This window comes from Vulcanisaeta distributa JCM 11217, from assembly GCF_001316005.1.
Classification (GTDB): domain Archaea; phylum Thermoproteota; class Thermoprotei; order Thermoproteales; family Thermocladiaceae; genus Vulcanisaeta; species Vulcanisaeta distributa_B.
The window spans coordinates 271379-326439 of the sequence record NZ_BBBJ01000001.1; the positions used below are offsets into that span (position 1 = coordinate 271379).

Annotated in this window: 72 protein-coding genes, 2 tRNA genes and 10 pseudogenes (2 of these 84 running past the window's edge); 43 read left to right on the forward strand and 41 right to left on the reverse strand. The window is 45.3% G+C overall.

Features of this window, described 5'->3' with window-relative positions; all coding sequences use genetic code 11:
• Together rtcA and JCM11217_RS01645 are read right to left on the reverse strand one after the other, a co-directional pair.
• Positions 1 to 445: pseudogene (rtcA, locus tag JCM11217_RS01640) on the reverse strand (RNA 3'-terminal phosphate cyclase); it reaches 619 nt to the left of the window's first position.
• A 23-nt stretch (positions 446 to 468) separates the two neighbouring features.
• Positions 469 to 987 (reverse strand): hypothetical protein, encoded by a 519-nt coding sequence (locus JCM11217_RS01645; RefSeq protein ID WP_054841848.1) that lies wholly within the window; start codon positions 985 to 987, stop codon positions 469 to 471.
• A gap of 78 nt (positions 988 to 1065) precedes the next feature.
• On the opposite strand from JCM11217_RS01645, the pseudogene JCM11217_RS01650 reads away from it, so the two are divergent.
• A pseudogene (locus tag JCM11217_RS01650) lies at positions 1066 to 1513 on the forward strand (peroxiredoxin).
• 84 nt (positions 1514 to 1597) lie between these two features.
• Here JCM11217_RS01650 and JCM11217_RS01655 read toward each other — a convergent pair.
• Positions 1598 to 2137 carry a hypothetical protein gene (locus JCM11217_RS01655; RefSeq protein ID WP_054841849.1) on the reverse strand — a complete coding sequence of 180 codons (540 nt, stop codon included), beginning with the start codon at positions 2135 to 2137 and terminating at the stop codon, positions 1598 to 1600.
• 113 nt (positions 2138 to 2250) lie between these two features.
• Entirely contained in the window at positions 2251 to 3141 is an 891-nt protein-coding gene (locus JCM11217_RS01660) for a hypothetical protein (RefSeq protein ID WP_243677977.1), read from the reverse strand.
• A 159-nt stretch (positions 3142 to 3300) separates the two neighbouring features.
• On the opposite strand from JCM11217_RS01660, the gene JCM11217_RS01665 reads away from it, so the two are divergent.
• Positions 3301 to 3723, forward strand: coding sequence for a G1 family glutamic endopeptidase (locus JCM11217_RS01665; protein ID WP_243677978.1), 423 nt, complete (start codon positions 3301 to 3303; stop codon positions 3721 to 3723).
• Between the two features lie 123 nt (positions 3724 to 3846).
• Here the strand turns inward: JCM11217_RS01665 and JCM11217_RS12570 are convergent, their stop codons facing one another.
• Both JCM11217_RS12570 and JCM11217_RS01670 read right to left on the reverse strand, forming a co-directional pair.
• Entirely contained in the window at positions 3847 to 4029 is a 183-nt protein-coding gene (locus tag JCM11217_RS12570) for a hypothetical protein (protein ID WP_243677979.1), read from the reverse strand.
• Entirely contained in the window at positions 3975 to 4340 is a 366-nt protein-coding gene (locus JCM11217_RS01670; RefSeq protein WP_243677980.1) for a GIY-YIG nuclease family protein, read from the reverse strand. The genes JCM11217_RS12570 and JCM11217_RS01670 overlap by 55 nt, the downstream gene beginning before the upstream one ends.
• A 403-nt stretch (positions 4341 to 4743) precedes the next feature.
• Between JCM11217_RS01670 and JCM11217_RS01675 the strand changes: the two genes are divergently transcribed.
• From JCM11217_RS01675 to JCM11217_RS01705, 9 genes and pseudogenes are all read left to right on the forward strand, one after another.
• A complete protein-coding gene (locus JCM11217_RS01675; protein WP_054841851.1) occupies positions 4744 to 5103 on the forward strand; it encodes a hypothetical protein in 360 nt (119 codons plus the stop codon).
• Positions 5104 to 5265: 162 nt separating this feature from the next.
• On the forward strand, positions 5266 to 5988 hold the full coding sequence (locus tag JCM11217_RS01680) for an ATP-binding protein (protein WP_243677981.1): 723 nt from the start codon (positions 5266 to 5268) through the stop codon (positions 5986 to 5988).
• Positions 5989 to 6052: 64 nt separating this feature from the next.
• The gene (locus JCM11217_RS12575; protein WP_243677982.1) at positions 6053 to 6199 is read left to right on the forward strand and encodes a hypothetical protein; all 147 of its coding nucleotides are present in this window, start codon (positions 6053 to 6055) and stop codon (positions 6197 to 6199) included.
• A complete protein-coding gene (locus tag JCM11217_RS01685) occupies positions 6186 to 6482 on the forward strand; it encodes a hypothetical protein (RefSeq protein ID WP_054841853.1) in 297 nt (98 codons plus the stop codon). The genes JCM11217_RS12575 and JCM11217_RS01685 overlap by 14 nt, the downstream gene beginning before the upstream one ends.
• 5 nt (positions 6483 to 6487) lie before the next feature.
• Positions 6488 to 7810, forward strand: coding sequence for a hypothetical protein (locus tag JCM11217_RS01690; RefSeq protein WP_054841854.1), 1323 nt, complete (start codon positions 6488 to 6490; stop codon positions 7808 to 7810).
• Positions 7785 to 7931 carry a hypothetical protein gene (locus JCM11217_RS12580; RefSeq protein ID WP_243677983.1) on the forward strand — a complete coding sequence of 49 codons (147 nt, stop codon included), beginning with the start codon at positions 7785 to 7787 and terminating at the stop codon, positions 7929 to 7931. The genes JCM11217_RS01690 and JCM11217_RS12580 overlap by 26 nt, the downstream gene beginning before the upstream one ends.
• A gap of 58 nt (positions 7932 to 7989) precedes the next feature.
• Positions 7990 to 8202, forward strand: a pseudogene (locus JCM11217_RS12585) (PaREP1 family protein); the annotation flags it as partial.
• A 380-nt stretch (positions 8203 to 8582) separates the two neighbouring features.
• On the forward strand, positions 8583 to 9092 hold the full coding sequence (locus JCM11217_RS01700; protein ID WP_054841855.1) for a hypothetical protein: 510 nt from the start codon (positions 8583 to 8585) through the stop codon (positions 9090 to 9092).
• Between the two features lie 101 nt (positions 9093 to 9193).
• The gene (locus tag JCM11217_RS01705; RefSeq protein ID WP_054841906.1) at positions 9194 to 9568 is read left to right on the forward strand and encodes a hypothetical protein; all 375 of its coding nucleotides are present in this window, start codon (positions 9194 to 9196) and stop codon (positions 9566 to 9568) included.
• Between the two features lie 32 nt (positions 9569 to 9600).
• On the opposite strand, the gene JCM11217_RS01710 is transcribed toward JCM11217_RS01705, so the two are convergent.
• Positions 9601 to 9804: a hypothetical protein gene (locus tag JCM11217_RS01710; protein WP_243677984.1), complete on the reverse strand. Its 204-nt coding sequence runs from the start codon at positions 9802 to 9804 to the stop codon at positions 9601 to 9603.
• Between the two features lie 386 nt (positions 9805 to 10190).
• Here JCM11217_RS01710 and JCM11217_RS01715 point away from each other — a divergent pair, with 386 nt between their 5' ends.
• The 4 genes from JCM11217_RS01715 to JCM11217_RS01725 all read left to right on the forward strand — a co-directional run bounded on the left by JCM11217_RS01715 (position 10191) and on the right by JCM11217_RS01725 (position 12133).
• Complete coding sequence (locus JCM11217_RS01715) at positions 10191 to 10985, forward strand: ATP-binding protein (RefSeq protein WP_243677985.1); 795 nt, start codon at positions 10191 to 10193, stop codon at positions 10983 to 10985.
• A complete protein-coding gene (locus tag JCM11217_RS12590; RefSeq protein WP_243677986.1) occupies positions 10880 to 11287 on the forward strand; it encodes a hypothetical protein in 408 nt (135 codons plus the stop codon). The genes JCM11217_RS01715 and JCM11217_RS12590 overlap by 106 nt, the downstream gene beginning before the upstream one ends.
• A gap of 45 nt (positions 11288 to 11332) precedes the next feature.
• Positions 11333 to 11476, forward strand: a complete 144-nt coding sequence (locus tag JCM11217_RS12595; RefSeq protein ID WP_243677987.1) for a hypothetical protein — start codon at positions 11333 to 11335, stop codon at positions 11474 to 11476.
• Between the two features lie 294 nt (positions 11477 to 11770).
• Positions 11771 to 12133, forward strand: coding sequence for an aspartyl protease (locus JCM11217_RS01725; protein WP_243677988.1), 363 nt, complete (start codon positions 11771 to 11773; stop codon positions 12131 to 12133).
• A gap of 8 nt (positions 12134 to 12141) precedes the next feature.
• Here JCM11217_RS01725 and JCM11217_RS01730 read toward each other — a convergent pair.
• A tRNA-Pro gene (locus JCM11217_RS01730) sits at positions 12142 to 12268 on the reverse strand.
• Positions 12269 to 12481: 213 nt separating this feature from the next.
• On the opposite strand from JCM11217_RS01730, the gene JCM11217_RS01735 reads away from it, so the two are divergent.
• Both JCM11217_RS01735 and JCM11217_RS01740 read left to right on the forward strand, forming a co-directional pair.
• Positions 12482 to 13504 (forward strand): hypothetical protein, encoded by a 1023-nt coding sequence (locus tag JCM11217_RS01735; RefSeq protein WP_054841857.1) that lies wholly within the window; start codon positions 12482 to 12484, stop codon positions 13502 to 13504.
• 77 nt (positions 13505 to 13581) lie between these two features.
• Positions 13582 to 14007, forward strand: a complete 426-nt coding sequence (locus JCM11217_RS01740; RefSeq protein WP_243677989.1) for a hypothetical protein — start codon at positions 13582 to 13584, stop codon at positions 14005 to 14007.
• A 160-nt stretch (positions 14008 to 14167) separates the two neighbouring features.
• Here the strand turns inward: JCM11217_RS01740 and JCM11217_RS12600 are convergent, their stop codons facing one another.
• Positions 14168 to 14338, reverse strand: a complete 171-nt coding sequence (locus JCM11217_RS12600) for a dienelactone hydrolase family protein (RefSeq protein WP_243678028.1) — start codon at positions 14336 to 14338, stop codon at positions 14168 to 14170.
• An 8-nt stretch (positions 14339 to 14346) separates the two neighbouring features.
• Positions 14347 to 14865: a dienelactone hydrolase family protein gene (locus JCM11217_RS01745; RefSeq protein ID WP_243677990.1), complete on the reverse strand. Its 519-nt coding sequence runs from the start codon at positions 14863 to 14865 to the stop codon at positions 14347 to 14349.
• Positions 14866 to 15101: 236 nt separating this feature from the next.
• Here JCM11217_RS01745 and JCM11217_RS01750 point away from each other — a divergent pair, with 236 nt between their 5' ends.
• On the forward strand, positions 15102 to 17045 hold the full coding sequence (locus tag JCM11217_RS01750) for a beta-CASP ribonuclease aCPSF1 (RefSeq protein ID WP_054841859.1): 1944 nt from the start codon (positions 15102 to 15104) through the stop codon (positions 17043 to 17045).
• On the opposite strand, the gene JCM11217_RS01755 is transcribed toward JCM11217_RS01750, so the two are convergent.
• Both JCM11217_RS01755 and JCM11217_RS12605 read right to left on the reverse strand, forming a co-directional pair.
• The gene (locus JCM11217_RS01755) at positions 17008 to 18558 is read right to left on the reverse strand and encodes a glycoside hydrolase family 15 protein (protein ID WP_243678029.1); all 1551 of its coding nucleotides are present in this window, start codon (positions 18556 to 18558) and stop codon (positions 17008 to 17010) included. The two genes, JCM11217_RS01750 and JCM11217_RS01755, sit on opposite strands and share 38 nt — an antisense overlap.
• A 13-nt stretch (positions 18559 to 18571) precedes the next feature.
• A complete protein-coding gene (locus tag JCM11217_RS12605; RefSeq protein ID WP_243677991.1) occupies positions 18572 to 18925 on the reverse strand; it encodes a hypothetical protein in 354 nt (117 codons plus the stop codon).
• A 112-nt stretch (positions 18926 to 19037) separates the two neighbouring features.
• On the opposite strand from JCM11217_RS12605, the gene JCM11217_RS12610 reads away from it, so the two are divergent.
• The 7 genes from JCM11217_RS12610 to JCM11217_RS01775 all read left to right on the forward strand — a co-directional run bounded on the left by JCM11217_RS12610 (position 19038) and on the right by JCM11217_RS01775 (position 23240).
• Positions 19038 to 19565 (forward strand): hypothetical protein, encoded by a 528-nt coding sequence (locus JCM11217_RS12610; RefSeq protein WP_243677992.1) that lies wholly within the window; start codon positions 19038 to 19040, stop codon positions 19563 to 19565.
• A gap of 13 nt (positions 19566 to 19578) precedes the next feature.
• Positions 19579 to 19875, forward strand: a complete 297-nt coding sequence (locus JCM11217_RS12615; RefSeq protein WP_243677993.1) for an EamA family transporter — start codon at positions 19579 to 19581, stop codon at positions 19873 to 19875.
• A 201-nt stretch (positions 19876 to 20076) separates the two neighbouring features.
• Positions 20077 to 21555, forward strand: a complete 1479-nt coding sequence (locus JCM11217_RS01765; RefSeq protein WP_243677994.1) for an AMP-binding protein — start codon at positions 20077 to 20079, stop codon at positions 21553 to 21555.
• On the forward strand, positions 21528 to 21836 hold the full coding sequence (locus JCM11217_RS12620) for a hypothetical protein (protein ID WP_243677995.1): 309 nt from the start codon (positions 21528 to 21530) through the stop codon (positions 21834 to 21836). Before JCM11217_RS01765 ends, JCM11217_RS12620 begins: the two co-directional genes overlap by 28 nt.
• Positions 21837 to 21890: 54 nt before the next feature.
• Entirely contained in the window at positions 21891 to 22454 is a 564-nt protein-coding gene (locus tag JCM11217_RS12625; RefSeq protein ID WP_243677996.1) for an RAD55 family ATPase, read from the forward strand.
• Positions 22427 to 22792: an ATPase domain-containing protein gene (locus JCM11217_RS12630; RefSeq protein WP_243677997.1), complete on the forward strand. Its 366-nt coding sequence runs from the start codon at positions 22427 to 22429 to the stop codon at positions 22790 to 22792. The genes JCM11217_RS12625 and JCM11217_RS12630 overlap by 28 nt, the downstream gene beginning before the upstream one ends.
• Before the next feature lie 106 nt (positions 22793 to 22898).
• A complete protein-coding gene (locus JCM11217_RS01775) occupies positions 22899 to 23240 on the forward strand; it encodes a hypothetical protein (RefSeq protein ID WP_054841860.1) in 342 nt (113 codons plus the stop codon).
• 98 nt (positions 23241 to 23338) lie between these two features.
• On the opposite strand, the gene JCM11217_RS12635 is transcribed toward JCM11217_RS01775, so the two are convergent.
• Together JCM11217_RS12635 and JCM11217_RS01785 are read right to left on the reverse strand one after the other, a co-directional pair.
• On the reverse strand, positions 23339 to 23551 hold the full coding sequence (locus tag JCM11217_RS12635) for an OB-fold domain-containing protein (protein ID WP_243677998.1): 213 nt from the start codon (positions 23549 to 23551) through the stop codon (positions 23339 to 23341).
• Between the two features lie 84 nt (positions 23552 to 23635).
• Complete coding sequence (locus JCM11217_RS01785; protein ID WP_054841861.1) at positions 23636 to 24799, reverse strand: acetyl-CoA acyltransferase; 1164 nt, start codon at positions 24797 to 24799, stop codon at positions 23636 to 23638.
• A gap of 55 nt (positions 24800 to 24854) precedes the next feature.
• On the opposite strand from JCM11217_RS01785, the pseudogene hmgA reads away from it, so the two are divergent.
• The 5 genes and pseudogenes from hmgA (at position 24855) to JCM11217_RS01810 (ending at position 28801) form a co-directional block, all read left to right on the forward strand.
• A pseudogene (gene hmgA, locus JCM11217_RS01790) lies at positions 24855 to 26112 on the forward strand (hydroxymethylglutaryl-CoA reductase (NADPH)).
• A gap of 105 nt (positions 26113 to 26217) precedes the next feature.
• The gene (locus tag JCM11217_RS01795) at positions 26218 to 26643 is read left to right on the forward strand and encodes a hypothetical protein (protein WP_054841862.1); all 426 of its coding nucleotides are present in this window, start codon (positions 26218 to 26220) and stop codon (positions 26641 to 26643) included.
• A gap of 69 nt (positions 26644 to 26712) precedes the next feature.
• A complete protein-coding gene (locus JCM11217_RS01800; protein ID WP_054841863.1) occupies positions 26713 to 27324 on the forward strand; it encodes an isochorismatase family cysteine hydrolase in 612 nt (203 codons plus the stop codon).
• A gap of 138 nt (positions 27325 to 27462) precedes the next feature.
• Positions 27463 to 27729: a hypothetical protein gene (locus JCM11217_RS01805; protein WP_054841864.1), complete on the forward strand. Its 267-nt coding sequence runs from the start codon at positions 27463 to 27465 to the stop codon at positions 27727 to 27729.
• 49 nt (positions 27730 to 27778) lie between these two features.
• Positions 27779 to 28801: a flippase-like domain-containing protein gene (locus tag JCM11217_RS01810; protein WP_054841865.1), complete on the forward strand. Its 1023-nt coding sequence runs from the start codon at positions 27779 to 27781 to the stop codon at positions 28799 to 28801.
• On the opposite strand, the gene JCM11217_RS12640 is transcribed toward JCM11217_RS01810, so the two are convergent.
• From JCM11217_RS12640 to JCM11217_RS01825, 6 genes are all read right to left on the reverse strand, one after another.
• A complete protein-coding gene (locus tag JCM11217_RS12640) occupies positions 28760 to 29119 on the reverse strand; it encodes a DUF1998 domain-containing protein (protein ID WP_243677999.1) in 360 nt (119 codons plus the stop codon). The genes JCM11217_RS01810 and JCM11217_RS12640 overlap by 42 nt on opposite strands.
• On the reverse strand, positions 29119 to 29349 hold the full coding sequence (locus JCM11217_RS12645; protein ID WP_243678000.1) for a hypothetical protein: 231 nt from the start codon (positions 29347 to 29349) through the stop codon (positions 29119 to 29121). Before JCM11217_RS12645 ends, JCM11217_RS12640 begins: the two co-directional genes overlap by 1 nt.
• Positions 29350 to 29392: 43 nt before the next feature.
• Complete coding sequence (locus JCM11217_RS12650) at positions 29393 to 29656, reverse strand: hypothetical protein (protein ID WP_243678001.1); 264 nt, start codon at positions 29654 to 29656, stop codon at positions 29393 to 29395.
• The gene (locus JCM11217_RS12655; RefSeq protein WP_243678002.1) at positions 29653 to 31092 is read right to left on the reverse strand and encodes a DEAD/DEAH box helicase; all 1440 of its coding nucleotides are present in this window, start codon (positions 31090 to 31092) and stop codon (positions 29653 to 29655) included. The genes JCM11217_RS12650 and JCM11217_RS12655 overlap by 4 nt, the downstream gene beginning before the upstream one ends.
• Positions 31093 to 31220: 128 nt before the next feature.
• A complete protein-coding gene (locus JCM11217_RS01820) occupies positions 31221 to 31979 on the reverse strand; it encodes a hypothetical protein (RefSeq protein WP_243678003.1) in 759 nt (252 codons plus the stop codon).
• A 52-nt stretch (positions 31980 to 32031) separates the two neighbouring features.
• Positions 32032 to 33456, reverse strand: a complete 1425-nt coding sequence (locus tag JCM11217_RS01825) for a phosphoglucomutase (protein ID WP_054841866.1) — start codon at positions 33454 to 33456, stop codon at positions 32032 to 32034.
• A gap of 52 nt (positions 33457 to 33508) precedes the next feature.
• Here JCM11217_RS01825 and udp point away from each other — a divergent pair.
• The 3 genes and pseudogenes from udp to JCM11217_RS12665 all read left to right on the forward strand — a co-directional run bounded on the left by udp (position 33509) and on the right by JCM11217_RS12665 (position 35791).
• Positions 33509 to 34344, forward strand: a pseudogene (udp, locus tag JCM11217_RS01830) (uridine phosphorylase).
• A gap of 163 nt (positions 34345 to 34507) precedes the next feature.
• A complete protein-coding gene (locus JCM11217_RS12660; protein WP_243678004.1) occupies positions 34508 to 34729 on the forward strand; it encodes a hypothetical protein in 222 nt (73 codons plus the stop codon).
• Positions 34730 to 34990: 261 nt separating this feature from the next.
• Positions 34991 to 35791, forward strand: coding sequence for a hypothetical protein (locus JCM11217_RS12665; RefSeq protein ID WP_243678005.1), 801 nt, complete (start codon positions 34991 to 34993; stop codon positions 35789 to 35791).
• 47 nt (positions 35792 to 35838) lie between these two features.
• On the opposite strand, the gene JCM11217_RS12670 is transcribed toward JCM11217_RS12665, so the two are convergent.
• From JCM11217_RS12670 to JCM11217_RS01865, 8 genes are all read right to left on the reverse strand, one after another.
• Complete coding sequence (locus JCM11217_RS12670; protein WP_243678006.1) at positions 35839 to 36603, reverse strand: MFS transporter; 765 nt, start codon at positions 36601 to 36603, stop codon at positions 35839 to 35841.
• 73 nt (positions 36604 to 36676) lie between these two features.
• Complete coding sequence (locus tag JCM11217_RS12675) at positions 36677 to 37246, reverse strand: MFS transporter (RefSeq protein ID WP_243678007.1); 570 nt, start codon at positions 37244 to 37246, stop codon at positions 36677 to 36679.
• Positions 37247 to 37279: 33 nt separating this feature from the next.
• Entirely contained in the window at positions 37280 to 37930 is a 651-nt protein-coding gene (locus JCM11217_RS01845; protein ID WP_054841867.1) for a protein-L-isoaspartate(D-aspartate) O-methyltransferase, read from the reverse strand.
• 62 nt (positions 37931 to 37992) lie between these two features.
• The gene (locus JCM11217_RS01850; protein ID WP_054841868.1) at positions 37993 to 38376 is read right to left on the reverse strand and encodes a DUF779 domain-containing protein; all 384 of its coding nucleotides are present in this window, start codon (positions 38374 to 38376) and stop codon (positions 37993 to 37995) included.
• A 129-nt stretch (positions 38377 to 38505) separates the two neighbouring features.
• Positions 38506 to 39351, reverse strand: a complete 846-nt coding sequence (locus tag JCM11217_RS12680; protein WP_243678030.1) for an aldehyde dehydrogenase family protein — start codon at positions 39349 to 39351, stop codon at positions 38506 to 38508.
• Between the two features lie 14 nt (positions 39352 to 39365).
• Positions 39366 to 40052, reverse strand: coding sequence for an aldehyde dehydrogenase family protein (locus JCM11217_RS12685; protein ID WP_243678008.1), 687 nt, complete (start codon positions 40050 to 40052; stop codon positions 39366 to 39368).
• Between the two features lie 123 nt (positions 40053 to 40175).
• Positions 40176 to 40511 (reverse strand): hypothetical protein, encoded by a 336-nt coding sequence (locus tag JCM11217_RS01860; protein WP_054841869.1) that lies wholly within the window; start codon positions 40509 to 40511, stop codon positions 40176 to 40178.
• Positions 40512 to 40544: 33 nt separating this feature from the next.
• Positions 40545 to 41480: a hypothetical protein gene (locus JCM11217_RS01865; RefSeq protein WP_054841908.1), complete on the reverse strand. Its 936-nt coding sequence runs from the start codon at positions 41478 to 41480 to the stop codon at positions 40545 to 40547.
• Between the two features lie 207 nt (positions 41481 to 41687).
• On the opposite strand from JCM11217_RS01865, the gene JCM11217_RS01870 reads away from it, so the two are divergent.
• A complete protein-coding gene (locus tag JCM11217_RS01870) occupies positions 41688 to 42509 on the forward strand; it encodes an ABC transporter substrate-binding protein (RefSeq protein WP_054841870.1) in 822 nt (273 codons plus the stop codon).
• Here JCM11217_RS01870 and JCM11217_RS12690 read toward each other — a convergent pair.
• The 3 genes from JCM11217_RS12690 to JCM11217_RS01880 all read right to left on the reverse strand — a co-directional run bounded on the left by JCM11217_RS12690 (position 42504) and on the right by JCM11217_RS01880 (position 44146).
• On the reverse strand, positions 42504 to 42761 hold the full coding sequence (locus JCM11217_RS12690) for a hypothetical protein (protein WP_243678009.1): 258 nt from the start codon (positions 42759 to 42761) through the stop codon (positions 42504 to 42506). The two genes, JCM11217_RS01870 and JCM11217_RS12690, sit on opposite strands and share 6 nt — an antisense overlap.
• A 175-nt stretch (positions 42762 to 42936) precedes the next feature.
• Entirely contained in the window at positions 42937 to 43083 is a 147-nt protein-coding gene (locus JCM11217_RS12695) for a hypothetical protein (protein ID WP_243678010.1), read from the reverse strand.
• A 34-nt stretch (positions 43084 to 43117) separates the two neighbouring features.
• Complete coding sequence (locus JCM11217_RS01880; protein WP_243678011.1) at positions 43118 to 44146, reverse strand: mandelate racemase/muconate lactonizing enzyme family protein; 1029 nt, start codon at positions 44144 to 44146, stop codon at positions 43118 to 43120.
• A gap of 79 nt (positions 44147 to 44225) precedes the next feature.
• Here JCM11217_RS01880 and JCM11217_RS12700 point away from each other — a divergent pair, with 79 nt between their 5' ends.
• The 5 genes and pseudogenes from JCM11217_RS12700 (at position 44226) to JCM11217_RS12715 (ending at position 46363) form a co-directional block, all read left to right on the forward strand.
• Positions 44226 to 44462, forward strand: a complete 237-nt coding sequence (locus tag JCM11217_RS12700) for a hypothetical protein (RefSeq protein ID WP_243678012.1) — start codon at positions 44226 to 44228, stop codon at positions 44460 to 44462.
• Entirely contained in the window at positions 44459 to 45259 is an 801-nt protein-coding gene (locus JCM11217_RS12705) for an MFS transporter (RefSeq protein ID WP_243678013.1), read from the forward strand. Before JCM11217_RS12700 ends, JCM11217_RS12705 begins: the two co-directional genes overlap by 4 nt.
• A gap of 45 nt (positions 45260 to 45304) precedes the next feature.
• Positions 45305 to 45664: a hypothetical protein gene (locus tag JCM11217_RS12710; protein ID WP_243678014.1), complete on the forward strand. Its 360-nt coding sequence runs from the start codon at positions 45305 to 45307 to the stop codon at positions 45662 to 45664.
• Positions 45665 to 45730: 66 nt separating this feature from the next.
• Positions 45731 to 46214 (forward strand): annotated as a pseudogene (locus tag JCM11217_RS01890) (PaREP1 family protein).
• A gap of 42 nt (positions 46215 to 46256) precedes the next feature.
• A tRNA-Thr gene (locus JCM11217_RS12715) sits at positions 46257 to 46363 on the forward strand.
• A gap of 40 nt (positions 46364 to 46403) precedes the next feature.
• Here JCM11217_RS12715 and JCM11217_RS12720 read toward each other — a convergent pair.
• From JCM11217_RS12720 to JCM11217_RS01905, 5 genes are all read right to left on the reverse strand, one after another.
• Positions 46404 to 46745, reverse strand: a complete 342-nt coding sequence (locus JCM11217_RS12720; protein ID WP_243678015.1) for a hypothetical protein — start codon at positions 46743 to 46745, stop codon at positions 46404 to 46406.
• Complete coding sequence (locus tag JCM11217_RS12725; protein ID WP_243678016.1) at positions 46733 to 47026, reverse strand: hypothetical protein; 294 nt, start codon at positions 47024 to 47026, stop codon at positions 46733 to 46735. Before JCM11217_RS12725 ends, JCM11217_RS12720 begins: the two co-directional genes overlap by 13 nt.
• A complete protein-coding gene (locus tag JCM11217_RS12730) occupies positions 47023 to 47229 on the reverse strand; it encodes a hypothetical protein (RefSeq protein ID WP_243678017.1) in 207 nt (68 codons plus the stop codon). The genes JCM11217_RS12725 and JCM11217_RS12730 overlap by 4 nt, the downstream gene beginning before the upstream one ends.
• Positions 47207 to 47725 carry a hypothetical protein gene (locus tag JCM11217_RS01900; protein WP_054841871.1) on the reverse strand — a complete coding sequence of 173 codons (519 nt, stop codon included), beginning with the start codon at positions 47723 to 47725 and terminating at the stop codon, positions 47207 to 47209. The genes JCM11217_RS12730 and JCM11217_RS01900 overlap by 23 nt, the downstream gene beginning before the upstream one ends.
• 93 nt (positions 47726 to 47818) lie before the next feature.
• Positions 47819 to 48409 carry an alpha/beta hydrolase gene (locus JCM11217_RS01905; protein WP_054841872.1) on the reverse strand — a complete coding sequence of 197 codons (591 nt, stop codon included), beginning with the start codon at positions 48407 to 48409 and terminating at the stop codon, positions 47819 to 47821.
• 166 nt (positions 48410 to 48575) lie between these two features.
• Between JCM11217_RS01905 and JCM11217_RS01910 the strand changes: the two genes are divergently transcribed.
• From JCM11217_RS01910 to JCM11217_RS01920, 3 genes and pseudogenes are all read left to right on the forward strand, one after another.
• Entirely contained in the window at positions 48576 to 48827 is a 252-nt protein-coding gene (locus tag JCM11217_RS01910; RefSeq protein ID WP_054841909.1) for a hypothetical protein, read from the forward strand.
• Between the two features lie 46 nt (positions 48828 to 48873).
• Positions 48874 to 49854, forward strand: a pseudogene (locus JCM11217_RS01915) (DNA cytosine methyltransferase); the annotation flags it as partial.
• 115 nt (positions 49855 to 49969) lie between these two features.
• Positions 49970 to 51180: pseudogene (locus JCM11217_RS01920) on the forward strand (fructose-1,6-bisphosphatase).
• A 24-nt stretch (positions 51181 to 51204) separates the two neighbouring features.
• On the opposite strand, the gene JCM11217_RS01925 reads toward JCM11217_RS01920, so the two are convergent.
• The 4 genes and pseudogenes from JCM11217_RS01925 to JCM11217_RS01935 form a co-directional block, all read right to left on the reverse strand.
• Positions 51205 to 52086: a membrane dipeptidase gene (locus tag JCM11217_RS01925; protein ID WP_243678018.1), complete on the reverse strand. Its 882-nt coding sequence runs from the start codon at positions 52084 to 52086 to the stop codon at positions 51205 to 51207.
• A complete protein-coding gene (locus tag JCM11217_RS12735) occupies positions 52038 to 52238 on the reverse strand; it encodes a hypothetical protein (RefSeq protein WP_243678019.1) in 201 nt (66 codons plus the stop codon). Before JCM11217_RS12735 ends, JCM11217_RS01925 begins: the two co-directional genes overlap by 49 nt.
• A 35-nt stretch (positions 52239 to 52273) precedes the next feature.
• Positions 52274 to 53399: pseudogene (locus JCM11217_RS01930) on the reverse strand (tryptophan--tRNA ligase).
• 50 nt (positions 53400 to 53449) lie between these two features.
• Entirely contained in the window at positions 53450 to 53899 is a 450-nt protein-coding gene (locus tag JCM11217_RS01935; protein WP_054841874.1) for a pseudouridine synthase, read from the reverse strand.
• 51 nt (positions 53900 to 53950) lie between these two features.
• Between JCM11217_RS01935 and JCM11217_RS01940 the strand changes: the two genes are divergently transcribed.
• A complete protein-coding gene (locus JCM11217_RS01940) occupies positions 53951 to 54604 on the forward strand; it encodes a uracil-DNA glycosylase (protein WP_054841875.1) in 654 nt (217 codons plus the stop codon).
• Here JCM11217_RS01940 and JCM11217_RS01945 read toward each other — a convergent pair.
• Positions 54605 to 55061: pseudogene (locus JCM11217_RS01945) on the reverse strand (acyl-CoA dehydrogenase family protein); it runs 709 nt beyond the window's last position.

Sequence of the window (55061 nt, forward strand, 5' to 3'; positions counted from 1 at the left end):
TAACACCGAATAAGCTCAGCATTGGAAGCATAACGAACCTCACGTAGTCAATTGGTGGTGACCAGGGCACGTCAGTTCCGCCGGTTATCGTAACCGTACTCCTACACGGAGCAAACACAAGTATTGGCAATATGGTCTGAATAACAAGCGTAACAGCACCTGCCGTGCCAATGTCAAACCTAAACTCACCACAGCCAATCCTCCCCCCCGGCCTAAACACAAGCTCTGTGGAACCCTTCACGGCACCTGTCACCTGGGCATTGGATATTTTAGCCGCGGCCAGAACACCAGTCAAATGCTGCTGCTGAAGCCCTGGATTACTCCTCTTGGCCCTAATGTTGTATATCCTAACCGGCCTACCCGTGATCGCCGACAGCGCTAATGCGGTCCTAAGTATCTGCCCACCACCCTCAAGCACCGAACCATCAATCTCCACAAGACTCATCACGTGAACAACCAACAAGGACTTTAATACTTAACGCAATCACCATTAAGTCTCCTAAGCGAATCAACAACATCACCACCAACCACCCTAGCATCAACATAATCAACAAATACGGAGAAGACACAACAGAGAAGCTTAATGACTGCCGTAACTCCGTCCCTACCCACAGAGGATTTATCACCAGACTCAACGGCATCCCTCGTAAGGTGAAGTACGTACTTATTAACATCCCTAATAATCCTCTGGGCATCATCATAACCAGGGCACTCCTTGACCCTGCGCCTAAACTCCCTGGCACTCCCGCGTTTTAGGTATGGTAGGTAGTAAATTACGTCTTTATACCTCCTGCCCCTGACAATCTTGAAGAACTGAATTAAACTACGGGAATGGGTGAGTATGGACTCAATGAGCGCCATCTCAATAACGCCCACGTACTCACTCGAATCACATGCAGTGCCTAGGTTCATCAATACCCTATACATGCTCAGTATCCTTTCATACTCACGGATAACCTCCATTAGGTAGCTCCTAAGTGAGCTCATGTGATTAAGTACCTGGGACCAGTTATATTAATTTAATTCAAACCAAACATAGAAAAGCCCAATCGCAGTGGTGACTTGATGGTTAACGAGGGTGAGGAGGCTCCCGACTTCGAATTGCAAAGCCACGATGGGGGGGAGGTAATAAAGCTATCGAATTACAGGGGGGGTAAGTGGGTGGTGCTCTACTTCTTCCCAAAGGCCTTCACCAGCGGCTGCACAAGGGAGACCCAGGAATTCGCCAGGCTCTGGATGAATTCGAGAAGCTGGGCGTGGTGGTCCTGGGCATAAGCACAGACTCCGTAAGCACCCAGAGAAGGTTTGCGGAGAAGTACGGCGTGAAATTCAAACTACTAAGCGACAGCGAGAAACGCGCATCACAAGCATACGGCGTGCTAAGGCCAACAGGGACTGCGGAGAGGGTCACATTCATAATAAACCCGGAGGCAAGGTGGCCAAGGTAATTAGGAGGGTTAAGCCGGAGGAACACCCTGTAAGGACTCTTGAATTCCTGAGACAAAGTATGTAAAACAATGCAAGAATCAATAATATTTATTTCAATATAATTAAAAATAATAATAAATAATATAAGAATAGATTATGATATAAAACATTAATTATTAAAGTTTAATTTTGATAATGCCCTAGCTATTCTCCAAGCTCTCTCAACCTTGCCCTCGCTTACTGCCTCCTCATACATCCTTCTGAGTATATCACGTACCTTTATCGCAAGCTCTGGATGACTTAATACTTCACTTCCTTTTATATAGACGGCGAATCTCTTGCCCCCCCTCCTGCCTAATTTAGCATTATAACCAGCTATTTGTAATCTTTCCCAAATTTCCATAGCATCTTTAAACTCTTTACGATAAGATATGAGTTCAATACTGCCTTTGGTAGTAATGTTTACTGTCATTTTAATGCCATTAATCACATTAATAGATGAATCACCCTTAGCCCTGCCCTTCATATTTGCTAAGATAATTAATCGTTTAAGTTTATTTGCATCTGGTAAAGCGCTTAGATATTCAATGATTATTTTAATCATAATATTACTAAACCATTTCTTAGCTATAGCAATGGCCTTGGAGGTAGAAATCATTATCTCCTTTACAGTCTTTATGCTATATTCCTTAAAGCCGTAATTATACATCCTACCAATTATTGGCTTCCATAAATTATACTTTCTATCACCTATCGTAAGTGCAATTGATTTGTTCTTAATTCTTATGCTACCATCACCGAGAATAGCAAATAATAAAAATATTAAAAATCGTCATCACTAAACTTAATGGCTCTTTCAACTACCTCCTTTTTATTCTTAACACCATGATTCATGGTTGTTAGAACCCATGCGACACTAACATTATCGTCATTGATACTTATACCACTTACATATATATGGACCTTACCTGGATAACTCAGTATCCAGATTATTGCTTGCCAAAGATTGTGCGTATTCATTCTCGGATATCCAGCCCTATCTATGGTACCATCAGTTAAGAGCAAACCATATTCCATAGCATTTAATATAATATCATCAAATAATTTAGGAATGGTTATATGAATACCCTTAAGCTTAGTCAATGTCAACGCTATTGTCCTGCTTCCATTTGCCTTTCTACTTATCGTGATTGCTATATGCCTTGTATATAAATGAACTGCAAAGCTCTTATTTTCTTTATTCGGCTCTCCACTAACTAATATTCTTGCTTCGCCCCCCCTTATTAACTCATTTATTAATTGTTCAAGCTCATGTTTGCCTACTCTTAACCATCTTTTTCTTACACGTTTCAAAAGACCAAGCATTGATTCGGCTATCCTAACCATTGATTTCTTAGTTTCTATAATTACTTTAGTTAGATCTTTATTTGCTTCATTACTATAATGATTACTACCTTTTTCGACAATACTCTGATTACCATTTTCACCTAACTTAAACTCTAGATTATTAATAAACTCGTCTAATGCAATTATATATCTATCAAATGGTGTTCTTGAATCACTTAACAAAATATCCCTATATTTTTCGACTTTGTTCAGAAATTCATTGATAAGTTTCAGGGCTTCTTTCCTAGTAATATTATCAACAAGTTCGCCAGGAATTAAACGTCGATTTCCTTTAACCTTTATACCCCCCCAATATATCTTATTCATTTCGGAAGCTAGCAGAACCATGGGATCTTCATAAGTTATTTTATCAGCATGAGTAATAAATTACTTACACTGCTTAGGTTGAAATAACTTAAGCTGGAAGTAAAAATAATGCATGATAGTAAGAAACATTTTCTGTACGAATTTTACCCATCACCCTCCGTGGAGATAAGCAGGTTCACAGTCAGGCCTGGCGATGTGATATACGTGAACGTGACATACATAGGAGGTAATTCGTTCCAGGTAACCATTAAGGACCTAACAAGGAACGAGGCATACACAGTGACAGGTAGTGTAAGCGGCGCATTACTATCGTCCGCCGAGTGCATACTAGAGAGGCCTACCGTTAATGGCCAGTTAACGGCGCTGGCTAACTTCGGAACTGCGTACTTTGGGCAGGACTACACGGACGTAATGGGCACGTGCTACGCGACGGTGAGCGGTAGCACCGCCGCCTTCGGAACCTTCTCATCAACCGTAGAAATAGTGATGACTGCATACAACGGTAAGATCCTGGCACAACCAAGCTCATTAACCAGCGACGGATCAAGCTTCACAGTAACATACGTAAGCAGCGGTAAGTAAGATAATAATTCCACCCTAAAAATCAAAATAATCAAATACCTATGAAATGCCTTAATACACGCGTTAACGCATGACAACTCCTTAAAATCATCAGTAAAGTCCTAATCCCCCCCAACAACCCAGTTATGGATTAAGCATTGGTTTCAACCTCTCCTTCAAACATTCCTCAAGCCTAATCCTTAACTTATTCCTGGCCTTTCTATCGCCTTGCTCCTCATCTCTTAATTTCTCGCATGTGACCACGTATATCTTTAAACTATTAATCTTCTCACCCAGAACCTTCTTAACGAATTTCTCTCTACCCACGCATCAAGCCCAACCCATTTACCACTATTGGCGCAGATTTCCTCGAGGTAATGCATTAGGAACTTAACAACGCCCTCGGAACCACCTATATGAACTGAGCAATGCTCCTTCAATAACCTACGGGCTACATCATTAGCTTCACCAACGTAATAAACCCCCCCGGAGTCATCAAAGAAGACGTAAGCACCAGCCCCCCCATGAACATCAATGCTCCCACAATTATAGATACCAAACACGCAATCACCAGCAGAAACACCAATAATATTCAAGCAACCCCTAATGACCCGTTCAATATCACCAACCTGAACCATTAATAATCCTTGGTATTTACCATCTTTACTTATTTAGATTAACTGCCTTAAGCATGGGCATTGCTAAGGGTCTTGATCATGAGTATTCCCTACCAATAACCAACACTACATCAAATCCACACCAACACATAAACCACACCTAACAATCAACGATCAACAACTCTAATGCCTCGCTGGGATTCATAATTCCGAAATTCTCTAAAGAGAATAGAAGGGTTGAGTATTGCTCTACGTCTTTTGCTACGCTGATTTGATAACACGGATATGAGTAGGTGTTTATTTTTGTCTTGGTTTGATTTTGGGTTGAAAGTTAGTTTAATATAGTTGTTTGTGGTTGTTGGTTGATGGATTGGTTTGTTTATAGGTCGGTGTTTAGTGGTTTTAATGATTTAGGGGAGGGTCATTGATTGGGTTAGGGATAGGGGGGGTAGTAAAGTATTGCCTTTTGTTTGTGTTTTTCCTGGTAATGCTGAGCATTGGTTTTGGTCCCTTAGGTATTCTGTTGAGGGTGAGGTTGGTTATGTGCTTTGGGGGGGGTGATAGGGTTAGTGGTCCCGTAAGTATTAAAGGCCCTAGTGAGGGTACTGGGTTTCCGTTTAAGGGCCTTGTTGATAGGTACATTGATGCCTTATTTAGGGTTGAGAGGGAGGGTGGTAGTGTTAGGCTGTTGTTGAGGGGGGGTCCTGATGAGGCAACGCCTATTATTGCTCTTTTTCACGTAATTGATGTTGGGGGGGGTTGTTGGGATTGGTTTGGTGACTGATATTACTCTTGATGCCTTTAGGAACTTTAGGTATTGGAGGGAGGATCAAGGTCATTGGATTATTAGGTGGAGGATGAGGGTTCTATGGCTTGATCCTGGTGTTAGAGCCTTCTGTTGAATCCCAGCTTTAGATGGGAAAGTGAGGGGGGGGAATTGATTAAGGTGTTGAAGGATAGAATTACCAATAGGCTTGAGATTAATGTGCCAAGGCAGGGAAATACGTGCTTTACGAATGAGAATCTGCGTAGGGAGGTTTGGCAGAAGATAAGTGGTGTACTTTACAATGATGGTGAGGTTAAATCCATGGTTGAATTTTACGGGCATACAAAACCCTCTGCATCACCTAAGCAGGTTCTTGTCAGTGTTTCTGAATTTAATGTTAATGAGATCGTTAAGAGGGTATCTGAGGATTTTTACTTTGATGAGGGTTTCATTCGTAGGTTCATTAGTGCTGTGTGGTTTGGTAATGTTCTTCTTGTTGGTCCTCCTGGTGTTGGTAAGACTAGTCTTGCTGTTAAAGTTGCCAGGTTGTTGGGTGGTGATGATGGTTATATGATTAGGGTTGCCAATGCCCTTTGGTTTAGGCGTGATGTTATTGGTGGTGAGACTCTTGAGGAGGGCTCTGTTAAGTGGAGGGCTGGCATGCTTATTCAGGCCTATAATAGGGTTGTTGAGAGACTTGTTAATGGTGATAATAGGCTATTTTTCGTTATAATTGATGAGCTTAATAGGGCTGATGTTGATAAGGCCTTTGGTGAGTTCTTTGCGATATTTAGGTCGCCAATCCCAGCGATTGGGAGTTTCCTATTAATTTTATTAATGAGATTGAGGGGGGGTATGGAGAGAGGATTGATAGGGAGGCTAAAGATTTTCTTGAAACTTTAAGTTAGCTAGGGATAAGTATGGTGATCCTAGTTATCCCCTGAGGTATATTAGGATAATAGGTACTATGAACGTTGTTGATATTAGGAATTTATTCATTGTTGGTGAGGCGGCGCTTAGGCGATTTATATTGATGAGTATTAAATGCCCTGAGGGTAATGATGATGTCGATAAATTCCTGGGTAAAACTAAGTATTTGAATGAGGGGGTCTAGGAAGCTTATTGTCGACTTTGTTAAGGAGGTTCGTGGTAAACTTCGTGATAAGCCGCCCTGTGTTTCTCCGGGTGCTGTTAAGTTGGCTGTTGAGTTGTTAGATAACGCTGTTGGTCAGGGGTTGTTGAATGTTAATGATAGGGGGGGGAGCCTGCTTGAGTATTTCGTGAGTTATCTTGAGTCGTCGTTGGGGGGGATTATTATTGGTGAGCCTGTTAAGAGGTTTAGGAGGGTTGTTGATGAGGTTAAGAAGGGGGGGCTTATAAGTGCTAGTGGGAAGTAATTGATATGAGTGAGAGAGTTTCTAGAAGGGTAAGGAGGATTAGAAATTTGTCGATTCTTGTTGGTAAGTATTACTTGGAGCATTATGGTTTACGTAGGTCCTCTAGGATCTTGCGTGTGTTGCTTGGTCGTATTTCCAGTGGTGAAGGTGTGCTTGTCGATGAATTAACGAGGAATTACCTATTTACGTCGATGGGTAATGTCGCCGTTAATGACGCCATTAGCGCGATAAGGAGGGCTATCAATGACTATATTAGGTATAGGGAATTCAATGCAGTTGTTGATAACCAGGTATGGGGGGGTGTTCTCGATGTTCCGCGTACGGTAATTACGTACCCTGCCAAGCTTTATTCATCATTAACCTACCTACCAACTACTAGGTCGCCGGAGTATCTGTTGCTTAGGGAGATGGCGATGAGGATACTTAGGTCCACTAAATACGTAATTGATTGGTACGAAAGTGCGGTGAAGAATAGTACTAGCGATGAATTGAGTAGGGAATTAGGTAATGAGGTTGACGGCTTGCGAAGAAAACGATTGAGGTTGAGGCAGTTAGTTATGAGGTTACCAGCGGCAAATGTTAAATATGGACATGAGGATATTGTGATGGAGGTTGAGAGGTTAATGCCTTATGCGCCATCATGGCTGTTAGAGACTTATGATGCCTACTTACTAAGCAGGTTTATACCTGGTGGGAGGATTTACGCATCGTTGAAGCGCAGAGTTAGTAACCGTGACATGGTACTGCTTGGTTGGAGACTTTATGAAATATTCATTTACATGCTTGTACTCGATATATTCATAAACATGGGCTACAGGATAATCAAGAGAAGGGCTAGGGTGTTAGAACTAGCGAAGGATGGAATTACCGTAGATATTATCTTTAATAGGCCGTTGGAAAATTCGATCATAAACTCCGTTAATTTGAATAAGGATTTAGCTAGTAAGGTAAGGGGGGGTCGACCTGATGTTTCATTAGTTAATGGTAATAGGAAAACAATAGTTATTGAATGTAAGTTCTCTGAATTACCCATGTACATAACCGCCGGTAGATATAAGGTCATGGCCTACATGTACGAGTACAACGCCGAGCTCGGAATATTAGTATTCCCAGGCTTAAACACGAAAAGGATATATGACGAAGAGGATAGGGCAACCGTAAGGCTTTGGGACTTAATTAAGGTCAACGGTTTTGCTGAGATCTCGCTGAATAATGGTAGGAGATTATTCATGGTTAGGGTAGATCCAGGTGAATCTAATGATATTGATGAGGTGCAGAGAATAGCCATGGGAAGATTGGCTAATGTACTTAACTCAGTGCTTCATTAGGGAGCTTATGGAGAGGAGGATTGACGTTAATGAGGTGTCGCTTGATGCCTTGGGTATGAAGGATCCTAGTGAGAGTTCTAGGGAGAGGATGAGGCTTGCCGAGGTTTACCTAAGAGTGTGAGGAGTACCTTGCTAAGGGTGATGCTGTTCAGGCATCGGAAAGGGCGTATAGGGCGGCCGAGGAGGTTGTTAAGGCACTTGCTGAGAGGTTTAGGACGCCGGAGTATCAAAGGGCCTTGGAGGAGGATAGGTGGCACACGTACTTGCTTAGTATGGCTAGTAAGACCTTGGCGAAGAGCTTAGGTGATTGGGTGGTTGATGGTTGGAATGCCGCATATGATCTTCATGTGTGGGGGGGTTTCATGAGGGTAGACTTACGGTGGATTATGTGAGGGTTGATGTGGATAGGGTTAAGGCGATGTTCGGTGAAGCTAGGAAATTATTTGAAGAGAGTCATTAAATTATGATTAATCATATACCGGTATTGAACCTATGCCCGGGAAGTAAGGGGGGGTTTTAAGGCTTTGTAATGGAGAAATGAGACCATAGGTTATCAAGGTAGTTTGTTAAGACAGTGGCCTGTTTAATTGCTATGATGTATTGTCATGACTATAACGTAGTAAGTACGGACGTGTATTGATAATGCTAGTTCGTGATGTTGTGAGTGATTATCGTTCAATCCTCTGTTTAATCCTCCATATACTTCTGCTTAATCGCTGTATTTGGTGGGGGGGTGGAATTAATTTTTATACCTGGTTGTGTTTAGTTTTTGATGGGTAGGTCGAGGTTTGTTGTTGCCCTTGGTGATTTCATTATTGAGGCTCCGATTAGTAAGAGGCAGGCTGGGGGGGCTTTGTTGAGTTTGTTGAGGGTTTTGTATATTGATTACTTGGGTGCCTACCGTAATTACCGTGGTGTTATCCTTAACATTGGTAGGTTTGTCCGTAGGTTGGCCCTTGGGATTGTTAGGGAGTTTGGCATTGAGTGTGATGAGAGTGCGGTGTTTCGTGATCCCTGCCTCATTATTTATGATGTTGGCCTGGACATACCACCCATGGCCTTTAGGGTGAGCAGTGATGCCTCCTTTGAGGACATACTGCGTGAGGTCCTTAGGAGGGGGGGCTTCATTGATGTTGCTGGTGATTTGCATGTGGAGGTGACCTACGTGTATAGGGATGGTGGTAGGTTGAGGGTTGGTGATGATTACTTTAAGGTTGTTGTTAATGGGCTTGATAACATATACATTGAGTATAGGGATCCTGACGAGGAGGACGGTGTGTAATGCTTTACTAAGTCCCTGCACCTTATTGTATATGTCTGTGCTTAATGTGTAATTGAACGTGAAAAGACAACATTTATATAACTGGGCTGTAGTCAATGCCAATGAGCGCTAGTACTGGATTAGGGAACAGCGAGCCTCCTGGTAAGGAGCCATTCTACTTCAAGTCCTTTGATAGGGTCATTGGCGTTGCCCACAATGTCAATGAGTTGAGGAGTGAGTTTGGGAGACTTCTTAGCGTTGATCCTAAGGCCCTTGAGTACCACCTTAGGGAGGGGGGGCACATTGTTCAGTGGCTTGAGTACATAGGTGAGGTTGAATTGGCTAGGAGACTTATCGGTATTAGTGATCCAGGTATGGCCTATGAAGTAATGAATAACTACCTCACAGGTAGTAAGGATGCCACGACTGAGGAGAAGACCTCCGCAAAACAGGGTAGAAGACCCAGTAGAAGGTCTAGGAATTCGAGGAAGACCTAGCCACATCAACCCACCCTTTACCCTTAAAATCACTAGGACCTTGACGAGGTACCTAGCATCCCCCCCGCGCCTTGTTTAGGTGTTCCTGGAGCCCCCCCATGGCTATTAATGCCAATCCCATAGCCGTTATCACACTCCCTCGCTGCACTTGACCAAGTGAGCATTAGGAGCATGCCCAGGGATACCGCGATTATTCCCATGTTCAGCATGGCTGTTGTACCTAGTCCATGGCTCATCATAATGGTATATAAACACAATTAATATAATGATTACTAGGATTATTATGTAACCCATAGCCAGCCCCCATGAGCATTCCAGGTAGCGCACCAATGGCAATTGCAGTGACTGGTAGGGCAGGTTAGCCAAGGTAAATGCACTACTTAGTGACCGCTTGCGCAGGCATGATAAGCTTTTACTTAAGATAATTAACGGCAATATTCAGTGCATACTCTGAGAGTATAGTAAGATGGAGACGCGTCCTTGCTGAGAGCCGTTTAGAATTAGCTTGATGCGTTTCACTTACCCTTCGTTCATTATAACACCATTGATGGCTTTAACATGAATTAAGCAATTACGAAATACTCTTATAAACTTCTGGGGGCAGAAGTTACTTCCGGGGGGGGTGGAAGTGCTCTTTGATTTACGGCCGAAGGATACCAAGTCTGATCTCTTCGATAGGGAGATCGAGCTTAGCAAGGTCATTGAATATGTCGGTAGGTTGGGTTTACCCATTACCCTAGTTCTTGGTTTTCGTAGGGTCGGTAAGTCCTCCTTAATACTCGTAGCTATCAGGGAACTGGGTCTACCGTCGATATATATCGACTTAAGGAAGTTTGAGGAGAGGCAGTACCTGTCATATAGGGACTTCGTCCTTGAGCTTCAACGTGAGGTTAACAATCTCACCAGTAGATTTCCTGGGTTGATCGACTTCCTTAGGAACATAAGTGGCGTTAGTATTATGGGTAATCAAGTCCTCTTCTCCTGGAAGGGCAGTGGCAGAGTTTCCCTTGCCTCATTACTTGATGCCTTAAATGATTGGGCTAGTAATGGCGTTGTTATCGTATTTGACGAGGCCCAGGAGTTGGTTAAGGCGAGGGGGGGCTTCAACGTATTGCCGGTCCTCGCCTACGCATACGATAATTTGAGGAGGATTAGGTTCATAGTAAGTGGCTCAAAAATGGGACTCCTATATAGGTTCCTTAGGATTAGGGATCCTGAGTCGCCACTCTTTGGTCGGGCGATGGGTGTTGTGGAGTTATCGCCTTTCACCAGGGACCAGGCGGTTGAATTCCTGAGGCGGGTTTCGAGGAGTTGGGTATTGAGTTTAGGGATTTTGATGCTGTGTATGAGAGGCTTGGCGGCATCCCAGGTTGGCTCACGTACTTTGGCCTTAGGTACTATGAATATAGGGACCTAAATAAGGCGATTAATGAGACCGTGAGCTACGCGATAGCGTTGATAAGGCAGGAATTCAATAACTTCCTAACCGATAAGGTGGCTGCGAGGGATAGGTACTTGACGATAATGAGGATCGTGGCGAGGGAATGCGCGGGTTGGAGTGAGATTAAGAATGGGCTTGAGGTGGAGCTCGGCATGGAGATTAGTGACTCAAGGATAAGCGAGTACTTAAGGCAATTACTTGATTCAGCCTGGATAGTCAAGGTTGACAATAAGTACTGCCCAGCCGAGCCACTGATAGGTGCGGCATTCAGAACCTAAAGATTAAGTAAGAGCTAAAAAATAAATAAACGATGGAAATAATAAGTGACCGAGTCAGCCATGGGCGTATTCAGCGTTAAGGCGCGCATTTGGAACGTTAGGGAACCAGCGAGGTCAACCACGGTTGACCTACTCGTGGATACCGGCTCAACGTACACCGTAATACCCGCAGGGTACTCGAGGATTTAGGCATCAAGCCCATTAGGACGGTTAGGCTTAGGCTGGCTGACGGTAGGATTGTCGAGAGACCGTTGGGTGAGGTGGGCATTGAGATTGATGGATTCACGGCATCAGCAACGCCAGCCATCTTCAGTGACGAGGGCATATACCTACTGGGTTCAGTAACCATGGAACAACTCGGCCTAGCACCAGACCCCCATTGAAAAGAGGCTAAAGCCCACCGAGGCATTACTAATGATTATGCAAACCAATGCCCTATTTAGTCATTAAATCCTTATTAACTTCCAACAGCATTAATCATTAATGGGCAACACCATGGCCAAGGTTAGGCTCTGCAATCCACGGGACACGGGCAAGTGCCTAGAGCTTGAATTACTTGTTGACACAGGCAGCACCTACACGTGGATCAAGTCCTCAAGGCTCAGGGAACTGGGCATTGAACCAACGACCAGGTGGAGATTCAGGACGATCGAGGGCAGGATAATCGAGAGAGACATTGGCGAAGCATTAATCGAGTGCATGGGCGAAAGGGCAACAACAATCGTAGTCTTCGCCCAGGAAAACGACGCAGAAGTCCTCGGCGTATACTCATTAGAAGGCCTCAGGTTAGAAGTAGACCCAATAACAAAGCAATTAAAGAAAACCGAAGCACTACTCGCAGTATAAATGGATGGTGGGGGGGCCGCCGGGATTTGAACCCGGGATCACTCGGGCATACCCCCCCGCCACCACCGGTCTCAAGCAATGTCCCGGTGGTGGACATCCAAGCCGAGCATCCTAGCCAGGCTAGACTACGGCCCCCCGGTAATGATGGTGACCTAAGTGATTTTTAAGTTTTTATTAATGACTTGCTTAACGATTATGCGTAGGTTTTGAGCATCGATAAAGTAATACGTATCTGTTTGAAATTAATTGACGACTTTCAGCTCAAACTATGAAAGTAATTTATTAATCAGGTTGAGAATAGGCTTATAGATGCCTAATGGCTCTTCAGGTCTCTGATAAGATTAGAGTATGTTGGGGGGCGTAAAAGCTAGGGGTAATAAACGTCTAAAGTGTGGTAATGAGACCGATGAAACCACGAGAAAGGAAGCTTTGAAACTTATTAATGTATTTCTGAACCGAGTCGAGAAGCATAAAGACATTTTATTAAGTGATGAGAAATCACCATTCGACGTCTACATTAATGACTTGTCAAAATTCATTGAATATTTAAGGATTGAGATGTCTGAAGGAGGTAATGAAAAGGTTTCTGAAGCTAGGAATGCTATGCTCAGAATAGCAGAAATAATGCTTAAGCTCTCAAGGAAAGCAAGAAAAAGATGGTTAAAATTATATAAGGTAGAGCTTGAGGAACTAATTGTCAAGCTAACTAAAGGCGAAATGACAATACCGGTAACTGGAGATATAAATAATAAAAATAGGAGTTTTATAGTACATATGTATACTAATCATATAGCAATAAATGCATGCAGGATTGCTAGGAATGGCAACATAACGGTGAAGTTTACATTCACAGGTCTCAAAGGTGAGCATATTGAATCGCCAAAATTATTTAATGATAGTATATTGAAGGCCATGCAGTATGGATTACTTTTGACTGATGGATCGATTTACCAAGGCTATCCAGGAATGGCCACACATCAAATGTGGCAAAGCATCGTGTGGCACCTAGTGTTTCCAGGTAAAAATTACATAGCTATAGATGGTATCAGTATCAATGATAATATAAGCACCGTATGGCAATTGACATCCCTTAACTACAAGTTTGAAGGTAAGAGTGCAGTTAATATTAAGCGTGGTTTTGTTGGGGGGGAGGTTGTTGGTTTTGATGATTGGTTGTTTTTGTGGTTTTTGTTGTTTGCTGTGTTTGGTGATGGTAATGTTGATGTTCAGGATGAGTATGATGTGAGGGAGATTCGGTTGTTCATGGGTGGTGGTAAGTACGTGTTGTGGAGGCCGATTATTGAGAGGTTGAGTGGGTTGGGTTTTAGGGGGGGTGGTGAGTATGGGTGGGAGTGGGTTGTTAGGGGTTAGGTCTTCGAGGGCTGTTAAGTTGGCTAGGGAGTGGTTGGGTGATCCCGTGTTTGGGGGGGTTATTATTGGGGGGGGATTTGGCTCGATTGAGCGATGCTGTTAAGCTTAGGCAATTGATTGGACTGGCTGGCGTGGGTTATAGGCCGAAGGGTAGGTCCTCCGTGATTATTGGCGGTGTGAAAATGACGGTAAGGGTTCGTGACGGTTATGTGGAGTTAGTGGCCGTTCACAAGGATGGAGCCGAAATCACGAAGGTTTTAGAGAGTCTTAAGGCCCTGGGGGGGATTAATGCGAGTGTTACTCCGTGGGGGGGTGGTGGCATGAGCGCCGTGCGTGTAAGGCAGGGTGAGGTGATGAGGCATGATTGGGTTAGGGCCGTGGTATGTGGAAAACTGACTGAAATGCTGAGGGAGGCCGTGGGTAATGGTGATGATGGGAGATCGCGAAGTATTAATGGCGCCATGCTAGGCTCGGCTGCCAAACCACTACCCCCCCGGATTTAATGGGAACCGATAGGTGAATAGGTCTTACAATTAATCATCGCCACCCTGTTCTCAGCCCGACCCTTCCTTTCCTTTTGCTCCAGTATTTCCACCCATGTTAGGAAGCAGTCGGTGATAGTGTTCCCAGTCCACCTTTGCTCCTTTTCACCACCCATGCCCATCAACCCAGGTACTTCCTGAAGAAGTTAACTGTCCTCTCCCAAGCGTCTTTCGCGGCCGCCTCATTATATACCGGCCCACCCTCAGTGGCGAAGGCGTGGTACGTGCCTGGGTAGAAGGCCATCTCGAACCTTGGTTTGTAGGTTAGTACAGCCTTTATTAGGTCTGGTATTCCCTGGTTTATGGCTGGGTCCTCGCTGGCGTAAATAGCCAGTATCGCCCCCCCTTGATCCTGGCTATGTCATTTATATTCTTCGGATTCCTACCGTAGTAAATCACCGACGCGTCAAAGGGCACCCTAGTCGATGCCTCAAAGGCCAGGCCAGCACCCATGCAAAAGCCTATTATGCCCATCCTCTCCACCCTGTACGTACTCTTTACGTAGTTGTACGTGACCACTATGTCCCTGACCATCCTCTCTTCAGTAGCATCCCTATTAACGACCAGCTCCTGCACTATCTCCCTCTCTATCGGCGATAACGAACTCATTAACTCACCGATTGCCTTTGGATCAGCCCTCCTCTCCGGCGGTAGAGACCAAAACCTCCTCATTACACCTGCGATGTTTTGCTCAGTAAATACGTCAGCCCTCCTAGAGTATAGGTTTGGTGCGATAGCCAGGTAGCCAAGACCTGCCAATCTCCTGGCTACATTCCTTATGAATTCCGTGATGCCGAATATCTCGTGTATCACAATCACGGCCGACCTATACGCCGTATCCGGCGTTACCTGGAAGCTGCTAATTCGCTACCGTCGCTCGCCCTATACCTTATGTACTCCTCCCTTGGCATATCTATGGGTTTTACTTGCCGTCTTATTAGGTTTTCGTTATCGGATTTCCGAGACGCGGTGCTTGTTATTTCCCATGCTTCTTTAGAGATAATTTTTTAAGTGCCTGCGATACTCGTTCCCCCCCAGTTCTCGAGGTTTTAAGTATGGCATCCTTAAAGGAGGAGATGGAGAAGAAGATTATGGAGATCCTACCGCCCGAAGCCAAGTTTTCTAAGGTGGATTTTGAGGGGGGGCCTAACGTAATTATTTACGTGATGAACCCAAGGTATGTGATGGAGCATAGCGAGTACATAAAGACCCTGGCTAAGGAGTTGAAGAAGTACATAATCATTAGGGGGGGTGATCCGAAGGTTAGGATTAGGGAGGTTGATAAGTTGAAGAGGGTCATAACGGATATGGTAACTAAGAGCGTGGGCTCGAACATAATTGATGATATTGTCGTTGATGAACCAACAGGTGAGGTCTATGTCTACCTGAAGAAGCCCGTTAGGGAGAGGAGCAAGTTGGAGAAGGAGATACTGGCTGAGACTGGTTGGAAGCCCTGGATAATACCCACGGCGCTTGAGATGGGTAGGGACTTGCCTAGGTCGGACATAGATGCCGTTAAGCAGATACAAATAGCCACTGCGAAGGATAGGCTCGAGTTCCTTAGGAGGCTTGGCATGAGGATTCATAGGGAGCCCATTTACAGGGATGCCAGGATAACCGTTACCGGCCTAGGCGCTCAGATGGAGGTTGGCAGGAGTGCCATACTCGTCAGGACAAAGGAAAGCTCAATACTCCTGGACTGCGGCGTTAAACCATCAAGCTCGGGAGATGAGGCACCGCTACTTGATGAGTTAGACCTGGACGCACTAGACGCCGTAGTCATAACCCACGCGCACATGGACCACATTGGCTATGTACCATACCTATTCAAGTATGGCTATAAGGGCCCGGTCTACATGACTGAGCCGACCAAGTACCTAATGGAGGTACTACTCACTGACTATATTGAGCAGGCGGAGTCTGAGGGTAGGGTTCCACCGTATAGTAGGCAGGACCTCGCACAAGCCCTTTACCACACGATAACCCTTAACTACGCTGATCACCCAACGGACATATCACCAGACACGAAGTTAATGCTCTTTGACGCAGGTCATGAGGTTGGCTCAGCCGTGGTGCACCTACACATTGGTAATGGCCTTTACAACATCATTTACACGGGAGACATGAAGTACGGACCAACGAGGCTCCTGAACCCAGCCCATAATAAGTTCAAGAGGGCTGAGCTGCTCATTATGGAGAGTACCTACGGTGGTAAGGAGGATGTTCAACCGCCGAGGCAGGAAAGTGAGCAGAAGCTTGTTGACTTGGTTAAGCATACCGTCGAGCATGAGGGTAAGGTGTTGATACCCGTGTTCAGTACGGGTAGGGCCCAGGAAATACTCCTGGTACTTAATGAAGCCATTAACAATAAGCAGCTACCAAAGATACCGATCTACGTTGATGGGATGGTGCTGGAGACACTAAACGTACACCTAATGTTCCCCGACTACCTGAATAGGACCCTCAGGGAGATGATATACGACGGCGTGAACCCATTCCTGAGCGAGTACGTTAAGCCAATCGAGAGGGCCAGGGACCCTGAGAAGCGTAAGGAGCAGGTCATGGAGATACTCCAGGGACCACCAGCAGTCATACTGGCCCCACACGGCATGCTCAATGGAGGACCAATAATGGACTACTTCGTGCATGCTGCCGAGGATGAGAAGAACATGCTCATATTCGTGTCGTACCAGGCGGAGAACACGATTGGCAGGAGGATTCAGCAGGGCGAGAGGAAGTTGACTGTTAGGTATTACTCGGATAGGGTGACGCTTGATATTAAGATGAAGGTTGAGTCGATACCGGGCTTCTCGGGGGGGCATAGTGATAGGAGGCAATTGATTAATTACGTGAGAAACATGGAACCAAAGCCTCATAAAATAATGCTTGTCCACGGCGAACCAAGCAAGATAATGAACCTAGCCCTAACCCTGGAGCTTCAGCTGAAGATACCAACGGTGTTCATGAATAATGGGGGGGAGACCCTAAGGCTTGTCTAGTCTCTGCTCTTCCGTAAACCACAAACATAACTATTGCCAATAGGATCACCACAATCGCCACTAAAACCAGGGTAATGATCACGGGTTTTTGAGGCGGTTTATAACCAAGGGCTGTGAGCACGTACATGGCTGCCGACCAGGTTAGTGGCGATGTCGTTGGTAATGGATAGCCAAGCCTTGGGTCTATGGCCTCGGGCAGTAGGCCGTGCTGTGAATGTTCAACACACCATGCTAATATATTATATACACCCGTGTAGTTTCCAATGTCCTCGTAGTACATTGCCAGGAACAACGTGGTTATTAACCAGGGTGGGTCTGGCGCCGTACTGTCATAGAGGCTTGAATCGTAGTGATAATCATCGCCAGGGAACCTTGCTAACCCTCCATTAACCGTTAATACGCGCGTTATTGTTTCGACCGTGCTTACCGCCCTAACACTACGTGGGTTCACAAGTCCCATGGCTATGGGTAGAATTGCCGACGAGTCGGGTATTCCATTCGGTACGTAGGTCACCTGTGATCCGCTGCTTGTGTATACTACCGTGCTCGTGATCGCTTGTGAGTAGAACTTGCCGGTGTAGAAGTAGCTCTGTATCGTGGAGTTTAATTCATCGGCTGCCCTGAGTATCTCCGTGTTGTTAAGACCTAATACCCTATATATCTGTGCTGAGGCGTATAGGCCCAGGTCGTCAATTGCCTGGGTCCAGAAGTTGTAGGCGTAGTTGCTCTCCCAAATGCTTAGGTCCTTGGGTATCAAGCCATTATCCTCACTAATACTCCTCAATTCCCAGTTAAGGGACTTGTTGATGCAGGGTAGCACCGCCAGTAAAAACGACTTATTGTGGGTGTACTCATAGAATTGCCAAACACCTATTTGGAACAGGCCAACACTATCGTACTCAGGAATACCGAAGGTTTTATCCGGTATTCCATACCAGAAGTCATAGCGTGTGTACCAGGTGCCACTTGAATTCTGGGCGCTACACATCCATAGCCAGTACTTCATTGCCGGTCCATAATAACCAGCGGCCTGAAGCGCCATTGCCGCGAATGACGAGTCCCTAACCCAGCTGTAGAAGTATACGGGTTCTGGCGATGCAACGAATTCCCCAGTGACTGGGTTTTGATCGTCCATCAATAGTAGGAGACTTAGGTAATACTCAGTTAGTAATGCACCGCTTAACCTGGGCTTTCTCGCAAGTCCCAGCCAATTACTGACCTCGTTATTGTTAATACTCATTAATTCATTAATTGGAATTATTGATGCGCCACCGAGGTTTAGGACCACGTATGTGTAGTTACCACTAACGCTGAGTATGGTCCACCCATCCACGTTCCTCACCGTAATCCCACTACCTGAGTATATGCTGAATAGAAGTGGTGATTTGATAATCACGAATGTATCATTAATCACCTGGTACGTATAAGACGCAGGCATAAAAACCTCAATAGTCAGTAAGTCTCTAGACCTAGCGATAACGGCTATGGTTGTGTAATTCGGAGGGATGAACATCGACACCTCGCCATTACTGCCCCCTGATAATGACCGTATTATTAAGCGCCAGGTAAGCTTCACTGGTGTTTCCTAAATTCGTGATGGTCACGTTAATGCCGAGTAACCCGTATTGTCCATAAAAAACCTGGAGGATTGATGGAGGCTTGGAGGATTCACCATTTAGTATGGGCTTCGGTATTGGGTATCCAGTGGATATGTAAATGCTAAGGTTCCTCCAATTACTCAGGAGTAGGTATGTGGGTGATGAGGTATTTGTTGGTATTTGTACAGTGACTTGTCGCTGAGTTAATGATAAAGCAATTATTGACGCACCAATTACCAATAATGCAATTCCAATTACTAGGAAGATAACTCTCCAATTCATTGGCTATCAAATCCATGAAGAACTTTAATACTTTATCTAGAGTCAATGTTCAATTAATCAATCAGCAGTACACCTTTTAATGCCTAGTCTATACCTTCCATGAAGTAAGGATATGCTAGCGTACATGCTTGGTATCGTATTAGCCGTGGCTGCATCACTCACCTGGGCAGTATCGCCGATACTTTACAGGGTAGGCGCAACGGACAGCGCGCTTGATGACTTGATATCGAATTCCCTAGGTGCATTCGTACTTGCTGTACCATTTATACTACTCAAGCCACCATTAAATTATGGCGCCTGGCTCTACGGGACCCTCTTTGCAGTGCTTGGACCAGTATTTGGAACATACGTGTTCCTAATCTCACTTAGGTATGCAGATGTGGGTATTGCAAACGTAATCTCCTACGCCTACGTAGTCTTACTCCCAATAATACTGCTCGTGATTAGCCCATCATACCTGGCATACACGTGGCCCGCCGTATTAATAATGATCGGTCTCTACCTAATAATGGGTTCCGGCAAGGGTACACTTTACGGATACCTAATGGCACTACTCTCAGCCATACTCTACGCCTTCTCCTTCCTGGCGCTTTACAGGGCCTATGAGTACACAAATCCCTGGGGGCATAATATTCGTTAGGGGCATTACGCTGATGATGGGTGCATTAATACTAAAGATCGTGATTGAGGGCTTTAGGTTTAAAGTTAGTGGTAAGGTCTTCCTCGCTGGGTTAATTAGTTATGGTATTGGAGGTCCCCCCCTCTATGTCTTGTCCGTGAATTACGCGGGAATCGCCGTACCAACACTAATAACGGCATTATCGCCCGTTATTACCGAGGTCCTGGCGATAATTGAGCTTAAAGAGAGACTGAACCTAAAATCGGCACTCGGTTTCATAGCCGTAATAATAGGCATAATAATAGCATCACTAATCGGCATTCAGATTTAAAATCTAGGCACAATAATTTACTCTGGTGATGATGGGTCGATGATAAGGATGATAGGTGATTTAGGAAGAGACGAGCTGATTGCTAATTCTTATTTTTGACAAAATTATAGCATTATCGCATAATGCTATAATTTACTTTAACAAATATATTATTAAAATAATAAGATAAAATTTATTAACATCAAGAAACATAAAACTACAATGGCTAGCACAGTTCTTGATGAGTTCCTTAAACAGAGAAACATGCTCTTAAATGCGGGTAGTTATGAGGAGGCTAAGGCGAACTTCCGGTGGCCGCCGCCTGGCGAATTTAATTGGGCTGTGGATTATTTTGATAAGTATCTCGCTGAGGCCGCCACTAACCCTGCCCTTGTGTACATAAATGATGAACTATTCAAGACCGGCGATTCTAGGGTCTTCAGTTATCCAGAGCTTAGGGCTAGGTCTAATAGGTTAGCTAATGCACTCACTGAGTTGGGTATTGGACGTGGGGGGGATGTAGTCATGGTAATGCTCAATAACAGGCCTGAGCTCTTTGAGGCCTTCCTGGCGCTAATGAAGATGGGCGCTATAATAGCGCCGGCAACAACATTGTTGCTGCCAGCGGACATTGAGGATAGGGCCGCGAGGGCTCACTTCAAGGCCATAATTGCGGATCCTGAGGTCGTCAGCAGGATCGACCAAATTAGGGATAGGCTTGAGAAGCTTGGTGTTAAGTACTTTATAACCCTCGGTAAGCCAGGACCTGGCTGGATTGATTACTACGAATTAACTAGCGGTAAGTCAGAGAACTTCCAGGGGACTAGGACTAGGACTGATGAATTACTACTGATCTACTTCACGTCTGGAACAACGGCTAAGCCGAAGATGGTCATGCACACCCACTCAAGCTACCCAATTGGCCATCTAACGACAATGTATTGGGTCGGTGCTAAGCCAGGTTATAGGCACATGAATATATCGAGCCCAGGTTGGGCAAAGTGGGCTTGGTCGACATTCTTCGCAGCATTTAACGCTGGCGCAACCACCGTTGTCTATGATTATAGCGGCAGGTTCAGCGCGGCTAATCACCTAAAGGTTCTTGAGAATTACGGCGTTGACACGCTGTGCGCACCACCAACAGTCTGGCGCATGATAATACTTGAGGATTTAACGAAGTACAATCTCGAGAAGATTAAGAGCTTCGTGAGCGCCGGCGAGCCTCTGAATCCAGAGGTCATTGAGCGTGTCTATAAAGCCACGGGTAAGTACATACGTGATGGGTATGGACAGACGGAGACTACGCTCATGGTTGGTAACTTCCCAGGCATGAAGATTAAGCCTGGCTCAATGGGTAAGCCAGCCCCTGGCTATGACGTAGTCCTCGTCGATGAGGATGGAAACCCAGTGGGCACTAATAAGGATGGTCACATAACCGTTAAGACAAGCCCGAGGCCCATTGGTCTAATGGTTGGTTATGATGATGAGAATAAGAATAAGGAGGTGTTTAGGCTTGGCCTTTACTTCACGGGTGATGTCGCCTTCATGGATGAGGAGGGCTACCTATACTTCGTTGGTCGCGCAGATGATGTATTCAAGTCAAGTGACTATAGGATTAGCCCGTTTGAACTGGAAAGTGACTTATTGAAGCATCCAGCCGTTGCTGAGGCTGCGTGGTCCCAAGCCCAGACCCCCCCATAAGGGGCTTCATACCAAAGGCATACATAGTGTTAAAGCCTGGCTACACGCCAAGTAGGGACTTGGCCCATGAAATCTTTAAGTTCATTAGGCTTAACATAGCGCCATATAAGAGGCCTAGGGCCATTGAGTTCGTGCCTGAGTTACCCAAGACCATTAGTGGCAAGATTAGGCGTGTTGAGCTTAGAGGCCTTGAACGTGAGAAGAGGAGTAAGGGCATTAGGGGGGGTGAGCATGAGTATTTTGAGGATGACTTCCCAGACATTAAGCAGATGAGGGTGTAATATTGCTAGATCATTATAAAATGATTTTTAAATTTAGTATTGTCTTTTTCCTCAATGTCTAGCGCGATAAGGAGGATTAGCCTTGGGGGGGTTGATTGGCTTGATTACGCAATGCTTGGTGGTGTGCCAAGGGGGGGTAATTGGCTACTGGTGACTGGTGAACCTGGCGTTGGTAAGTCAATACTCACGATACAGGCGGCTGGGGGGGCCAATGTGGATGCCATGCCCGTGGTCTTCGTCTCCACGGAGACCAGGTTTTTCGACGTTGTTAGGCAGGCTAGGCAGTTCGGTATTGACCTCAGCGACGCTGTTAGCCTTGCCGATGTATTGGCTGGTAAGGTTAAGGACGTCAAGACGAACCTAGTCGTTATTGACTTATTCGGACTTGCCAGGCAATACAGGGAACTACTCAAGGCGAGTGAGGAAGAGGAGGGTAAGTCCAAGGCTAAGTCACCACTGAGTATGGAGGTTGTAATGGCCTCAATAGAGAAGGCTTACGAGGTCCTTGGCGTGAGTGAGGAGGGCAAGGTGACTAAGGATGTCCTAGTCATTATTGATTCCCTGGCTCCCATGTGGCTCATGCGCCGGCAATGGCTAGGCTCATCACGTATCGATTAAGGCAGAGGCTGTATAGGAGTAATGTTACTGTAATAATGACTAATCAATTTGCACCAACCACGGGCATGACCTTCGGGTTCGGCGCAGAGCACATCGCCGATGCAATAATACACATGTGGATTGAACAGCCTGAGAAGAAGAAGGAGATTGAGAGGTGGCTCATCATTAAGAAAGCTAGGCTCACGAATCATTATAGGAAGGCAATGAGGTATGAGATAGAGCCTGGCAGAGGATTAACACTTATAGAGCCTAGCATTGAGGAGTTGAAGAAGTGGTTTGATGAGTATGCAGGTAAGCAGGAATCAAGTGGGGGAGGAATAACTGTAGCCAAGAAGTAATAATGGCAATGGAGGAGTTTCTATGGACCTTATTAAACGGTGGTAGCAGGGAGAACGTGGTAAATAGATTAATGCATGCGGTGAGTATGCCAAGCCCTACTTAGATGTGGTCAATGGTAATGACCCAGGTAGCACGATATCTGCTGCGGTGTCGTATTACCAATACGTTAGGCTCGCCAGAGGAGATCTGCATATAAATGGGAATTACCTAATGGGTATTGACGAAGATCTCGTAAGGCCTGATTCTACGTATTCAGTGATTATTGATAACATGACCCGCGCATTGAAGGCTCAGGATTACGTAACGGCAAGCTTTCTGGCGGACCTGGCATTTATCGCCAGGTCATACATACTCTGTGTGGAGAATAATAATGAGGATTCGTGTGATTGGATTAGGAGGGCGTTTAATGTGAGGGTTTTGATCCTTAGAAGATTTAGCAATTATTGAGCGGCCTGAACTTATAGCCGTAGTTTATCAGGCCGTACGTGCCATCCATCTTAACCATTCTAAACACGACCTCAACATCAATGCCAGGACTTAACTTATCAGTCCATGCAATCCACTATCTGACCAACAACCTTAACGCCACCAAGATCCACTATGCCTATTACCAACGGCTTCATCTTCTCAAACTCGACAGGCACTGAGTAAAGTACTGTGAAGTTTACGAGCTTGCCCGTGCTTGGTAATGGGTATGGCTTAAACTCCCTGGAACCGCACTCACACACAGCCTTGGCGGGAAGTATATGCGCCCGCACTTAACGCATTGGACACCCTCGAGCCTATAGTACTGAGGCATCCTTCTCCAGTACCTTGGTATGGATAGTCTCTGGTCAACCATGTCAGCTCACCCTCCTGAGGATTATCGATGTTGATACTAAATCGAAGCCAGCCATGTCTTGAACAATTCCCAACTCAGCCCTGCCCAGCGATTCAAAGGGCTTCGCATTCATTAGCTCCATAACCATTAATGCCAATTCATACATACCCGACGCACCCCCCCCTGGAAATCCCATGGATTTAAGTCCACCACCTGCATTAACAACTAATTTATTACCCGCGTCTAAGGCACCCGTAGATAGAAGTCTCGGCGTCTCACCAGGCCTCACGAGACCCATGGACTCCAGCGCCAGCATGCCGAGTATGCTGTATGTGTCGTGAACCTCAGCAAGGTTTATGTCGCTTATTGAAACGTGAGCCATCCTAAGGGCCATATTGGTGGCATCCCTAACAGAGTAAAGCTCGGTTAATGAATCCCTCTGGCCTAGGTATGTCCCGTAGGCGCCAACGCCAATACCATCAATCCTAATCACAGCGTCACTCTTAATTGGTTTATTGCATAGTATGACTGCGGCTGAACCATCCACGGCAGGTGCAACATCATAAAGTCTCAGTGGGTCGGCAACGACCTCCGATTCAAGTACATCCTTAAGCGATGCTTGCTTCTTCATGTACGCGAGTGGGTTCTTGCTGCCTCGCTCATGCATCTTTATTGGCCATATCGCCAGATCCTCATAGTCATAGCCATACTTAATCATGTACTCCTTCATCGCCATCGCCGCCTGGGCGGCTGGCGTTACGCCAAAGAAGCCCTCATACTCGTAGTCAGTGATTGTTGATAATGCCTTATTCAACTTAACATTAACCACATCATGCATCTTCTCAACACCGACAACTGCGACGCAATCATAAATGCCCGCCTTAACCATGTTATAGGCCTCTAGGACAGCAATGCCGCTTGATCCATCACCACTCTCAATCCTAATGGCAGGTATTCTCCTGAGCCCAACATAATCCGCCAGATAGGCACCTAACACACTTTGGTCCTGGAGCACCTCTGAGAAGGCATTGGCCACGTATATGGCGCCAAGGTTAGTATTGCCTACTTGATCAAGGACCTTTAGGAAGGCCTCAGCGAATAGCTCCTTCAACCCCCCCTTCTCATAATGCCTACCGCCAGGTACCAGGGAGTGCGCTACGACATATACTTCTGTCGTATTAAACACCAGCAGTTGCCATAAATGTGAAGTTTTTAAATATTCCCTGGATATAGCCCATATAATGGTTGAGGAAATAAGCCTTGAGGACGTATTCGCAAAGATTGATAGAGGCGAATTGAAACTCCACGAACTAGACAAACTCTTCAATGATTCAAACAAAGCAACGGAGATTAGGAGGAGATACATCGAGAGCAAGGTCAATGTGAAGCTTGAGAATGTGGGTAAGACAGTCATAGACTTTAACACTGTGGTTGGTAGAAATATAGAAAATACGATAGGTGCTGCGCAGGTACCAATAGGCATCGCTGGACCACTGCGCGTGATTGGTGATTACGCCAATGGACTTTACTACATACCGCTGGCGACCACGGAGGGCGCACTAGTGGCTTCCGTGAATAGAGGTGCTAAGATCGTCACTGAGTCAGGTGGTGCTAGGAGTAAGGTCATTAATGATGGCATGACTAGGGCCCCCCCCGTAATAGCCGTACCAAGCATTATTGATGCTGTTGAACTCGTTAACTGGGTTAATGAGCATTTTAATGAGGTGAAGAGCGTGGCTGAATCCACCAGTAGGCATGCAAGACTGGTTAGTATTCAGCCATTCATTGTTGGTAATAATGTTTGGCTTAGGTTTAAGTTCACGACGGGGGATGCAATGGGCATGAACATGGTTACAATAGCCACCGACAAGGCCGTTAAGTACATACTCAGCAACTTCCCAAGGGCGCGCCTAGTCGCACTTAGTGGCAATATGTGCGTAGATAAGAAGGCCAACGCTGTAAACTTCCTACTCGGTAGGGGGTAAGACCGTGATCAGCGAGGTCGTAATACCGAGAAGCACCCTGGAGAAGTGGGGGGGTGTCACTGCGGAGGATGTGGCCGAGGTCAATAATAGGAAAAACCTGCTTGGTTCCGCGTTAGCTCACTCATATGGCTTCAACGCCCACTTCGCTAATATAATTGCAGCTATATTCATAGCCACGGGTCAGGACGTGGCTCAGGTCGTTGAGTCTAGCATGGGTATTACCTGGATGGAACCTCTCGATAATGGTGACCTCTACGTATCAGTCACATTGCCGAGTCTCGAGGTTGGCACCGTCGGCGGCGGCACCGGATTACCAACACAGAGGGAGGTTCTTCAAATGCTTGGTGTTTATGGCTCAGGGAATCCTCCCGGTACGAACGCACTTAAGTTTGCAGAGATAGTGGCTGCAGCCGTACTTGCTGGCGAGGTTAACCTGGTGCTTGCCTTAGCGAGGGATGAGTTAGCTAGAGCTCATGAAATGCTTGGTAGGGCTGGCAAGAGAAGTAGTGCGTAGGGTTTTAGGTATTATAAATCTATTTTTATCTACATATTCCTACGTACTCTCTATAGTACATAAATTGAAGCGATAAGGCTTATAAAGAGTTGCGCTAGCAATACTGTGGGGATTAGTTTGGTAATTTATGTTTCTCCCGATAAAAAGGTCGTTGAGAAGACGCTTCAAACCGAGCTTAAGCGGATAATGCTTAGCGAGCTAATAGACGGTGAAGTAATTATTGGCGCCGCTATTATTGATTCAAATGGCATCCCCCCCATCATTTATCACATCCCAAACACCCTCACCGTTAAATCCCTTAAAAACCTCCTCTCCCTCATAGAGTTCGTCGATCATACCGCTAAAATCAATGATGACCTCCTTGGTTCATATCAATACCTCATAATTCGCTTCTCAAACTTCAAAATTGCCTTCTTCGAAATGGGGGGGTCTAAGGGCTGGTTGATGGTTTTCGTAAACCCTGTTTGGCACGTTGAGAACGTGATGTCAAAGATTAAGCAGTTCATGCTTAAAGTTCAAAGGATGATTTAAAATCAACGCAGTATTTTGGTAAAAAATTGCCGCCTCAAATATATAAGGGTATTAATCCATCCTGGATTGATGTCGAAGGTAACAGCTACGGTTAAAGTACCTGAAATAGAGATTAAGGAGGAGGTCTCATTACCGGCCTCAAGCACCGCCGTTATAGTTGTTGATATGCAGAATGACTTCGTAAAACCAAATGGGAAGCTTTACGTGCCGACGGCGCAAGCCACAGTACCTGCGATAAGGAAGCTACTTATGAAGGCTAGGGATGCCAATGTACCCATAATATACACCCAGGACTGGCACTTCAAAAATGACCCAGAGTTTAGGATTTGGGGTGAGCACTGCGTAATGGATACGTGGGGTGCCGAGATAATTGACGAGCTTAAGCCCATGCCTGATGACATAGTAATAAGGAAGCGTAGATATGATGCATTCTTTGGCACAGACCTCGATTATGTGCTTAGGAATGTCGTTCATGCGACTAACCTCGTGATAGTGGGTACCGTAGCTAACATATGCGTACTACACACTGCAGGTAGTGCCGCACTTAATTGGTACAACGTAGTCGTACCAATCGACGGAATCTCCGCACTAAATGAGTTTGATTACTACGCTGCGCTCAGGCAAGTATCATTCCTATATAATGGCACACTCACTAAGGTTGATGGCATTAAATTCGCGTGAACAAATATAGTCGATGTAAATCCTAATTAATTTTTAATATTATTACCCAATATCGAGAATTCACTTTGATTTATAACTTTAATTTACGTTCTTTATTTTGAGAAAAATTTAAATAGAGGTAAAAATAAGGAGAAATAGATGAATAAGGAGTCTGACGTTAAGATTGAGGATATAATTAAGTTCCTGCTTTACAGCGACTCCCACTGGATTAATTCCTTAAGGAGTATTGACTTTGGTGAGAGAATAAAGATAATTCACGACGCCGTAAATGCCATTCCTCCCGACTTCGTTGATTGCGTTAATAAATCACTGGACAGTGATGTGCCTAGGTTAATGTTTATTGGGTGTTTCGACATGGTGTGGCAGAGTGTTGAGTCTACTGCTAAGAATTACATTAGGGATTAGGTTTTGTGTGAAAGTCTTTAAAACGGTAGGTAATTAATCAAGGATTAGATTGAGAGGGCACAGCAATATTAGTGGTGAGGATTGGCGTAGGGATGCGATATTCATAGCGATTTCCATAGTTGTTATAGTGGCAACAATAATTATATTGGTAAGATCAGGGTTAGCAAGTGCCAGGTATGAGTCTCCGAAGTACCCACTCTACCTGGTAATTTCCGAGCTCATATACCTAGTCCAATTATCACTTATTGGCCTTAGACTTAGTATAATATTTAATAGGGGGGGCATGGGTTATAGGGTAGGGACTACGGAACTTATTAAGATAGCTGCTGCGCAAACATTCACGTCACTACTCGTACCAGGATTTTACATAGGTGGTGAGGCGATTTCAATAGCCTATCTAACATTTAAGGGCTTGCCAACCACCAGGGCTACTGAGGGTATTGTTCTTCGTTATACCGTTGATACGATAACGCTGACATCAATCATAATCATTCTTTACCTACTCAGTTTAGTGGTGGTTCCCTACATAGCGCTTATAATGGCATTAATACTACTCATAGCATACGTAGTATTATTCATAGCAATAGTGAGCGCAAGACTTGGCAAATACATAGAGCGATTGTTCAGATTCATTAATTCACGGGTAAATTTCGCGAGCAATTTCATATTAATAAATGAGGGTGAGGTTTACGGCCTTAAGCTCTCATTAATTGACTACTTAGTGATCTTCATAATATCGATAATTCAATGGATACTGTCAGGACTTAATGTAATGCTGATATTCTACGCCTTTGGTGTTCGCATAGGCATGTTGACGGGAATCTTAATTTCATCCTCGTATATAGTACTCACATACGTATCAATACTGCCTGGTTCGGCAGGTATTGGGGGGGAACTCGCGAATTTATATGTGTTGAATAGTCTTGGGCTTGGTAATTATTACCTGGTGTATGATGTTTGGTTTAGGGTGATAACGTACATCATACCATTGATAATACTCATGCCGGCCTTCCTCAGTATATCCAGGAAATTAACGATGATAAACACTAATCATAGGACCTCCGGTAGGTAGTTCAGTGACTCTTGACGATGCACCCCCCCTGATTATTGCGTCAATGACCTTTATTGCATTCCTCCTTGATAGGTAATGATTGTCATTACCGCAGTAAGGCGAGTAAACGCACTTAGGACAGCCATCAGTGCATGTACAATGCGTCAATACTTCGAGGGATATTCTAAGTACGTCATCAATCCTCTTAAGGAGCATTCTAGCAGTACCTGAACCGCCTGGGTATGAGTCATAGATTATTATATGCCCAGTTGGGTATGAAATGCCGCCAAGATCCGTTGGCCCTGCCCCCCCAACCACATTCTCACCAACCATTATCATTATGTGCTCAGCCGCATGGTAAGCCCTCCCCCCCTCTCAACAACATCTACATTCTCGAATGGGCTGAAGGTTATGAAGGGCGCATAAATAACAATGCCCTTTGTCCTGAATTCATATGTGAATGGCGCATTGAATTCCCTCCTCTCGACAATCTCACCATTGCTGAACCTCTTAACCACGTAGCCATGGACCACCTCCTTAATTGCTAACCTGACGTATTGATAAGGCATTGACTTTATGAAACCTTCCTCAAGGACCTCTTCAATCCTAGGTTCAGAGGTATATAGCGCCGTTGTGTAGAAATCGTAATCCCCCCGGCAACTTCCTCACTTGGGCAGTCCTACTACCTAAGTCGAGTTTGTAAACCTCGTAGACCCTACCACCATGCAGGTAAATAGCACCATCATGAAGCTCCCTCAGCGCCATAGGCAATTCCCTATAACCAATGACTTTTTTACCTTCAATGATTTTCACAACATCGCCAATACCCCTAATACCATGTATTGCCTTAACAACCTCGCGTCCCTTATCACTCACGACGTAGTAATTACCCTAACCTCAACCAAGCCCTCACTAACCAGGGACTTAAGAATCTCCTCACAGTAGATATCCACTGAGCCGCTCCTCACGGGCCTCTCATAAGCCATCAATAGGCAGTGTCTCTTGGCTATCTCGTCATTCCTCCATTCAACGTATAAATCCTCGGGCCTCCTCATGTAGAATTCACGTGGATTTGAACTATAGTATGTACTCATTGGATCATCTCCAAGGACCTGAATCACATAGGCCCTTTGACCTCTCCTACCAACTCTACCACTCCTCTGCAGGTACTTCGAGTAGCTGGGCGGTATTGTGGCCATGACTGCGACGTCGACATCACCAACGTCAATACCCATCTCAAGTGTTGGTGTTGTTAGGAGCACTAGGTACCTGCCTTCCCTAAACCCATCCTCAACCTCATGCCTCTCCTCGATTGTGAGTCCAGCCCTATGAACCCTAACCCTATCGCCGAACCCAGCCCTATCAACAAACCTCTTAATCAACTCAACAAACCTGTGGCTATCAGCAAAGACGAGGCACTTCATACCCCTTCTAACACATACCCTAGCCAACTCAGCAGCCTCAGCAAGCCTACCCCCCCTACTTATCGGGCTAACTAGGACATGCCTAACCAAGCCCCCCCTCCTACCCTCGGGACCTCTGATCAGCCTAACATCATCAACGCCAAGCAACTCCCTGGCAAAATCAACTGGGTTTCCAACAGTGGCCGTGGAAACAATGAATTGGTAATCCCTGGTGAACCTTCTCATCCTCTTAAGAACATAATGGACGTGAGCGCCAAAGACCCCCCCATTATAGACGTGAAAGTCATCTAACACGATTACCCTGTAATTACGGAGTAAATCCCTGAACTTACTGACGTGGGTTAATGCCTCACTAACCATGTCAGGGTTTGTGATGAGTATGTCAGGTGGTGAGGAGTATATCCGAGACCTAATATCACTGGGTGTGTCGCCATCATACGGCATTACGGAAACATTGATGGCCGTAAAGTACCTCTGCATCCTTAGTAGTTGGTCTCTGGCAAGGGCCTTTGTTGGGTACATAATTATTGCCTTAACACCCTCTTTACTAATCATCGTTATTAACGGCAGTAGGAATGCCTCGGTCTTACCAACGCCGGTACCAGCCATTATGACCGTGTTATTACCATTGATAATTGATTGATAAGACTCCCATTGAAAGTCGTAAAGTCTATCAATCCCGAGATCCCTCAACCTATTTATTAACTCCCTCGGTAGGTCCAGGGATTCGACTGATGGGCCGTAATTAGGTTCTGAGGGTTTATCCTCATGCACATAGAGGATAATCCTAGCCCTATCACTACCTAATTCGCCGATGAAATCATCCTCAAGCATGTACTTGGCAACTACGAGCCTATCGCCCCCCCTAATCATTGCACTAAGTGCCACTAAATCGCCTTAGTAATTAATAACTTTGGGTGGGTTTAATCGCATATACTTAATTTCATCACCTGCCTTCAACCTCAACACCTTAGGCTCCATCACGGTAAACTTATCCCAATGCTTAATCACGGGTCTCAATCTATTACCACACCTGGGGGGCACTTCCTCATCTCATCCTCAGTCTCAAAGTCAATATAGCAATTAACGCATCTAAACACGTTAAACGCTCTGTATTCATCAAAGTCCAGCGATACGAGGCTTGGCACCTCCGTAATCACAATGCCATCAGCAACATCCTGCAATTTCTCAATAATCTCCCTCCTTAGTAATGAATTATCAAGCATTACCAGGAATTCCCTACTACCATAAATTGACCTAAGCCTATCCCTAACGCGTAATAGCCAGTCAGTATCAATAACCACATCCTTAATGATAACGCCATAAGCCCTAACAGACTGTTGATAAGGCTTATCAGGACTCACAATTACGTAGTTCACGGAATCATTACTAACCCTCTGATTGACGTGAATAACATCAATTAAATCGCTATTGATACTTATGAAATCATCAACTAATATACCATCAGCACCGCCAGCCAACGAAGCCCTAATAAAGTCATTGACCGGGTCAGGCATTGCTGAACCATAGATAAAGACCCTAAGGCCAACCCTCTTGGCCCATGCAACCGCACTGGCCAATGATATTAACTGCCTAAGCCTACCTAGTAATTGCCTAAGCACATCACCATTAACATTACTCAACTCAACTATGGGCTCAGGCGGTGCTACCGGCGTGGCATCCCTAACATACTTAACTACATTCAAACCCTCAAATAACCAGGAGCCGGCGAACATGCACCATGGCAGTCCACACCACTTAATGAGTATCCTCACATGACGAAGTTAGCACCACACCATTATTAACCTTGCTATTAACATTACGGCACTAACCCAGGGACTTTATCAATAAAACCGCGTAATCAATCACCTGCCTCAACCTATCCTCCGAGAATGCCTCCGCGTAAATCCTAATAATAGGCTCAGTGCCGCTACCCCCCCTGATTAGGACCCAGGAACCATCGTTAAAGACGACCTTAACGCCATCAATGGTTATTACCTGCTTAACACTACCCAGCTCACGAAGCCTATCAATGATTACCTCCCTATTCCTGCTCACGAACTCCTTACCATCACTAAACGGCACATCAACTCTCCTATAGAATGACCTGCCGTACTCCCTAATTATTCCGTCAAACACATCAACCAGGTTACCATACTCAGAGGCTATCGCCGTTAATAAAGCCGCTGTGTATATGCCATCCTTGTCAGGCACATGCCATGAGTAAGCCAAACCACTACTCTCCTCACCAGCAACCTCGGCATCACCGTTAATTAAGTACTTAACTGAGTGCTTGAAGCCCACAGGAACCTCGTAAACTCTAACCCCCCCATACTTACCAGCTATGAAGTCAACGATGTGCGTCGTAGACACAGCCCTAACAACGCCCTTCTTAACAAACCCTCTCCTCATTAAGTGCTCAAGTACGATTGTTATCACGTTATTCGGGCTTAAGTAACCATGCGAAGGGTCAATCGCTGCTATTCTATCAGCATCGCAGTCATGCGCAATACCAATATCATAACCCTTACTCATGACCTCCTGAATCGTGTCACGAATATTCTCGGGCTCTGGATTAGGATTCCTACCACCAAAGCTTGGGTCGTAGCTATTATGAACCTCAACAACATCCATACCCAACTCCCTAAGTACCTTAGACGTATAGTTAATAGCCGTACCAAATAAGGGATCAACAATAACCCTCAACCTACTTCTCGGTTTAAACATCCTAAGCACATCATTAATCACGTGATCCACGTAATGAGAACTTGGATCAATTAATTGAGGCTTCATAACCCTAATGCTCGACACAAATCTATCAATATCCTGCCATTCCTGGCTATATAACCTCTCTATTTCGTTCGTATCATCATCAGGTGCTGGTGATCCCTTATTCGTTATTACCTTGAAGCCATTGTACATTGGCGGGTTGTGGCTCGCGGTAATCTGAATCGTGAGATCAAAACCAAAGCGAGAACCAAACCAGGCAACCACGGGGGGGGTTGGCGTGGGTCTCTCAGTAATTACCGCGTCAATCCCATGCTCAACAGCTACGCTGGCAACCACATTCGCATAATCCCTGGACTTCCTCCTAACATCATAACCAACTAACAACTTCTTTAACCCGTACTTACGTGACCAATAACGAAACGTGGACTCCGCGAGTATAGCCACGAGTCTTTCATTAAAATCCTTATCAATTATTCCGCGTACACCATCGGTCCCAAATCGAAATGCTGATCCTTGGCCCATTTTACTTATATTGGTAGGTAATTCTTTAAAAATTACTATCGCTCATTGATTAATGTCTGCACTAAGACCAACGGTGGGTACAAAGGTGTACCACTTAATGGCTGGTCCTGGTGATGTAGCGCCATACGTATTAACACCAGGTGACCCTGACAGGGTACCCAGGATTGCCAAGTACTGGGATTCTGCCCGTGCCGTGGCAACGCACAGAGAGTACGTAACTTACACAGGAACTTACAAGGGTGCCCCAATATCGGCGGTATCCACTGGCATTGGCGGACCAGCGGCGGCAATAGCCATTGAGGAATTACTCACCCTTGGTGCAAACACCTTTATTAGGGTTGGCACGACCGGAGCATTACACGAGTGGATTAGGGTTGGTGATGTCATTATTAACACAGGCGCCGTTAGATTTGACGGAGCGAGTAACGCCTACGCAATGCCCGAGTACCCGGCAGTGGCCAGTTACGACGTGGTCTTGGCCCTCATAACAGCCGCAGAAATGCTCGGCGTTAAATATCACGTTGGATTAACGGCATCGACAGCGGACTTCTATGTAGGCCAGGGCAGACCGGGATTCAGAGACTACCAACCGCCCTGGTCAAGGGACATCATTAATACGTTATCCTCAATGAACGTGCTCAACTTTGAGATGGAGCTGCAACCATTTACACAATAGCCAATGTACATGGGGGGGCAAGGGCCGGTGGTATTATGGCAGTCATAGCCAATAGGAAGACCAATGAATTTATACCTGATGCAGGAGTTGATGATGCGATTAAAGTTGCTAATGAGGCCGTTAGGATACTCTATGAATGGGACACTATCAAGTCTAACATGGGTCTTAAGTACCTAACAATGAATGTGATTAAGGAGTGGATTAAGAGGTGATCATCATGGTCCTTGAGGAATTCGATGAGAGGAAACTCGAGGAGTTGGCTAAGGGTTTGCCCGAATTTGGTAGGTTTGGTAAGGAATTAGAGACCATAGGCGTGCTTCCAATACCATCTAGCTAAGGAGGTATAGAGCCTATAATCTATTTATATTCTGGGCCATGGCATCCGCATCAGCAGCGACGCCCCTTGCTGGTTACCTACTCTTTAACCTGGGTCTTAGGGGCATGTTGATAGCGATAACCTTCGCCTTCATACTAGGCGTAATACCCACACTACTCTTCTCAGAAATGGGTAGGCAAATACCATTGACAGCCCTTGTGTCGCCAGAAAAACCTTTGGTTATGGTACTGCACAGGCACTATCATTATTGTATACCGTGATTAATATTGGGTGGTTCGCCCTTAACAACGCCGTAGGTTCAGAAATACTTTCGGCAGTGACTCACACGCCAATTATGTATTGGTACATAATAATGGGCGCAATACAGATATTCTTGGTACTACTCGGATTTAAGTGGCTGGAGTACTTCTACAGGTATACCTCGATAATTCTATTAATAAGTTACGCAGTACTCACGTATTACCTAGTTACCCAGTACCATGTCTCATGGGCAACCCTTTGGTCAACATCACCAAGCTCAAATGCCCAGTGGGGGCGCCGCCATAGACCTAATGCTCGCGTTCGGTGCTTTATCCTGGGCTTACAAGACGTCAACGACGTCCAGGTTTGCTAGACCATCTAATAAAGTCGATATACTCTATGGCTTAGCTACGCCGATAGGTATCATAGTTCCAATATACCTAATGGGAATCCTGGGCTTCGCCGGCCAATACTATGCCAATAATTGGAATGTTGCGGCCCTATCATTTCCACCGTCAACGCCAATCTGGGTTTTAATAGCAGCCCTTGGAGCATCACTGGCGATAATACATACTAATGCGATGAATCTCTATCCATCTGCCATAGACCTGCTCGTCGCTATAGACCCAGTAATAAGGAGATTCAGAAGTGAGTTTAGGGCTAGGTTAACACAGCCTGTGGCAATATTGATACTTGGTATAGCGTCGATAATAGTCTCAATATGGATTCTATCACTAATAGAGAGCTTCCTTAACTTTGTAGGGTTAACCATATTTCCATTAACATTTATACTAATCTTTGATTGGTACTTAAGGTTGAAGAAAAATGTACGTACACTAGATGATGTAAAGAGGTATTTCTATGACATACCGAGGGAACCTCTGAGACATATTGGAATAGCCGCAATAATATCCTTCATAGTCGGTAGTGTGCTGATGAATTACCTACCCATCGCTATCCCAACGGCATTTCCAAAGTACGTACCGCCAGAGTATACCGGGGCTTTAATAGGCGGTTTAATATACCTAGTACTGATGTTACTTGCTATCAGGGTTAAGAAATTATCATGGTTATTACCCTGAGTGAATACGTGATTATTATTTAAAACCACCATGATAAAATAACGGACTTACTTCTCACGTAACAACGATGTGTATACTCCAATAAAGCTAAGTATTGCGGATATTATTAATACGACTTTTAATCCAGTAATGAATGACTGATATACCGTGATATTACCCAACATTATGCCCGTGAATAAGTAAAGACTTGCGTACCTACCCAGGTAACTAACCAGTATCGCGCTGGCCACGGTAATGCTCAGTAACTGGCCCATAAAGCGCATTGTGCCCAAAACGCCTGAGGCAACTCCGTACTTATCAGGATTGACGGAGCCCATGACAGAGTTTGTGTTTGGCGCTGAGAAGAAGCCGAAGCCTATTCCCAGGATCATCAGTGAGATAGCTATGTAAATGGCATATTTAATATTTAGTAATAGGAGCATTACGAAGGCTAGGCCTATCAAGCCCATTCCTAACGCCGCTATCTCCCTAGAGCCGTACTTATCAGAGAGTTTACCGCTGACAGGCGATAATGCAGCCATGAATACAGGCTCCGAGACTAGGATCAGCCCAGCGACGAATGGGTTATAGCCAAGGACGACCTGTAGGTATAGTGAGAATAGGAATGGTACCGAGTACGTACTAATATAATTAAGCAGTGCGGTTACGTTTCCAGCCATAAACGAAACATTTCGTGTGAATAAATTGAGGTCAAGCATTGGATTTACGACCTTTCTCTCAACCACTATAAATGCTACAAGGGATGTAACACCAATAATTAATAAGTATATGTAGTATAGCCACCCACTCACTGCCGACAATATTAGGTACATAACAACGGATAAAATAGCCAGTGTGAAGGTAAGGGCACCCAGGTAATCAACCCTTACAACACGCCTAGGAAGTTCAATGCCCCCCCATCGAGAACCAGGATATTACCAGGCCAATCGCCGTTAATATTGTCGTTATTACTAGGACAAACCTCCAGCCAAGGAACTGAGTTATTAATCCACCAAAGAATGGAGCCGAGGTTAGGCCGAGGTATACCGCCATCGCGTTTATGCCAAGGGCAAATCCACGCTCGCCCTCGGGAAATACCTGGCTTACGATAGCTGCGGAGCCTGGCGATAGTATTGATGAGCCAAAACCCATTATTAACGATGCAATTATTAATATGTAAATGTTGGGCGCTATTGAACCAAGTATTGAGCCTATTAGGAATAGTATGAAGCCTATACGAAACATCCTGACCCTACCGTAAATATCGCTTAACCTGCCGAGAGTTATCATCAATGTTGGTAATGGTATTAGGTATATTATTGGTACGTAAATTAAAACATCCAATGGTACGTGGAAGTACTTACCCAATACTGGCGTTATGAAGGAAAGCACCGTTGAGTTATATGGCGTTTGAAAGGCGGCCAAGGATGTCGTAAATAATATCAACCTTTTCCTACCGCTGCTTAATTTTATCACGTTAATTCATTTTTCAATATCGGATTAAAAGCATTATTCCTCGCTATACCTCATCTTAACGAAGGATACGTAGGTCACAGGCCTCATGTGAGGCACACCATCCTCCTTAGTAACCACGTAGAGCACCTGAGTGAACCTCTCCTCAATTGGTATAACCATTATACCATCACTAGATAACTGCTCAAATAACTTAGGCGGTACTTTAGGGGGGGCGGCGGCGGTAACCAATATTCTATCAAACGGCGCATATTTAGGAAGACCCTTCGACCCATCGCCAATAAACACATGAACAATGCCCAGGTAACCCAACCTAGCCAAGTTCTGAGTAGCGTAAAGGGCAAGCCCTGGGTAATACTCAATAGTGTATATCGTGCCTCTCCTCTCCATAGCCTCAGCACACACTGCCGCGTGATAACCAGTACCAGTGCCAACCTCAAGGACCTTAAGCCCAGGCTTGAGGTCAAGTAATTCACACATCATGGCTACCATGTGCGGTGCCGATATTGTTTGGCCATACATAACCTCGAGTGGTGTATCTTCATATGCATAAAGCCTTAGGTAATTTGGTAGGAATTCCTCACGGGGTACACTAAGCATGGCCCTCTCAACTCTATCACTCTTAATTATTCCCTCGTCCTTAAGCATACTAACCAGCCTTCTTCTTGCTGACTCAAAATCAATCATTACAATACCTACTTTGTATTAAAATCCTAATAACTCTTAACCCTTCTCAATAACTTAATCCATTATTGAGGAAACTCCATACTTAGGTTCTTTGATAATGAAACCTTCATAGCCTTAAAACCAAGCCTCAACCTTACACCCTCAAGCACATCAAGCGAGAATGAGTCATCAACAGCACCATTAAGCGGCTCAACCTTAAGCGTGAGTATCCAGCCATTGTAGGACTCGGCTAAGTTACGCTCTATGTAAAATGGCACACCATCAACCCTACCAACCTCAACATAATCACTACCAACAATGAAATCACTAGCCCTATATATCTGTGGCTCCGTTGGCGAGCAACAGCCGTGCCCAAGAATTATGATAATATCACCATACTTCTCCTTCATATTCCTAATCAACTCCTTAACATCATCCCCCCCAAACTCAACACTAACATTCAACACATTTCCGCATATGAATGTCTAACTTAAAAATCTTACTGACCATTTAATGGCTGAATTAATAAAATATATTCAATAATTAATCGTGAATAAAGGTAAAATTTTTATTTTGCTCAATTTAAAACTAAATTATCATAACTTATCAATCTTCATCACAGTCCTCCAGTGCGGCCTATCAAGACTGCCCGTGGTATCGACATATACCTGCTTAATCTCTAGGAACTCCTCAAGGCCATAGAGACCTAGTTCACGACCAATACCAGACTGCTTATACCCACCCCCCCAGATGCCTTCTGTTGGTTGTGTGTATGCGTCGTTAATCCATACAGTACCTGCCTGGAGCTTCCTGGCCACCCTGAGGGCTTTTGCTGGGTCCTTGGTGAATATGGATGCCGTGAGCCCGTAAATCACGTTATTAGCTATATCGATGGCCTCCTGCTCAGTTCTAAATGGTATGACCGCAATGACCGGCCCAAATATCTCTTCCTGCGCAAGCCTGCTCTTTGGATCGACATCATCAAAAATCACTGGACTTACGAAGTACCCCCCCTTGTCATAAATGCCACCGCTTAATTTACCTCCATCAAGCGCCACCTTAAATCCAGCCTTCTTGCCAAAGTCTATGTAACCAAGTACCTTCTCTTCCTGAGCCTTGGACACCAGTGGTCCCATGTCCGTATTATCGTCAAGTGGATAACCAATGACGAGGCCCCTGGCGACCTCAGCTAACCTATTGACAAGCTTCTCATGAACACTCTCATGAACAAGGACCCTACTAATTGCACCACAGGCTTGTCCAGTATTCCTGAGGCCGCCAAACACGATCGCCCTAACGGTCTCCTCAATATTAGCATCATCAAACACAAGAGCTGGGTTCTTACCGCCGAGCTCAAGCCCTATCCTCTTAATGCCAGCCGCTGCCTGCTGCATGATTAATTTGCCTGTCGTAGTCTCGCCCGTGAAACTAACGTAATCAATCCTTGGGTGCCTAACTAATTCATTTCCAACCGTGCTCCAGGCCCATAGATCACATTAACAACACCCTTGGGAAGACCAGCCTTAGCCAATGCCCTGTAAATCTCCATAGCACTCATTGGAGTATAACTAGCTGGCTTCCATACCACGGTACAGCCCGCGGCCAAGGCAGGCGCTATCTTCCTAGCCGCCTGGGTCATTGGGAAATTCCACGGCGATACGGCAGCGACAACTCCAACGGGCTCCTTAAATATTAATGATACATTACCATTACTAAGGACGATGGAGTCGCCATAGACCTTATCCGCAAGGCCTGCGTAGAATTCGAAGATTTCGGCTGCGGCGAGCACGTGAGCCCTTGCCTGCCTAATCGGCATTCCATTCTCAAGCGCTACCGTGACGGCTATCCTCTCGGCCTCATCCCTAAGTATCTCAGCCGTTTTATATAAAATCCTGAGTCTCTGCCTATAATTCGTGACCCAACCATACTTATCCTTATCAAATACCTCCCTAGCCAGGTCAACAGCCCTGTTAAGGTCATCCGTGGAGGCCTCCTCAATAATTGCTATTGTTTGATCAAACTGCGCAGGGTTCTCCCTGGTAAATGTCTTACCCTTGCTTGAGGATACCTCCTCACCATCTATAAACAACTTAACTCTAACAGGTATTTCTATGGTGAACTTCCCATAGGATACCGTTGACATCAGAAGCAATTAATAATGCACCTATTAATAAGTATTGCCTCTCCATGCCCATTATTTAATGATTTAGTGATTTTATATATAACGTTTATCAGTTATAAACCCAAAATATAAATAATTAATTCATTATCTACCATAATTGCACTCAATAATATTCTCCGAGGAAGCTGACGTATAGTAATTGAATAATGTATCAGCTGGATTTCTCGATACCAGAATAATAACCTCCTCAGAGCCACTCGACAAGTTAATTAGAAAATGTACTAAATGCTCATCATTGCCTCGATAAATCCTCGCAGTTATACTCCGATAATTACCCACTGAAAGCACATTATTAATTACGTAGTTAATCAATTGACTTACACCATCGCACCCATTATTTATCATTAGTATTACCTGGTTAGGGCTTAGGTCCGAAACCCTCCTATACTCATTACCATGATAAACCCAAACCAAGGACATTGACTCAGCCTTAATGATTAGTGGAATAAATGTTTAACGGGCATTGAGCATGAAATTAACCGCGCCATTAATTAATGAATGCCTACTTGCAATGCTCTGTGACCTCATCATTAATGAATTCATTCTAGGCCATTTGAGGAATATTATGTAATCAAGCTCATTAGGAACAATCGCAAAGCCCGAATCTCTGATGTACTGCCTACTCATTATCTTATTAAATGTCTCTACATGGACCTCGTAGTACGTGTACTTATGTATAAGCACGGCGTAGTCCACGCCATCCATTAAGTAGTTCTCTAACGCCGATAAGCCTCTATGAACGGTCCTACTTGGATCCAGTATTTTATGTGCTATTGATGAGCGGTTATTGGTTATCACCAGGATATCAATCGGGCTCCTAAAAACGATCGTGTTCATTATACCAATGGACCTAACGTTAACCCCCCCAACATGAACTATCTTACCACTTAAGTAGTAATCAAACTTCTTAATAATGGATGCCATAGACCGGGCTAAATCATCATAAGGCTCCTCAACAATTTCCTTAGAATGCGGGACTCTCATGATCATCGGACTTGGGTATATTACCTCACCATCATCAATCGAATAACCATCATCACCATCACAAACAAGGCCTAGGTCTATTTGGTCCGCCAGCGACATCATTGAGGGTATCTCGGCATAACCATCATTATTTAGGAATGCTATTCCATTGCTTATAAGCTCGTGAATCAATGAATCAACTTCGGAGGCCCAGTCGGTGATTATTACCGTGCCTGTTGGTAGGACCTCCGCCTGCACGCTCTCTATGAAGCCGTACTTAAGCCACCGACAAAAGATGGATTTAGTGCTCGTGCTTAATCTCGATAATTTACTAATGATTTTTCTTGGGTAATCATCGTTTTCATAATACGGAGTAATTAATTGATTGGTCTCCTTTATCGATTTACCTAATTTGTCAAATGGCATTATCAAGCCACGAAAAAGCCAAAGAGCTAATAAACCTTTCCCTTAAGCATTACCTAGTGATGATGGCTAAGTTAATGATTTGATGATTAATTATGAGCCAGCTGATCATCAGTGGCGAGAAGACCCAATCACAGCTCATATAAGTCCTGGCTCATCATCAGGTAAGGATAAGCATTAAACTAAAATTTTAATGCATTATTAAAACCCGTGCTACTGACAAAGGCATTAGACGGCCCACCACGTAAAATCGTAAGTCTCAACCCATCAATAACGGAATTCCTATTCTTAATCAGTGCAGGCGATAGGGTAGTCGGCACTGACGTCTGGAGTTACAGACCTAGAGAAGCGATGAAGACAGTCAAGATAGGGTCATTCACATCAGCTGATATCGAGACAATCAAAAAACTAAGCCCCGACTTAATAATACTCTCATATCCAGTACAAAGGCAGTTGGTCGAGCCGTTAAGCGGCATCGCCCCCGTACTTGCGGTTCCAATGCCCGTGAATTTAAACGCTGTTGTGAGCTCCTTTGAGATGGTAGGTAAATTACTCGACCTGGATGAGGAGTCACAGAGGGTGATTAGTATATACATGGACCTACTGAGACACTCCATTGATGTGGAGGATGCGGTGGTCATACTATCCCTTGGTGATTATGTAATACCCTGCGAGGCATCTTACATAGCATCAGCACTTAATAAAGTCGGCATCAGGTATGTCAAGGGCCTTAAATGTGTTGAGCTTATCACAAATAAGGATGGCGCCCTAAACATAATTAATAGAATTAACCCGCAGCTGGTGATTTACGAGGGGGGGAAGACCAAGGATTATAGACCACAGGAAACGAATTGGATAAATAAACCAACAATACATACGCCGAACGATGTCCTCGCGCACTTTGGACCGAGCCTTCCACTTGACATTCAATTATTAATTAACGCCATCAGAAATGGAGAGAAATTCGTAAAGAACACCTCAAGCATAACAAGGCCGAGCCTCGGTGATCCTTGGTACAAGCCCTACCTATGACTTATCACCACGTATCTTCTTAATATTTGGCCTAACATAGTTTTTCCAAACCTCACCAGCCACCTTCTTGCCTATCTTCGTTAAGTCATAGTAAATGCCCCCCCTACCACGCCTCTCAGGATTACGCTGCTTAACCTTTAGCCAGGGCTTAACTGACGATGTTACCCTACCCTTAAGCGAACCCCTAAACTCCTGAAGCAGGCCCAGTTGAACCAGGTGTTGAATGGCCCTCTCAACCTCATCCTCAGGCACTATCGGTCTCCAACCAGCCGCCCCCCCAAGAAGTCTCCTGGCCAGTAGCAGGGCGTGTCTGGGCCGTAGTGGTATATATGAGCCAGTATCTTCTTTTCTAGATCCGTGAGTTGACTTATTATCGCGTTTACATCGTTTGACATTACAATATATTATTTTTAATGCCTAGTTTAAATCAATAACTCGGGATTACCTGTACCTCTTCCATGTACTTTATGACCCAGACAGGTTCCTCTTCATGGAATGGCTCCATACCCTCAAACCTCATCTCAGTGAGAACCTTCTCATTAACGTCAACACCAAGGCCAGGTCTGTTGGGCACCCTGTAATAACCATCCTCAAGCTTAATGGCATTATTAATGATATCCCTCTTCCACTGGGGGCCAAAATTCGTAGAAGCTCTCCTGAATCAACAGGTTATACGTACTCGCATCAAACTGCAAAGTCGCTGCATGCTGTACAGGGCCAAAGGCATTGTGTGGCGCTAGCTCGACTCCGTATGCCTCCGTTAAAGCCCTGATTCTACTCATACCCGTGAAGCCCAGGGCGTTGGTTATGTCAGGTTGAAGAACATCCACTAAACCCCTCTCCAGAAGCTGTAGTGCCTCCTCAACACTAATTATCCTCTCACCAACTGCGATTCGGACGCTAGGTGCTGCAGCCTTTATCTTTGCAAGACCCTCAAAGTTCAGGTCAGGGTGTACCGGCTCCTCAATGAATAACGGGTCGAATTGCTCCATGGCTTTAACCATCTTAACGGCCGTATTAACGTTGAAACGGCCATGAGTCTCAATAAGTATGTCCACGTACTTACCCACAGCCTCCCTAACAGCCCTAACCCTCTCCACAGCCTCCTCAAGTCCCTCCTCATCCATTTGGTCGAAATACGGCCCGAATGGGTCGAACTTCATCGCCTTAAATCCCATGGACACAACCTCCTTAGCCCTCTTAGCAAAGTCATCAGGTGTTACGCAGTCGCTATACCAACCATTTGCATAGGCCTTAATCTTCTCATTAACAAGGCCGCCAAGGAATTGATATATGGGTGCGCCGAGGTACTTACCTAGTAGGTCGTGTAGTGCTATGTCGACGGCACTATATGCTGTGGCTGCCTCAAATGAACGACTAATGTAAAACTCATGCTTATACCACTCCCTGAATAGGTACTCAATCCTGAACGGGTCCTTACCAACCATAAACCTCCTAACCTCCTCAATGGCCTTAACGACTTGGTTAACCCTGAGAGTGGGCACGGCCTCTCCATAACCAACCTGCCCATCACTTGTAATGACCCTAACTATTATCGAGACCGAGGCCCATGGCGACGCTTTAGCCGTGGCAAGATCACTGACTGGGTATATCTCTACGTCCTTAATAGTTGTCATACAATCCCAATAATGTGCTCATTTTTAAGGTTTGGTTTCTATAATAAAGGTTTAAAGGAGACTAAAATAGCGGTACATAATGGATAAGACGCAATTCATAGTTTTGACATTACTTACATTAGCCACATTCATGACGGCGTTGGATAGCACAATCGTCGTACTAGCACTACCTGTAATGCTAACCGCATTACACAGCGACTTATCCACGCTTGTTTGGGTAATACTAATCTACATACTCGCCGTCACAATATTCTCAACACAGTTGGGAAAGCTCGGCGACCTAAAGGGCAGGGCCAAAATGTTTAATCTCGCATGATACTCTTCGGCATAGGCAGTGCATTATGTGGTTTATCGACAAGCGCCATGGAGCTTATTGGATTTAGGACTATACAAGCGCTTGGCGGATCATTAATGACCAGCAATACCATGGCCATAGCCAGCGATTACTTTAGGCCGGAGGAGAGGGGTTTCGTGTTTGGTACAACGTCGATGGGTTGGAACCTGGGCGCAGTGGCTGGTATACTGGCTGGCGGTATTATAACAACATTCATTGGTTGGAGGTGGATATTCTACATAAACGTGCCAATAGCCATATTTAGCTTCACAATTGGCTTAATGTACCTAAGGGATAGGGATGTCAGGGTTAGGCAGGACTTTGACATATACGGTGCAATAACCCTCGGGCTATCCCTCGGCCTCCTATCAATGGCCGGGATAACTTACGCTGGCGTTGGTTATAATAATGCCGTGGGCTTAATGACGCTATTGGGGCTAGTTCTATTTGCCATATTCATATACATAGAGACCAGGGCGAAGTCACCATTAATAAGCCTAAGGCTCTTCAGAATCAAAATGTTCACACTATCAAGCTTCTCCTACTTCTTCCAGTACATGGCCAACAACGCAATACTATTCCTGCTAATAATGTATTTACAGGGAGTCAGGGGACTAAACCCATTCTACGCGTCCATATGGCTAGTCCCTGGCTACCTACTCGGCTCAATAGCAGCGACCCTCGGTGGTAGGTTAGCAGATAAGTCCGATGCCAGGGTGATAGCATCGATAGGCCTCACGCTTCAAGCCGTGGCTACGTACTGTATGACACGTTATTAACGTTAACAACGCCGTTTTACTACATAACAATAATCGCATCAATAAGTGGCATTGGGGGCCGGCATGTTCTTCGCGGCCAATGGCAAGATGGTGATGCTAGACGTTCCAAGGGACATGTACGGGATAGCCTCCGGAACCAACAGGACGATTGGTAATATAGGTATATTGCTCAGTTTCATAATAGCCATTGTGGTCTCCTCAATGGCGATACCGAGGAGTGTCGCCTTCCAAATATTCGTGGGGGGGACCTCGGTATTAACGCCAAGCCTAATGGCGCCATTCATAAACAGCCTACACATGGCGTTCAGGGCATCCCTAGCCCTAATAGCCGTGGCGATAGCAACATCCTGGAGCAGGACAAGGGTGCCAATGACACAGCAAAGAAGGATAGTGAATAAACCGTAACACCATGAGTATTCCATAACCATTAATGACTAAGCATTTTTAAGTGAGGATAGGCACCATCCTATGGTGGAGCAATTACCCAAGCCTTGGTTCGACCTCAATAAGTACAGAGAGGTCAGGTTAAGGGAGGCGATGTACGAAGCCGAACTCGCTGAGTCCTTCTTAAACCAGGGACTCGTAAGGAATGCCGCCGGCAAGGCATTCCAGGCCTGGAAGGCCCTAGTGGCGGCATATGCCGTGGATAAAATAAATGAATTAAGGAAGTTATTCCCAGGCACAAAGAAATTAAGGGGGGCTCAGGGCAAGGATCGAAAAGGCCTATTGGATCATAGCTGTCATGCCAACAACCGTACTGAAACCCGTGGCTCAAGTAATAGGCGGTGACGTTGACATATACACAAACATGGCACTATGGTTGCATGAGTACCAATACAACGGGCCGGATAAACAGGGCGTACTAAGTCCATACCCAGATGATGAGTCTGCAGCTAGGGATATAAGGACATTGATAATTAAAATTAGAGAACTTACGAAGAGAGCTGTTCAATAACCATCACGAAAAGCTTAAAATTCCTCAGGGAAACACATTCCCGCCCCGGTAGCTCAGCCCGGTCGGAGCGCCCTGGGGGGGCGAGGGCCCCCCGTGCAAGCCTTGTAAGCGGGAGGTCCCGGGTTCGAATCCCGGCCGGGGGGGCTCCAACAAAGTTATTAACCACATATCATAATGCCCTGAAAATATTCACTCTATCGATATTTCTCCTGCTGTGTCTATTCCGCACTTTATTACGTCCATCTTCGTGTTCATTAGACATATGAGTTGTCTCATGGTTAATGGACCTAACGCCTCAATCTTTCCCATCTCGGTTTCGCTTAATCCGTATTCCTGAATAACCTCCTTTAGGTCCTCCCTTGTTACGTAGTCGGGCAGCGTTATTGCGCCCAATCTCAATATGTCAAATAGTGGTGTGTCGACTTTCGATATTAGGTTAACCACGTCAGGGAGTAACGTTATTACTATCCTGGTTGATGGTAATGCCTGCATATTATTCCTAAATGCATGCATGGAATTTATGAAGTCCATAGCCCTTGGATCATCCTGACTAAGTAAGCCCTCATCAACCCAATAACCAGCGGTGTCATGCCCAGTAACTCCACTGCATCATTAAGTAATTTCAGGGTTTCCATTGGCTTGAGCTTGGCACTTTCAACAACCTCATCAGGGCTTGCCTTGGCAAAGGCCTTGAGCAATCCCTTAGCGCCTGCCTTCTTCAGCTTATCCTGTATATCCCTAATCACGTGTATGTTGTCTGCGAATACCGTGGATACAATCGCCGATAAGTCCCTATCCCTAACCTCAGTCATGTCGCGTACATAAAGACGCCGTCACTCACGCCCTCAAGGCTGAGAAGTAGCGTTGTCTTTCCAGCGCCTGCCCTACCGATTATCGCAATTAATTGATAATCCTCATGAATCATGCTTAATAACTTCTCCCTGGCAGCCCTCCATGATGGGCCAAGCAACTTAATACTCGAGCCCCCCCTATTAGGAACTAAGAGCCTCTGCATCACCCACCACCTTTATCAAGCCATAGTATGAGGAACCAATTTTTAATCTACGGGAACCACCGTGTGCAAACACGAACCTACCCCTGTGAAACTTAATTACCTTAACCAGGAATTCCTCAGCCTCCTTAGTGGGTACATTGAGCCTACCCTCTATGTACTTAATAACATCACCAATATCCGCATAGCCAGACAGTGGATTCGCCAACTTCCTAATGCCCTCAATAACCAGCGTCAATGGATCAACATCCTCCCTGGGCGTTAATAGGTTATTCACCCTACTCATCATTTCCCTATCCGTCAATATCACGCTCCTACCCTGACCACTCCTAACGACCTTAGCCTTACCAATATTCACTAGGTATTGAACAACACCCTCAGGATCCTTAACCCACTTACCCAGGGTGCTCGTGTATGTGGTATACGCAACCCTAATGCCATCAACGTCCTCCTTACCGAGCACAACACCAACTACGTAGGCCAGGTCAACCCTATCCACGGTATAGGCTATAAACCAGCATTAAATTATTCTATGCCTTATAATAAGTAATTATTACGTAGATAATACATGGGTATTAATTACCAATAAATGCTAAACGACATTAATGGATCTGAGGAAATCAAGCACGAGCCTCACGAATTCCCTAGGCCTATCAAGATAGGCGGGGTGACCAGCACCATTAATAACCTCAACCCTAAAGCCAGCCCTCCTCATGGCCTCCATATTCTCCCTACCCGAGACCCTATCATTACTACCCCCCCAAATGCCCATTACAGGTACCTTAATCCTGGATAGGTTAATGCTTGGCACCCTGACAGGCCCAACCACAATACCCGCAGTTGCCGGGTAATTAAGTGCCAAGTACCTAAGGACCGTCTCACCACCTAAACTGGCCCCCCCAATAAGTATGGGGGGGTTCTCAATGTTTAAGGCCTTAACTATTGCGTAAAGATGGTTTGCGTAGTCATCATCATTCCTCGGCATGAAGTGGTCGCTCCTCGATTTAGGGCCATACGGCATATCAACCGCGTATATTTTAAGGCCTTCAAAGTCATTGCCGCAGCAATTAATCCAATCATCAGCGCTGAAGTTGAGCCCATGGACCATGACCATCGGCTTACCCTCACCATGCACTAAGTACCTCACTGACCGGCCATTTACTATTATCCAGTTCTCGCTCACGACCTAGACCTAAATCAACCTTTTATTTTACTTTTTCGGGGCTTCAATAATTACGCCTTATCTACATTGTTGTGTAATCCCTGGTTAAGGTGGTCATAAGGTTTTTAAGTAAGTTCTTTGTCTGCGTTAATTCGCAATGAAATTTTGTCCTAGATGTGGAGGCTTGATGGTTCCGGTTAAGAAGGAGGGAAAGGTTTACCTCAGGTGCCAGAGGTGCGGTTATGAGGAGGAGCTGAAGAGTAGTGATGCTAAGTCCTATGTTGATAAGAAGAGTGTTGAGAAGAAGGGCGCGGTTATCGTGGAGAGTTATGAGGAGAAGGGGGGGCCTAGTGAGGAGGAGAAGGAGCTTAAGGAGGATTATGTTAAGCAACTTCTTGATAACTTATACGAAACAGAGAGCGAGCAGGAGGAGGATTAGGATTAAAATAAATGGGATTACATGCCTAATGCGGTAATGGGGGGGGTATACCGTAGTCGATTTATTCGCAGGGGGGGCAGGGGGGGGATTTAGTAGGGGGGGGTTTAAGGATGTGGGCTTTGACGTAGCACTTGGTGTGGAAATTGACATTAATGCGGCGCGAACGTATAGTTATAACTTCCCGGAGGCTGTGATGCTCGTTGATGATGTTAGGAATGTTAGGGGGGGTGAGGATATTATTAAGTACATTGGTGGTAGGCCTGACGTGGTAATTGGTGGCAGTCCCTGTGAGGCATTTACTGAGACTAACCCAAGGAGGGCTAAGGACCCACTCGATAGGCTTTATGTTGATGAACTTGGTAGGTTGACCCTCGAGTTCATTAGGCTCGTTGGTGAGTTGAGACCTAGGGTCTTTGTTCTTGAGAATGTGGTTCACATAATGGATGGTCCATTGAGGGATTCCCTAATTAATGAGTTTGCCAGGGTTGGTTATGAGAGGATTTACTTCAATGTGCTTCATGCTGAGGATTACGGGACGCCGAGCATTAGGCGTAGGGTCTTCATTAGCAATGTACCGATAAGGCCTGAGAAGTTAGGTAGGGTGTTAACTGTGTGGGATGCCATTGGTGATCTACCTGAGCCTGGCGATCCCAGAATACCTAATCATGAGTATGTAACCGTTAGTGATAGGAAGATTAAGGGTATATCAAAGCTTGGCTGGGATGATGCCCTTTACAGGTTCAGGGGGGGCGCCACAGGATCGTTTAGGAACTTCGTGAGGCTTAATCCGTGGAAGCCCGCGCCAACGGTTATGGGCAGTGTGCGTTTTGTGCATCCATTTGAGGATAGAGTATTAACCGTTAGGGAGCAGGCAAGGCTCATGGGTTTTCCTGATGACCACGTATTCTTTGGTCCAAAGGACTCCCAATTTAATCAGATAGGTGAGGCCGTACCACCGCCATTAGCCCGCGCAATCGCTAGAGTTATACTTAAATACCTGGAGGAGGTTGATTTTAATGATACTTGATCTTTGTCAATGAATTAATATTTCTTATACCCATTTTTTACCCTATTAAATAATTATAAAAATTAAAAGTGTTATAAGGGTAAAGTATTAATACATCGATTTAATAATAACCATAATGAAGGTCACAGTATCAATAATAAAGGCTGACATAGGTGGCTTACCTGGACACGCATGGGTGCATCCTAAGATACTTGAATTCGCAGCCGATAGGCTTAGGGAGGAGCAGAAGAGGGGTTTGTTGATTGATTACTTTGTTTATAACGTCGGCGATGACATGTCATTACTCATGACACACACTAAGGGTGAGAATAACCCTGATATCCATGGCCTTGCTTGGTCGATATTTAAGGAGGCTACGGAGAACATCGCAAAGAAGGTTAAGCTTTATGGAGCTGGTCAGGACTTACTTAAGGACACATTCAGCGGGAACATTAGGGGCCTAGGCCCACAGGTTGCTGAGATGGAGTTTGAGGAGAGACCCAGTGAACCACTTGTTGTGTTTGCTGCGGATAAGACAGAGCCGGGGGCCTTCAACTTACCATTCTATAGGATATTCGCCGACCCGTTTAACACGGCTGGCCTAGTCATAGACCCAGCAATGCACCAGGGGGGGTTTAGGTTTGAAATCCTGGACGTATATGAGGGTAAGGTTTACCTGCTTGATGCCCCTGAGAATAGTTATGACATACTGGGTTTAATAGGTACGCCAGGTAGGTACATAATAAGGAGGATTTACAGGAAGTCTGACTTAATACAGGCCTCGGTGACGAGCGTTGAGAGGCTGAACTTAATCGCCGGCCGCTATGTTGGTAAGGACGATCCAGTGGCCATGGTTAGGGCTCAGCATGGCTTACCAGCGGTTGGTGAGGTACTCGAGGCCTTCGCTTACCCACACCTGGTTGAGGGTTGGATGAGGGGTAGCCATGTTGGTCCATTAATGCCCGCAAAGATGGTGAGTATTGACCAGGAGAGGAAGATAGCCCTTGGCCCAAAGATGACTAGGTTCGATGGACCGCCAAAGGTCATAGCCCTTGGCTTCCAGCTACATGATGGTTACCTGGAGGGTCCTGTGGACCTATTTGATGACCCAGCCTTTGACTATAGTAGCAATTGGCTGCTCAGATAACGGATTACATAAGGAGGATGGGGCCTGTAATGCCGCATAGACTGCCGCCTGAGGAGATGGAGTACACGACATTACCACAAATTCTATCGAAGCTTAAGCCAATACCGGTTGATGAGTATGAGAAGAATAGGCTTCAGTACATTCAATTCGTAACATCACAGGCAAGTGGTCAGGCAGCCACGGGCCCAAGCCATGATTAAAGTACTTAGCTATTAAAGGGAGATTTAAAATTCATGAGAGATTATTTCTAAGGACCTAAGGGCGTTTTCAAAGGCTATCTTCCTAATGTCGCTATCGCTAATTCCATACTCAGCTAGTTTATTTAGGAATTTCGTGATCTCGCCAATGTTAGTTAAGTCCTCGGGGGGGGTTTTCTCGATTCCCAAGAAGTCGGTCCCAATGGCTATTATGTCAGGCCCAAACCTCTCGCGTATATAAAGTACATGCCTAACCAGTGAATCCGTGTTTGGCCTTGGCCCTATCGTTGATGGTATCATCGTTACACCAATCACACCATGATTCCTGACGAGGAGCTCCAGCACTTCATCATCAACATTCCTCAGGTGCTTATGAACACCCTGGACATTCGCGTGGCTAATTATGACAGGTCTCTTGGAAGTATTTAATGCATCGATCATGGTATTCCTACTCGCGTGAGCTAGGTCAATTATTATGCCGAGTTCGTTGGCCAATTTGACTAATTCTTCACCGTCTGCCGTTAATCCGTAGTCCTTCCTCGTGAAGCATGATGCGCCGTACCTATTGTCAAAGTTCCAGGTAATGCCCAAGGCCCTAACACCAAGTCTATGAAGCAGTAATAAGTCGTAGATGTCGTCAAGCACATCAGCACCCTCAACAGAGATCAACAACCCTATTAAGTCGCTATTCATCACCTGCTCAATGTCGGAATAATTCTCAATGATCCTAAGCCTATTACCGAATCTCTTTGCCAGTATTAGGTAAATCTTGATCATTTCAAGGCCTATTAACTTGGACGCCGCTGGTGTGTAAGACTTTATTGATCGTGTCCCGTAGCCTGAGGATATCCTCTCACCAATCATTGGGTTATACGTATCATGTATTGGGAACACGGCGCTGAAGACCACCTTAACGTTCCCCCCCTAATGAGCTTAGGTATGTCCGATTGCCTGCCAGGCGCATCGACGTCGAAATCCTGAAGTTCCTCCTCAAGCCTTCCAGAGTTCATTAGGTAATACGCTATGTCTTCATGTAAGTCAATAATTGGGTAATTAACCATGACTTTAGTATTAATGCAATGACCCTAATTAAGTATTATCTAAACTTTACGGAGATTCTGTATTGCTCAATCACGTCCTTAGCCCTCTCCCTCCTCTCATTATGCTCCTTCATGAACTCCCTAATCCTCTCAAAGAGCATTGCCTTACACTCACCACATAGTAACTTCCCAGCCTTGCAGTCCTCATAGATCCTCTTAACCTTCTCATCGCTGTCCTGGAACAATAGGTGATACTTATAGACAACGCAGTTGTCTGGGTCACCACCATACTTACGCTGAAGCTCTGCCGTCGGTTGACCACCCGTTAGCGCATTCATTATCTTCCTCCTAACGTCCTTCTCGCTGTCGGTTACGTAAATTGCCGAGTCCGGGTTTGAGGCGCTCATCTTATCCTCACCTGTTAATCCAGGTATGAACTTGCTATATATCGTGGATGGCTTGGGATACCCCAACTCATCGGCTATGTCTCTGGCGAGCCTGAAGTATGGGTCTTGGTCGATAGCGGTTGGTATTAGTACAGGCACCTGCTCACCATATAGCTCGGTAGGTAGGAAGGCGACTGATATCTCCAGTGTTGGGAAGAAGGCCGCGCCTACGTTGGTTGAGTCCGTGAAGCCGAAGGTGTGCTTCACGGTTGATAAGGTTAATTTCTTACCCACCTAACGGCTATCTTGTATAGGTACTTAATGTCCTCACTATCAATAATTATGTGCAGCTTATCTGGCGTGAAGCCTAGGGCTATTAGGTCCAGGGCATTTTCGTAGGCGTACTTATTCGTTTGCTCCAGGGTATATCCCTCCTTGACCAGGAATTTCTCGTCATCCGTTAACTCAAAGAAGTAATCAACATTGAACTTATCCACAAACCACTTACTAAGCATCCAGGGAACCAGGTGGCCAATGTGCAGATCAGCGCTGGGACCCCCCCTGCCGTTATACAACGCCCACCTTAGGCCGCTCCTCTGCCGACTCAGTATTGACTGCAGGTCCTATGTGCGTAGAAGAACCCTCTTCTTATTAGGTAGTGAACCTCACCCGTTAATTCACGCAGCGTGTTGATCTCGTTTTCCGTTATTAATTGAACGCCGAATTCACGGGCAAGCCTCATATAGTCTACCTTACCCTTTACCTCCCAGGGCGTTACTGTGAACTCATTCGCCAGATAATAACCACCGTACCCATAGAGAATTTAGTAAATATAAGCATTATTGGCTACTTAACCTCAGAAGTCCCTACGTGATGACGTAACTTAACCACGACACCCCTGCCAACACTTAACACCTCATCCTTAGAGAGTAACAACCTACCAACACCGAGGAACTCACCATCCTCTGAGTAAATGGCCACCTCATCGCCGGGAACGGCATTTCTAACGTCAATGACGAACCTAGCCATGACGCTCCTGCCCTGCTTCACGAATGGAGCGGCTTCCCTACTCACGATAACCACCTTATCAATCAACCGCGCACCCTCTAATGTTGGTAATGGACGCCCATCGCTAGCCCTAATCGTGAAAATAAGCTCATCACCCAGGTAAATTCTCCTTAAACCACCCGTCCTGCTAACCTCAATCTTAAGCTCACCATTTAATCTCTTTAATATACTAGGTCCATAAATGTACGACAATACTCCCCTGATTATATCCCTAGTTAATTGATCCATCCCTCCACACTAAAAGCAATGACTTAATTTTAAGGCTTAAGCATTAGCGCTGTGAGTTGGTATAACGACTTCGTAAGTAGATTAATACAGTGCAGAGCATGCCCAAGACTAGTGAGTTATAGGGAGAGCGTTAAGCCACTGCCAAGGTTTATGAATGATAATTATTGGAGGAAGCCAGTACCGCCATGGGGTGACCTGGGTAATGCCAGGATAATGATTGTTGGGTTAGCACCGGCTGCGCATGGTGGTAATAGGACTGGGCGTATGTTCACTGGAGATAGCAGTGCTCAATTCCTATTTAGGGCCTTATACGAGGCTGGCTTGTCTAATAAGCCCTATAGTATTTCCAGGGATGATGGTGTTACGGTTAGGTGCATTTACATAACATCAGTCGTTAAGTGCGCACCACCCGACAACAGGCCAAATAATGAGGAGATTCACACCTGCGTGAACAATTGGTTTAGGTATGAACTTGAGCATGTTAGGCCCAGGGCAATCATAACCCTTGGACACATAGCGTTTCTCGGTATTAAGCTGGCCCTGGGTATTAAGGCTGAGTTTAGGCATGGTAATTACATAGACTTTGATGGGATTAGAATATTCATGAGTTATCATCCAAGCCCAAGAAATACAAATACAGGTAGGTTGAGAATTGAGGATTTAGTACGTGTTTTAAGGATGGCGATGGAGTATGCCGGTTGCTAATTAGCCTAGGTACTTACTTAACCATTTGTAAATAACCATCCTCTGAACCTCGTTTGTACCCTCACCAATCTCCATTAACTTGGCATCCCTATAAATCCTGTTCAACTTACTATTGCTCCAAACGCCATAAGCCCGGTTAATTGTACGGCCCTCCTAATTACATCCATGCCCAGGAGCACAGCCGTTAATTTAGCTATTGATGCAAACGCATAGTAATCCTCGTACTTACGATCAAAGTGAAGCGCCGCATCGTATACTATGGACCTCATGGTCTCTATGTAAGCCATCATGTCCGCCAACTGGAACTGAATCCACTCCAGATTAGTCATTGGTTGATCAAAGGCCCTCCTATTCCTAACCCACTCAAGTGCCTCCGTAAGGGCGGCTTCTGAGAGGCCTAGGGTCACGGAGGCCACGGCAATCCTACCTAAATTCAACGCCTCCATGGCTATTTTGA

Coding starts and splice junctions, on each gene's coding strand:
- JCM11217_RS12610 (WP_243677992.1), top strand. CDS start 19,038: ATGCTAGCGTACATGCTTGGTATCGTATTAGCCGTGGCTGCATCACTC.
- JCM11217_RS12640 (WP_243677999.1), bottom strand. CDS start 29,119: ATGATAATGGTTGGTGAGAATGTGGTTGGGGGGGCAGGGCCAACGGAT.
- JCM11217_RS01910 (WP_054841909.1), top strand. CDS start 48,576: ATGGTTCCGGTTAAGAAGGAGGGAAAGGTTTACCTCAGGTGCCAGAGG.
- JCM11217_RS01800 (WP_054841863.1), top strand. CDS start 26,713: ATGTCGAAGGTAACAGCTACGGTTAAAGTACCTGAAATAGAGATTAAG.
- JCM11217_RS12735 (WP_243678019.1), bottom strand. CDS start 52,238: ATGGTTAATTACCCAATTATTGACTTACATGAAGACATAGCGTATTAC.
- JCM11217_RS01690 (WP_054841854.1), top strand. CDS start 6,488: ATGAGTGAGAGAGTTTCTAGAAGGGTAAGGAGGATTAGAAATTTGTCG.
- JCM11217_RS12720 (WP_243678015.1), bottom strand. CDS start 46,745: ATGGACTTCATAAATTCCATGCATGCATTTAGGAATAATATGCAGGCA.
- JCM11217_RS01705 (WP_054841906.1), top strand. CDS start 9,194: ATGAGCGCTAGTACTGGATTAGGGAACAGCGAGCCTCCTGGTAAGGAG.
- JCM11217_RS12670 (WP_243678006.1), bottom strand. CDS start 36,603: ATGTACCTAATATTGTCGGCAGTGAGTGGGTGGCTATACTACATATAC.
- JCM11217_RS01700 (WP_054841855.1), top strand. CDS start 8,583: ATGGGTAGGTCGAGGTTTGTTGTTGCCCTTGGTGATTTCATTATTGAG.
- JCM11217_RS01710 (WP_243677984.1), bottom strand. CDS start 9,804: ATGAGCCATGGACTAGGTACAACAGCCATGCTGAACATGGGAATAATC.
- JCM11217_RS01660 (WP_243677977.1), bottom strand. CDS start 3,141: ATGAATAAGATATATTGGGGGGGTATAAAGGTTAAAGGAAATCGACGT.
- JCM11217_RS12605 (WP_243677991.1), bottom strand. CDS start 18,925: ATGAATTGGAGAGTTATCTTCCTAGTAATTGGAATTGCATTATTGGTA.
- JCM11217_RS01750 (WP_054841859.1), top strand. CDS start 15,102: ATGGCATCCTTAAAGGAGGAGATGGAGAAGAAGATTATGGAGATCCTA.
- JCM11217_RS01880 (WP_243678011.1), bottom strand. CDS start 44,146: ATGACAACTATTAAGGACGTAGAGATATACCCAGTCAGTGATCTTGCC.
- JCM11217_RS01860 (WP_054841869.1), bottom strand. CDS start 40,511: ATGTCCTTGGTTTGGGTTTATCATGGTAATGAGTATAGGAGGGTTTCG.
- JCM11217_RS12730 (WP_243678017.1), bottom strand. CDS start 47,229: ATGCAGAGGCTCTTAGTTCCTAATAGGGGGGGCTCGAGTATTAAGTTG.
- JCM11217_RS12705 (WP_243678013.1), top strand. CDS start 44,459: ATGATACTCTTCGGCATAGGCAGTGCATTATGTGGTTTATCGACAAGC.
- JCM11217_RS12660 (WP_243678004.1), top strand. CDS start 34,508: ATGGCATCCGCATCAGCAGCGACGCCCCTTGCTGGTTACCTACTCTTT.
- JCM11217_RS12630 (WP_243677997.1), top strand. CDS start 22,427: ATGGCTAGGCTCATCACGTATCGATTAAGGCAGAGGCTGTATAGGAGT.
- JCM11217_RS01670 (WP_243677980.1), bottom strand. CDS start 4,340: ATGGTTCAGGTTGGTGATATTGAACGGGTCATTAGGGGTTGCTTGAAT.
- JCM11217_RS12645 (WP_243678000.1), bottom strand. CDS start 29,349: ATGCCTTATCAATACGTCAGGTTAGCAATTAAGGAGGTGGTCCATGGC.
- JCM11217_RS12685 (WP_243678008.1), bottom strand. CDS start 40,052: ATGTCAACGGTATCCTATGGGAAGTTCACCATAGAAATACCTGTTAGA.
- JCM11217_RS01685 (WP_054841853.1), top strand. CDS start 6,186: ATGAGGGGGTCTAGGAAGCTTATTGTCGACTTTGTTAAGGAGGTTCGT.
- JCM11217_RS12725 (WP_243678016.1), bottom strand. CDS start 47,026: ATGACTGAGGTTAGGGATAGGGACTTATCGGCGATTGTATCCACGGTA.
- JCM11217_RS01655 (WP_054841849.1), bottom strand. CDS start 2,137: ATGTATAATTACGGCTTTAAGGAATATAGCATAAAGACTGTAAAGGAG.
- JCM11217_RS12580 (WP_243677983.1), top strand. CDS start 7,785: ATGTACTTAACTCAGTGCTTCATTAGGGAGCTTATGGAGAGGAGGATT.
- JCM11217_RS01725 (WP_243677988.1), top strand. CDS start 11,771: ATGGGCAACACCATGGCCAAGGTTAGGCTCTGCAATCCACGGGACACG.
- JCM11217_RS01735 (WP_054841857.1), top strand. CDS start 12,482: ATGTTGGGGGGCGTAAAAGCTAGGGGTAATAAACGTCTAAAGTGTGGT.
- JCM11217_RS12665 (WP_243678005.1), top strand. CDS start 34,991: ATGCCCAGTGGGGGCGCCGCCATAGACCTAATGCTCGCGTTCGGTGCT.
- JCM11217_RS01935 (WP_054841874.1), bottom strand. CDS start 53,899: ATGGATCAATTAACTAGGGATATAATCAGGGGAGTATTGTCGTACATT.
- JCM11217_RS01865 (WP_054841908.1), bottom strand. CDS start 41,480: ATGCCATTTGACAAATTAGGTAAATCGATAAAGGAGACCAATCAATTA.
- JCM11217_RS01805 (WP_054841864.1), top strand. CDS start 27,463: ATGAATAAGGAGTCTGACGTTAAGATTGAGGATATAATTAAGTTCCTG.
- JCM11217_RS01755 (WP_243678029.1), bottom strand. CDS start 18,558: ATGTTCATCCCTCCGAATTACACAACCATAGCCGTTATCGCTAGGTCT.
- JCM11217_RS12700 (WP_243678012.1), top strand. CDS start 44,226: ATGGATAAGACGCAATTCATAGTTTTGACATTACTTACATTAGCCACA.
- JCM11217_RS12575 (WP_243677982.1), top strand. CDS start 6,053: ATGAACGTTGTTGATATTAGGAATTTATTCATTGTTGGTGAGGCGGCG.
- JCM11217_RS01845 (WP_054841867.1), bottom strand. CDS start 37,930: ATGATTGATTTTGAGTCAGCAAGAAGAAGGCTGGTTAGTATGCTTAAG.
- JCM11217_RS01825 (WP_054841866.1), bottom strand. CDS start 33,456: ATGGGCCAAGGATCAGCATTTCGATTTGGGACCGATGGTGTACGCGGA.
- JCM11217_RS12615 (WP_243677993.1), top strand. CDS start 19,579: ATGATGGGTGCATTAATACTAAAGATCGTGATTGAGGGCTTTAGGTTT.
- JCM11217_RS12625 (WP_243677996.1), top strand. CDS start 21,891: ATGTCTAGCGCGATAAGGAGGATTAGCCTTGGGGGGGTTGATTGGCTT.
- JCM11217_RS01645 (WP_054841848.1), bottom strand. CDS start 987: ATGAGCTCACTTAGGAGCTACCTAATGGAGGTTATCCGTGAGTATGAA.
- JCM11217_RS01765 (WP_243677994.1), top strand. CDS start 20,077: ATGGCTAGCACAGTTCTTGATGAGTTCCTTAAACAGAGAAACATGCTC.